Annotated in this window: 49 protein-coding genes, 1 tRNA gene and 1 pseudogene (1 of these 51 only partly in view); 30 read left to right on the top strand and 21 right to left on the bottom strand. The window is 73.2% G+C overall.

Going from position 1 to position 57,671, the window contains the following annotated elements:
* Window positions 1-1,407 carry the 5' portion of an acyl-CoA dehydrogenase family protein gene (locus ACI784_RS07890; protein ID WP_457013056.1) on the bottom strand. It extends 606 nt beyond the left edge of the window, so the window shows 1,407 of its 2,013 coding nt (coding positions 1-1,407); it begins with the start codon at window positions 1,405-1,407; its stop codon lies beyond the left edge, outside the window.
* Entirely contained in the window at window positions 1,404-2,069 is a 666-nt protein-coding gene (locus ACI784_RS07885; RefSeq protein WP_457013055.1) for a TetR family transcriptional regulator, read from the bottom strand. The genes ACI784_RS07890 and ACI784_RS07885 overlap by 4 nt, the downstream gene beginning before the upstream one ends.
* A gap of 94 nt (window positions 2,070-2,163) precedes the next feature.
* Here ACI784_RS07885 and ACI784_RS07880 point away from each other — a divergent pair, with 94 nt between their 5' ends.
* The 12 genes from ACI784_RS07880 (at window position 2,164) to ACI784_RS07825 (ending at window position 15,702) form a co-directional block, all read left to right on the top strand.
* Entirely contained in the window at window positions 2,164-3,444 is a 1,281-nt protein-coding gene (locus ACI784_RS07880) for an acetyl-CoA C-acetyltransferase (protein ID WP_456922765.1), read from the top strand.
* Complete coding sequence (locus ACI784_RS07875) at window positions 3,444-4,298, top strand: MaoC family dehydratase (RefSeq protein WP_456922764.1); 855 nt, start codon at window positions 3,444-3,446, stop codon at window positions 4,296-4,298. Before ACI784_RS07880 ends, ACI784_RS07875 begins: the two co-directional genes overlap by 1 nt.
* 56 nt (window positions 4,299-4,354) lie before the next feature.
* Window positions 4,355-6,118, top strand: coding sequence for a glycoside hydrolase family 2 protein (locus ACI784_RS07870; RefSeq protein WP_457013064.1), 1,764 nt, complete (start codon window positions 4,355-4,357; stop codon window positions 6,116-6,118).
* Window positions 6,119-6,533: 415 nt separating this feature from the next.
* Complete coding sequence (locus ACI784_RS07865; protein WP_457013054.1) at window positions 6,534-8,687, top strand: fibronectin type III domain-containing protein; 2,154 nt, start codon at window positions 6,534-6,536, stop codon at window positions 8,685-8,687.
* Window positions 8,688-8,872: 185 nt separating this feature from the next.
* Window positions 8,873-10,399 (top strand): ABC transporter substrate-binding protein, encoded by a 1,527-nt coding sequence (locus ACI784_RS07860; protein ID WP_457013053.1) that lies wholly within the window; start codon window positions 8,873-8,875, stop codon window positions 10,397-10,399.
* Complete coding sequence (locus tag ACI784_RS07855; protein ID WP_456922876.1) at window positions 10,396-11,337, top strand: ABC transporter permease; 942 nt, start codon at window positions 10,396-10,398, stop codon at window positions 11,335-11,337. Before ACI784_RS07860 ends, ACI784_RS07855 begins: the two co-directional genes overlap by 4 nt.
* Window positions 11,338-11,359: 22 nt before the next feature.
* Window positions 11,360-12,256, top strand: coding sequence for an ABC transporter permease (locus ACI784_RS07850; protein WP_457013052.1), 897 nt, complete (start codon window positions 11,360-11,362; stop codon window positions 12,254-12,256).
* Complete coding sequence (locus ACI784_RS07845) at window positions 12,253-13,251, top strand: ABC transporter ATP-binding protein (protein WP_457013051.1); 999 nt, start codon at window positions 12,253-12,255, stop codon at window positions 13,249-13,251. The genes ACI784_RS07850 and ACI784_RS07845 overlap by 4 nt, the downstream gene beginning before the upstream one ends.
* A gap of 80 nt (window positions 13,252-13,331) precedes the next feature.
* The gene (locus ACI784_RS07840) at window positions 13,332-14,363 is read left to right on the top strand and encodes an ABC transporter ATP-binding protein (protein WP_457013050.1); all 1,032 of its coding nucleotides are present in this window, start codon (window positions 13,332-13,334) and stop codon (window positions 14,361-14,363) included.
* Window positions 14,364-14,515: 152 nt separating this feature from the next.
* Complete coding sequence (locus tag ACI784_RS07835; protein WP_456922758.1) at window positions 14,516-15,223, top strand: class I SAM-dependent methyltransferase; 708 nt, start codon at window positions 14,516-14,518, stop codon at window positions 15,221-15,223.
* 118 nt (window positions 15,224-15,341) lie between these two features.
* A tRNA-Ser gene (locus ACI784_RS07830) sits at window positions 15,342-15,428 on the top strand.
* 34 nt (window positions 15,429-15,462) lie between these two features.
* Window positions 15,463-15,702 (top strand): hypothetical protein, encoded by a 240-nt coding sequence (locus ACI784_RS07825; protein WP_457013049.1) that lies wholly within the window; start codon window positions 15,463-15,465, stop codon window positions 15,700-15,702.
* Window positions 15,703-15,726: 24 nt separating this feature from the next.
* Here ACI784_RS07825 and ACI784_RS07820 read toward each other — a convergent pair whose 3' ends face one another.
* Together ACI784_RS07820 and ACI784_RS07815 are read right to left on the bottom strand one after the other, a co-directional pair.
* The gene (locus ACI784_RS07820; RefSeq protein WP_457013048.1) at window positions 15,727-15,966 is read right to left on the bottom strand and encodes an STAS domain-containing protein; all 240 of its coding nucleotides are present in this window, start codon (window positions 15,964-15,966) and stop codon (window positions 15,727-15,729) included.
* On the bottom strand, window positions 15,963-16,298 hold the full coding sequence (locus tag ACI784_RS07815) for an STAS domain-containing protein (protein ID WP_457013047.1): 336 nt from the start codon (window positions 16,296-16,298) through the stop codon (window positions 15,963-15,965). Before ACI784_RS07815 ends, ACI784_RS07820 begins: the two co-directional genes overlap by 4 nt.
* 137 nt (window positions 16,299-16,435) lie before the next feature.
* Between ACI784_RS07815 and ACI784_RS07810 the strand changes: the two genes are divergently transcribed.
* From ACI784_RS07810 to ACI784_RS07795, 4 genes are all read left to right on the top strand, one after another.
* On the top strand, window positions 16,436-17,158 hold the full coding sequence (locus ACI784_RS07810; protein ID WP_456922753.1) for a response regulator: 723 nt from the start codon (window positions 16,436-16,438) through the stop codon (window positions 17,156-17,158).
* 79 nt (window positions 17,159-17,237) lie between these two features.
* On the top strand, window positions 17,238-18,611 hold the full coding sequence (locus tag ACI784_RS07805; protein ID WP_457013046.1) for a sensor histidine kinase: 1,374 nt from the start codon (window positions 17,238-17,240) through the stop codon (window positions 18,609-18,611).
* The gene (locus ACI784_RS07800; protein WP_456922750.1) at window positions 18,608-19,237 is read left to right on the top strand and encodes a GerMN domain-containing protein; all 630 of its coding nucleotides are present in this window, start codon (window positions 18,608-18,610) and stop codon (window positions 19,235-19,237) included. Before ACI784_RS07805 ends, ACI784_RS07800 begins: the two co-directional genes overlap by 4 nt.
* A 43-nt stretch (window positions 19,238-19,280) precedes the next feature.
* The gene (locus tag ACI784_RS07795) at window positions 19,281-20,366 is read left to right on the top strand and encodes a GGDEF domain-containing protein (protein WP_457013045.1); all 1,086 of its coding nucleotides are present in this window, start codon (window positions 19,281-19,283) and stop codon (window positions 20,364-20,366) included.
* Here the strand turns inward: ACI784_RS07795 and ACI784_RS07790 are convergent.
* Together ACI784_RS07790 and ACI784_RS07785 are read right to left on the bottom strand one after the other, a co-directional pair.
* A complete protein-coding gene (locus ACI784_RS07790) occupies window positions 20,353-21,474 on the bottom strand; it encodes an NAD(P)/FAD-dependent oxidoreductase (protein ID WP_457013044.1) in 1,122 nt (373 codons plus the stop codon). The two genes, ACI784_RS07795 and ACI784_RS07790, sit on opposite strands and share 14 nt — an antisense overlap.
* A 174-nt stretch (window positions 21,475-21,648) precedes the next feature.
* Window positions 21,649-22,218: an LOG family protein gene (locus ACI784_RS07785; RefSeq protein ID WP_456922747.1), complete on the bottom strand. Its 570-nt coding sequence runs from the start codon at window positions 22,216-22,218 to the stop codon at window positions 21,649-21,651.
* Window positions 22,219-22,307: 89 nt separating this feature from the next.
* Between ACI784_RS07785 and ACI784_RS07780 the strand changes: the two genes are divergently transcribed.
* Window positions 22,308-22,781: an NUDIX domain-containing protein gene (locus ACI784_RS07780; protein ID WP_457013043.1), complete on the top strand. Its 474-nt coding sequence runs from the start codon at window positions 22,308-22,310 to the stop codon at window positions 22,779-22,781.
* Window positions 22,782-22,792: 11 nt separating this feature from the next.
* Here ACI784_RS07780 and ACI784_RS07775 read toward each other — a convergent pair whose 3' ends face one another.
* A complete protein-coding gene (locus tag ACI784_RS07775) occupies window positions 22,793-23,584 on the bottom strand; it encodes an endonuclease/exonuclease/phosphatase family protein (protein WP_457013042.1) in 792 nt (263 codons plus the stop codon).
* Between the two features lie 93 nt (window positions 23,585-23,677).
* Between ACI784_RS07775 and ACI784_RS07770 the strand changes: the two genes are divergently transcribed.
* From ACI784_RS07770 to ACI784_RS07755, 4 genes are all read left to right on the top strand, one after another.
* On the top strand, window positions 23,678-24,652 hold the full coding sequence (locus tag ACI784_RS07770; RefSeq protein WP_457013041.1) for a hypothetical protein: 975 nt from the start codon (window positions 23,678-23,680) through the stop codon (window positions 24,650-24,652).
* A gap of 32 nt (window positions 24,653-24,684) precedes the next feature.
* Entirely contained in the window at window positions 24,685-25,572 is an 888-nt protein-coding gene (locus ACI784_RS07765) for a 1,4-dihydroxy-2-naphthoyl-CoA synthase (protein ID WP_456922743.1), read from the top strand.
* A gap of 92 nt (window positions 25,573-25,664) precedes the next feature.
* A complete protein-coding gene (locus tag ACI784_RS07760) occupies window positions 25,665-25,997 on the top strand; it encodes a hypothetical protein (RefSeq protein ID WP_456922742.1) in 333 nt (110 codons plus the stop codon).
* 144 nt (window positions 25,998-26,141) lie between these two features.
* Window positions 26,142-26,735: a TetR-like C-terminal domain-containing protein gene (locus tag ACI784_RS07755; RefSeq protein WP_456922741.1), complete on the top strand. Its 594-nt coding sequence runs from the start codon at window positions 26,142-26,144 to the stop codon at window positions 26,733-26,735.
* Window positions 26,736-26,750: 15 nt separating this feature from the next.
* On the opposite strand, the gene ACI784_RS07750 is transcribed toward ACI784_RS07755, so the two are convergent.
* The 7 genes from ACI784_RS07750 to ACI784_RS07720 form a co-directional block, all read right to left on the bottom strand.
* Complete coding sequence (locus ACI784_RS07750; RefSeq protein ID WP_457013040.1) at window positions 26,751-27,446, bottom strand: TetR/AcrR family transcriptional regulator; 696 nt, start codon at window positions 27,444-27,446, stop codon at window positions 26,751-26,753.
* 46 nt (window positions 27,447-27,492) lie between these two features.
* The gene (locus ACI784_RS07745; RefSeq protein ID WP_456922739.1) at window positions 27,493-27,951 is read right to left on the bottom strand and encodes a DUF5946 family protein; all 459 of its coding nucleotides are present in this window, start codon (window positions 27,949-27,951) and stop codon (window positions 27,493-27,495) included.
* A 126-nt stretch (window positions 27,952-28,077) separates the two neighbouring features.
* Window positions 28,078-29,070 carry a glucosyl-3-phosphoglycerate synthase gene (locus ACI784_RS07740; RefSeq protein WP_456922738.1) on the bottom strand — a complete coding sequence of 331 codons (993 nt, stop codon included), beginning with the start codon at window positions 29,068-29,070 and terminating at the stop codon, window positions 28,078-28,080.
* Between the two features lie 85 nt (window positions 29,071-29,155).
* Window positions 29,156-31,306 (bottom strand): phage holin family protein, encoded by a 2,151-nt coding sequence (locus ACI784_RS07735; RefSeq protein WP_457013039.1) that lies wholly within the window; start codon window positions 31,304-31,306, stop codon window positions 29,156-29,158.
* A complete protein-coding gene (locus tag ACI784_RS07730) occupies window positions 31,303-31,932 on the bottom strand; it encodes a DedA family protein (protein ID WP_456922736.1) in 630 nt (209 codons plus the stop codon). Before ACI784_RS07730 ends, ACI784_RS07735 begins: the two co-directional genes overlap by 4 nt.
* The gene (locus ACI784_RS07725; RefSeq protein WP_457013038.1) at window positions 31,929-32,738 is read right to left on the bottom strand and encodes an MBL fold metallo-hydrolase; all 810 of its coding nucleotides are present in this window, start codon (window positions 32,736-32,738) and stop codon (window positions 31,929-31,931) included. Before ACI784_RS07725 ends, ACI784_RS07730 begins: the two co-directional genes overlap by 4 nt.
* 65 nt (window positions 32,739-32,803) lie before the next feature.
* The gene (locus tag ACI784_RS07720; RefSeq protein ID WP_457013037.1) at window positions 32,804-35,398 is read right to left on the bottom strand and encodes a putative bifunctional diguanylate cyclase/phosphodiesterase; all 2,595 of its coding nucleotides are present in this window, start codon (window positions 35,396-35,398) and stop codon (window positions 32,804-32,806) included.
* A gap of 156 nt (window positions 35,399-35,554) precedes the next feature.
* Between ACI784_RS07720 and fdh the strand changes: the two are divergent.
* The 3 genes and pseudogenes from fdh (at window position 35,555) to nrfD (ending at window position 40,993) form a co-directional block, all read left to right on the top strand.
* A pseudogene (fdh, locus tag ACI784_RS07715) lies at window positions 35,555-38,851 on the top strand (formate dehydrogenase).
* 19 nt (window positions 38,852-38,870) lie between these two features.
* Window positions 38,871-39,956, top strand: a complete 1,086-nt coding sequence (locus ACI784_RS07710; protein WP_456922733.1) for a 4Fe-4S dicluster domain-containing protein — start codon at window positions 38,871-38,873, stop codon at window positions 39,954-39,956.
* Window positions 39,953-40,993: an NrfD/PsrC family molybdoenzyme membrane anchor subunit gene (gene nrfD, locus ACI784_RS07705; protein WP_456922732.1), complete on the top strand. Its 1,041-nt coding sequence runs from the start codon at window positions 39,953-39,955 to the stop codon at window positions 40,991-40,993. The genes ACI784_RS07710 and nrfD overlap by 4 nt, the downstream gene beginning before the upstream one ends.
* Before the next feature lie 33 nt (window positions 40,994-41,026).
* Here nrfD and ACI784_RS07700 read toward each other — a convergent pair whose 3' ends face one another.
* A complete protein-coding gene (locus ACI784_RS07700) occupies window positions 41,027-41,722 on the bottom strand; it encodes a phosphatase PAP2 family protein (protein ID WP_457013036.1) in 696 nt (231 codons plus the stop codon).
* Between the two features lie 283 nt (window positions 41,723-42,005).
* Here ACI784_RS07700 and ACI784_RS07695 point away from each other — a divergent pair, with 283 nt between their 5' ends.
* Window positions 42,006-43,790, top strand: a complete 1,785-nt coding sequence (locus tag ACI784_RS07695; protein ID WP_457013035.1) for a right-handed parallel beta-helix repeat-containing protein — start codon at window positions 42,006-42,008, stop codon at window positions 43,788-43,790.
* 28 nt (window positions 43,791-43,818) lie between these two features.
* On the opposite strand, the gene ACI784_RS07690 is transcribed toward ACI784_RS07695, so the two are convergent.
* From ACI784_RS07690 to ACI784_RS07680, 3 genes are all read right to left on the bottom strand, one after another.
* The gene (locus ACI784_RS07690) at window positions 43,819-45,300 is read right to left on the bottom strand and encodes an O-antigen polymerase (protein WP_457013034.1); all 1,482 of its coding nucleotides are present in this window, start codon (window positions 45,298-45,300) and stop codon (window positions 43,819-43,821) included.
* A 10-nt stretch (window positions 45,301-45,310) separates the two neighbouring features.
* The gene (locus ACI784_RS07685; protein ID WP_457013033.1) at window positions 45,311-46,546 is read right to left on the bottom strand and encodes a lipopolysaccharide biosynthesis protein; all 1,236 of its coding nucleotides are present in this window, start codon (window positions 46,544-46,546) and stop codon (window positions 45,311-45,313) included.
* A 120-nt stretch (window positions 46,547-46,666) separates the two neighbouring features.
* Window positions 46,667-47,464 (bottom strand): SGNH/GDSL hydrolase family protein, encoded by a 798-nt coding sequence (locus tag ACI784_RS07680; RefSeq protein ID WP_457013032.1) that lies wholly within the window; start codon window positions 47,462-47,464, stop codon window positions 46,667-46,669.
* A gap of 201 nt (window positions 47,465-47,665) precedes the next feature.
* Here ACI784_RS07680 and ACI784_RS07675 point away from each other — a divergent pair, with 201 nt between their 5' ends.
* Window positions 47,666-48,892 carry a glycosyltransferase family 4 protein gene (locus ACI784_RS07675; RefSeq protein WP_457013031.1) on the top strand — a complete coding sequence of 409 codons (1,227 nt, stop codon included), beginning with the start codon at window positions 47,666-47,668 and terminating at the stop codon, window positions 48,890-48,892.
* 87 nt (window positions 48,893-48,979) lie between these two features.
* On the opposite strand, the gene ACI784_RS07670 is transcribed toward ACI784_RS07675, so the two are convergent.
* Both ACI784_RS07670 and ACI784_RS07665 read right to left on the bottom strand, forming a co-directional pair.
* Entirely contained in the window at window positions 48,980-50,365 is a 1,386-nt protein-coding gene (locus tag ACI784_RS07670) for a polysaccharide biosynthesis tyrosine autokinase (protein ID WP_457013030.1), read from the bottom strand.
* 131 nt (window positions 50,366-50,496) lie between these two features.
* Window positions 50,497-51,681, bottom strand: coding sequence for a glycosyltransferase family 4 protein (locus tag ACI784_RS07665; RefSeq protein ID WP_457013029.1), 1,185 nt, complete (start codon window positions 51,679-51,681; stop codon window positions 50,497-50,499).
* Between the two features lie 332 nt (window positions 51,682-52,013).
* Between ACI784_RS07665 and ACI784_RS07660 the strand changes: the two genes are divergently transcribed.
* From ACI784_RS07660 to ACI784_RS07645, 4 genes are all read left to right on the top strand, one after another.
* Window positions 52,014-53,318, top strand: coding sequence for a methyltransferase domain-containing protein (locus ACI784_RS07660; protein ID WP_457013028.1), 1,305 nt, complete (start codon window positions 52,014-52,016; stop codon window positions 53,316-53,318).
* A 20-nt stretch (window positions 53,319-53,338) separates the two neighbouring features.
* Complete coding sequence (locus tag ACI784_RS07655; RefSeq protein WP_457013027.1) at window positions 53,339-54,373, top strand: hypothetical protein; 1,035 nt, start codon at window positions 53,339-53,341, stop codon at window positions 54,371-54,373.
* Between the two features lie 393 nt (window positions 54,374-54,766).
* Window positions 54,767-55,690, top strand: coding sequence for a hypothetical protein (locus tag ACI784_RS07650; RefSeq protein WP_457013026.1), 924 nt, complete (start codon window positions 54,767-54,769; stop codon window positions 55,688-55,690).
* 18 nt (window positions 55,691-55,708) lie between these two features.
* On the top strand, window positions 55,709-56,659 hold the full coding sequence (locus tag ACI784_RS07645) for a TIGR03621 family F420-dependent LLM class oxidoreductase (protein WP_457013025.1): 951 nt from the start codon (window positions 55,709-55,711) through the stop codon (window positions 56,657-56,659).
* A gap of 31 nt (window positions 56,660-56,690) precedes the next feature.
* Here the strand turns inward: ACI784_RS07645 and ACI784_RS07640 are convergent, their stop codons facing one another.
* Window positions 56,691-57,659, bottom strand: a complete 969-nt coding sequence (locus tag ACI784_RS07640) for a glycosyltransferase family 2 protein (protein ID WP_457013024.1) — start codon at window positions 57,657-57,659, stop codon at window positions 56,691-56,693.
* Window positions 57,660-57,671 lie beyond the last annotated feature (12 nt).

The raw sequence follows: 57,671 nt of genomic DNA, 5'->3' as shown, positions 1-57,671 counted from the left end.
CTCCAGCACGGTCTCGCGGACCAGGTCGGCGACGAACCCGACCCGGCCCCACCCGTCGAGGGAGCCGAACGCGTCGCGGTAGCCGGTGAGCAGCCCCTTGGCGACCAGCTGCAGCAGGACGGTGTTGTCGCCCTCGAAGGTGGTGAAGACGTCGGTGTCGGCCTTGAGGTGCGGCAGCCGGTTCTCCTGCAGGTAGCCGGCGCCGCCGCAGGCCTCGCGGCACAGCTGGATGGTGCGGGTGGCGTGCCAGGTCTGGGCGGCCTTGAGGCCGGCGGCCCGGGACTCCAGCTCCCGCTGCGCGCGCTCGTCGACCTCGTCCACCCCTTGGACGTCGTGCATCGTGCCGACCAGCTCCTCCTGCGCGAAGGAGTAGGCGTAGGTGGCGGCCAGGGCCGGCAGCAGCGCGCGCTGGTGCACCAGGTAGTCGTTGATCGCGACCTCGCGGTCGGCGCCGGGGGCGGCGAACTGGCGGCGGACCTCGCCGTAGCGGACGGCGATGTCGAGGGCGAGCTTGGTGGCCGAGGACGCCGAGCCGCCGACGCTCACCCGGCCCCGGACCAGCGTGCCGAGCATCGTGAAGAAGCGCCGGGTCTCGTTCTCGATGGAGCTGGTGTAGGTGCCGTCGGGCGCGACCTGGCCGTACCGGTCGAGCAGCATGTCCCGCGGCACGCGCACGTGGTCGAAGCTCAGCCGGCCGTTGTCGACGCCGTTGAGCCCAGCCTTGGGGCCGTCGTCGCCGATGGTGACGCCGGGCAGCGGGTTCCCCTGCTCGTCGCGGATCGGCACGAGCCAGGCGTGCACGCCGTGCCGCTCGCCGTTCGTGACCAGCTGGGCGAAGACCACCGCCATGCGGCCGTCCTGCGCCGCGTTGCCGATGTAGTCCTTGCGCGCGCCCTCGTGCGGCGTGTGCAGGTCGAAGGTCTGCGTGGCGGGGTCGTAGGTGCACGTCGTCCGCAGCTGCTGGACGTCGGAGCCGTGACCGGTCTCGGTCATCGCGAAGCACCCGGGCAGGTCGAAGCTCATGATCGCGGGCAGGTACGCGGCGTGGTGCCGCTCGGTGCCGAGCAGTTGGACGGCGCCGCCGAACAGCCCCCACTGGACGCCGGCCTTCACCATGACCGACAGGTCGGTGAAGGCCAGCATCTCCACCGAGACCACCGAGCCCCCGGCGTCGTCCTCCCCGCCGTACTCCTTGGGGAAGCCGAGGCCGACCCGGCCGGAGGCGGCGAGCACCCGGGCCGCGCGGGTGACCCGCGCGCGGGCCGCGGCGACGGTCTCGCCGTAGACGGGCAGCAGGTCGGGATCGCGCAGGTGCTCGCGGGCGTCGCGGCGGACGTGGGCCCACCGGCCGTCGAGCACCTCGGTGAGTGCAGTCGGGTCGACGGCGGTCGGCAGGGTCGAGGTCATCGCTGGTCCTCCTCGGGGACGACGCCGGACAGGCCGGCCCAGGCGAGATCGGTCAGGTGGGCGGCCAGGTCGGCGCGGGGCATGGGGCGGTCGGCCTGCAGCCACCAGTCGGCGGCGGCGCGGACCAGGCCGACCAGGCCGTGGCCCCACGGCGCGGCCGCGGCGGGGTCGCGGCCGGCCCGCTCCAGCGCCACGGCCACGAGCGCGGCCGCCTGCTCGCCGACCAGGTCGGACAGGGTGCCGATGGGGTCGGGGGACGGCGGCCGGTCGGCTGCCGGCCGGCGGACGACGAACCGGTAGATCTCGGGGTCGGCCTCCAGGAAGGCCAGGTAGGTCTCGACCGCGGCGGCGAGCATCTGCCGCGGCCCGGTGCTGGAGGTGATCGCCTCGCGCAGCTTGGCGGTGAGCTGCTCGGCGACCCGCGCGCAGACGGCCACGTGCAGCTCGGCGCGGTCGGTGAAGTGCCGGTAGACGGCGGTCTTGCTGGTCCCGGCCGCCGCGGCGATCTCGTCCATGCCGACGCCGGCCCCGTGCCGGCCGACGGCGGCGAGCGTGGCGTCGACCAGCTGCTCGCGGCGGGCGCGGCGGTGCTCGTCCCAGCGGGAGTCCCGGCGGTCGCGCCGGCGCGTTCCCGCCACGTCGAGAGCCTTCCCGAGTTCCACGGTACGGACGGTACCCAGTACCGTGAGTCCCGCGTTCCAGGTGGCCATTGTGGCCACTGTGGCCCCCTGAGCGACCGACCCCGGAGGTACCCCGATGGCTCCCTCGCCCCGGAAGGCCGCGATCGTCGGCGGCAACCGGATCCCGTTCGCGCGGTCGAACGGGGCCTACGCCTCCGCCTCGAACCAGGACATGCTCACGGCCACCCTCGACGGCCTGGCCGCCCGCTTCGGCCTGCAGGGTGAGCAGGTGGGGGAGGTCGTCGCCGGCGCCGTCCTCAAGCACGCCCGCGACCTCAACCTGACCCGGGAGGCCGTCCTCGGTTCCACGCTGTCGGCGAGGACCCCCGCCTACGACGTCCAGCAGGCGTGCGGCACCGGCCTGGAGGCGGCCGTCCTCGTCGCCAACAAGATCGCACTCGGGCAGGTCGAGTCGGGCATCGCCGGCGGCGTCGACACCACCTCCGACGCCCCGCTGGCGATCCACGACGACATGCGCCGGCTGCTGATCACGCTGAGCCAGGCCAGGACGGTGCAGCAGCGGCTGAAGGCCCTCGCCGGCGTGCGCCCCGGGATGTTCGTGCCGGAGGCCCCGCGCAACGCCGAGCCGCGCACCGGGCTGTCCATGGGCGAGCACATGGCCCTCACCGCGCAGGAGTGGGGGATCGGCCGCGAGGAGCAGGACGCGCTCGCCGTCGCCTCGCACCGCAACCTCGCCGCCGCCTACGACCGCGGCTTCTTCGACGATCTCGTCACGCCCTACCTGGGCCTCACCCGCGACCAGAACCTGCGGCCGGACAGCACCGTGGAGAAGCTCGCCACGCTGAAGCCGGTCTTCGGCGGCGAGCACGGCACGATGACCGCCGGCAACTCCACCCCGCTCACCGACGGCGCCTCCGCCGTCCTGCTGGCCTCCGACGAGTGGGCCGCGGCGCGCGGGCTACCGGTGCTGGCCCACCTCGTCGACGCCCAGACCGCCGCGGTCGACCACGTCCACGCCGGCGAGGGCCTGCTCATGGCCCCGGCCTCCGCCGTCCCGGTGCTGCTGGCCCGCAACGGCCTCACCCTCCAGGACTTCGACTTCTACGAGATCCACGAGGCCTTCGCCGCCACCGTGCTGGCCACGCTGGAGGCCTGGGAGGACCCGTCGTTCTGCAAGGAGAAGCTCGGGCTCGACGCACCCCTGGGTCCGATCGACCGGACGCGGCTCAACGTCGTCGGCTCGTCGCTGGCCGCCGGGCACCCGTTCGCCGCGACCGGCGGCCGCATCGTCGCGACGCTGGCCAAGCTGCTGCACGAGGCCGGGCCGGGCCGGCGCGGGCTGGTCTCCGTCTGCGCGGCCGGCGGCCAGGGCGTCGTCGCGATCCTCGAGTCCTGATGGCCCGCCGGGAGCTCGAGGCGGCGCCGTCGATGCCGGCGCTGTTCGCGCGGGCGGCGGCGACCACGCGCGGGCGGGGCGGCGAGCTGCCGGACACCCGGCTGGCCCGCACCGGCGTGGTGGTCGAGCCGGGGGACGTGGCCGCCTACGCGCGGGTCTGCGGGTTCGGGCTCACCGGCTCGCTGCCGGTGACCCACCCGCACGTCCTCACCTTCCCGCTGCAGGTCGCCCTCATGGCCGACCGGTCCTTCCCCGTCGCGCTGCCGGGGCTGGTGCACGTCCGCAACCGGATCGACGCCCTCCGGCCGATCGGGCTCGGGGAGGTCCTGGACCTGGAGGTCTGGGCCGAGCGGTTCGCCCGGCACCCGCGCGGGGCCACGGTCGACCTGTGTGCCTCCGTCTCGGCCGCCGGCGCCGAGGTGTGGCGCGGCCGGTCGACCTACCTGGCCCGCGGCGCGACCGCTCCCGACGGCGCGCCGCGGGCCGACCTCGAGGTGACCGTGGGCGCGCTGCCCGACGGCGCCGTCCGGTGGCAGGTGCCCGCCGACACCGGACGGCGGTACGCGGGGGTGTCCGGCGACGTGAACCCGATCCACCTCTCGGCCCTGACCGCCAAGGCCTTCGGTTTCAAGCGGGCCATCGCGCACGGGATGTGGATCGAGGCCCGCGCACTGGCGGCACTGGGGGGCCGGCTGCCCGACGCGCTGACGGCCGACGTCGCCTTCCGCAAGCCGCTGCTCCTGCCGTCGACGGTCACGCTGGCCACCGCTCCCGTCGACGGTGGCTGGGACCTCGCCGTCCGCAACGCCGCGGCCGGCACGGAGCACCTGCGGGGCACCGTCCGGCCGCTCTGAGGGCGGGCCGGGCTGCAGGACGGCCCCGCCTCCGGTGAGGTGGGGGTGTGGACCGGATGGACCCGACCGAGCACCCGCGCCCGCTGCTGCGCCGTCCCTGGACCTCCCTGGACGGGGAGTGGGAGTTCGCCGCCGACCCCGACCTGACCGGCACCCCCGGCGGCGTGGCGTTCGACCGGCGCATCCAGGTGCCCTACGCCCCTGAGACCCCCGCCAGCGGCGTGCACTGGAAGGGCCCACTGCACCGCGCCTGGTACCGCCGCCCGCTGCCGGCCCCGGACGGCGACCGCCGCACGGTGCTGCACCTGGGCGCCGTCGACCGGGTCTGCGACGTGTGGGTCGGCGGCGCCCACGTCGCGCACCACGAGGGCGGCTACACCCCGTTCGGCGTCGACGTGACCGACGCGCTCGGGGACGGCGCCGACCTCGTCGTCCGTGCCGACGACGACCCGCTGGACCTCGAGGCGCCGCGGGGCAAGCAGGACTGGCGGGACGAGCCGCACGAGATCTGGTACCCGCGCACCACCGGCATCTGGCGCACGGTGTGGCTGGAGCAGGTGTCCCGGCAGCACGTCACCGACGTGCAGTGGCGCGGCGACCCGCGGACGCTGCGCGTCGACGTCCGGGTGGAGCTGTCGGTGCCGGTGTCGGGTGCCCGCCTGCACCTGCGGCTGCGCGCCGGCGAGCGGGTGCTGGTCGACGACGACGTCCGGGTGGACGGCGCGGTGGTCGAGCGGACGGTCCAGGTGGGGGACGGCGGCCACGACGACCGCGGTGCGCTGCTGTGGGAGCCGAGTGCCCCCACGCTGCTGGACGCCGAGATCGCGCTGGTCGGCGCGACCGGTCAGGTGCTCGACGAGGTGCGCGGCTACACCGCGCTGCGCTCGGTGGAGGTCGACGACGGCCGGTTCCTGCTCAACGGCCGGCCGGTGCGGCTGCGGCTGGTCCTCGACCAGGGCTACTGGCCCGACACCGGGGCCACCCCGCCGGACGTCGATGCCCTCCGGCGCGACCTGGAGCTCACCCGCGCACTGGGCTTCACCGGCGCGCGCAAGCACCAGAAGACCGAGGACCCCCGCTACCTCGCCCTCGCCGATCGGATGGGACTGCTGGTCTGGGCGGAGATGCCGTCGGCCTACCGCCCCGGGCCCACCGCCGCCGCTCGGCTGCTGCGCGAGTGGCCCGAGGTCGTCGCCGCGCACCGCGGGCACCCCAGCGTCGTGGCGTGGGTGCCGGTCAACGAGTCCTGGGGCGTGCCCGAGGCCGAGACCGACCCGCGGCAGCGCGCGCTGGTCCGGGCGCTGGCGGCGCAGGCCGACGCCCTCGACGGCACCCGTCCGGTGTCGGCCAACGACGGGTGGGAGGCGCTCGGCGGCGACGTCCTCGGCATCCACGACTACGGGCAGGACCCCGCGGAGCTCGCCGCCCGCTACCGCACGCAGGCCGACCTGGAGCGCGCCGCCACCGGTCGGCGCGGCGACGGGCGCCTGGCCGACCTGGACCGGGCCGGGACGGCGGGCCGGGCCGTCGTCCTCTCGGAGTTCGGCGGGGTGTCGCTGAACGCCGAGGCGCTGCGCAGCCGGCCCGACGCCGGGGACCGCACCGAGGCGTGGGGGTACGCCGACGCCTCCTCGGCGGAGGACCTCCTGACGCGGTACCGCGACCAGTGGGCGGCGGTGCACGCCAGCGAGGCGCTGGCCGGCGCCTGCTGGACGCAGCTGACCGACACCTACCAGGAGGTCAACGGGCTGCTGACCATGGACCGCCTGGCGAAGTGCGACCTCGGCGACCTGCGACGGGCGACGCTCGGCCGGGGCTGAGGCCCGCCCGCTCGTGCGGTGTCTCGCCCGCTCCTGCGGCCGTACGACACCGCAAGAGCTGGGAGGGCACCGCAGGAGTGGTGCCCCCACCGCCCATCTCGGCCGCTGTCGTCGTCGGGCGTGTCCTGCCCCTGGCGTGTCGGACGGCAGCCGCATGCCGGTGACCAGCGGTGGAGCGGACCAGACCGTCTCGGATGCCCTCCCGGGCCGCTGGTCACCACTCGTTCGGCTGTCGACAAGTGGGCAAATTACGCCAAGAGATGGTCGCGGTATGTACACATCACGGTTTCGTAACGCGGTGCACCAGTGATGTGTCGGCGCTTTCTGTGGTGACTTGCACATGGTGTTGTCTCCTTGCGCCCGGAGCACCGGGCTGGAGCGCCCGTCGACCGGGCCTGTCCCTCGGGGGAACACCGTGAGTCTGAAGAGCCCGTCCCGGCGTTGGGGCAGCCTCCTGGCTGTCAGCTCTGTCGCCCTCTCCACTGCTGTCCTCGGCTTCGGCGGCGTCGCCCAGGCCGAGACGACCAGCACCACCACCGACTGTGTCGACCCGAGCACCGGCCCCAGCCTGGAGCAGATCGCCGCTGATGCTGCCAAGGCCGCCGCCATTGCGCGGGACGCCGCGGACGCGGCCGCCGCGGTCGCCGACGCCGCCGTCCAGGCCGCCGCCACCGCGGCCTCCACCGCCGAGGCCGCGCTGGCCGCGGAGGCCGCGGCTGCCACCGTCCTGGAGGCCGCGCAGCAGAAGGCCGCCGACGCCACCAAGGCCGCCGACGCCGCTCGCGCCGCCGTCGAGGCCGCCGAGAAGAACGAGGACATCGTTGCTCTCCGCGCCGCTCAGGCTGCAGCCCTGGACGCGAAGACGGCTGCGGACGCCGCGCAGACCGCCGCCGACAACGCGGTCGCGGCCAAGCTCGCGGCCGACAACGCGGTCACGACCACGGCTGCCGCCAAGCAGCTTGCCGACCAGGCCGTCATCGACGCGCAGGCCGACGTCGACGCCACAAAGACCGCTGCCACCAACGCGGAGAACGCCGCCAACGAGGCCAAGACCATCGCCGACAAGGCTGCGGCCGACGCCGACGCCGCGGACCCCAGCGACCCTGCGCTCGAGCAGGCCGCCACTGATGCCGCCGTCGCCTACGACAAGGCGGTCGAGGCCGCCATCACCGCCGCGACTGCTGCCAACAAGGCTGCCGAGGACCTCCAGGCAGCGCAGACCGCTGCGTCGTCTGCGGCCACCGCTGCCAACGACGCTGTCGACGCTGCAGCCCTGGCCGCTCAGAAGGATCTCGCCGCTGCTGAGGCCCTCGCCAACGCCAACCAGACGCTGACGAGCGCCCTTGCCGACCTCAAGGACGCTGAGGCTGCTTCCACCGACGCTCAGGCGGCCCTGCAGACCGCACAGGCTGGCCTCGTCGAGGCTCTCGGGGCTGAGGACACGGCCCTCGCCGACGCGGAGACTGCCGCCACGGAGGCGGCGGCCAAGGCGAACGCGGCAGACCAGGCCGTCGCGGACTCCCAGGAGGCGCAGGCCGCCGCCGACGCGGCTGTGGCCAAGGCCGCGGACCTCGAGGCCGCCGCTCTCGCCGCGGAGGCCGAGGCTGCAGCCGCCGCCGCGGCTGCCGGCATCGGCTCCGGTGACCAGACGCAGGTCGTCGTCGCCGGCGCCGACGTCGCAGACGCCACCGTCGCCGCCGTCGCGTCCGGCCTGACCTGCACCCCGGGTGGGGACACCGGCACCAACCCGACCAACCCGACGAACCCGACCACGCCCACCACGCCGACCACGCCGGAGGCCCCGCAGGTCTCCATCGGCGCGGTGCGTGACATCAAGGCCGTCGTCGGCACCTCGTCGATCGTGGTCAGCTGGTCCGCTCCGGCCGACGCTTCCGCCGTCGTCGGCTACGAGGCCTTCGCCAACCCGGTCGGGGCGCAGAGCAGCGCCGAGATGATCTCCTGCATCACCGACGTGACCGTCCACACCTGCCGGCTGGGTGTCGTGGCCGGCCGCGCCTACGACGTCGGCGTCTTCGCCTTCGACAAGGACGCCAACCTGAGCGAGCCGGCCGCCTTCATCGAGACCGCCTCGGTCCCGGCGCCGGCCAAGGCCGCCACCGTGCCGGCCGGCAACGCCACGCTGAAGAACAGCGACGGCTCGGCCATCGCCAACGTCACGGCGGGGCAGAAGATGACGCTGAAGGGTGAGGGCTACCTGCCCTTCTCCACGGTCGACATCTACGTCTACTCGGAGCCCACGTTCCTCGGGACCGTCCAGGCCGACGAGAACGGCCGCTTCACCGTCGACGTCACCATCCCGGCCAACCTGGTCAACGGTCAGCACAGCCTCGTCGCCAGCGGCGTGGACGCCAACGGCAACGCCTACGTCATGCGCGCGGACTTCACCGTCACCGGTGGCGTCGCGGCGCCGGCGGCCGCCAACCAGGGCGGGCTGGCCTACACCGGTGCCTCGGTGGCCCTCCCGCTGATCGGTGGCCTGGCCGCCCTCGGTGTCGGTGGCGGGCTCGTCGTCGCTTCCCGCCGTCGGAAGGTCTCGACGGAGGCGTGACCTCCCGCCGCCGGTAGGCGGTAGCGCAACGGTCCGGGCCCTGCTCCTCACGGAGCAGGGCCCGGACTGCGTTCGGGGAACGCCGGTCACGGCGAGGTGACGATCAGTGCCCCGACCTGCGAGGCCGGCCGGACGGGGGCAGGGTCGGTGCTGGTCGCCACTGCCGAGCCCGCCGGAGGTCACCCGTGCGCAGCAACCGACTCCTGCCCCTGGCCGCCGCCGCAGCGCTGGTGCTCAGCGCCTGCGGCGGTGGCGAGAGCGTCGACACCGGTGGGGGTGGCGGCGGGGGCGGCGACGACGTGCTGGTGGCCGCGGTCAGCGCCCAGCCCGACCAGTTCGACCCGCACGTGACCACGGCGTACCCGAGCTTCCAGGTGCTGGAGAACGTGTACGACACCCTCGTCGTCCCGAACGCCGAGGACCTCACGATGGAGCCGAGCCTGGCGACGGAGTGGACGACCAGCGAGGACGGCCTGACCTGGACGTTCACCCTGCGCGAGGGGGTCACCTTCCACGACGGCAGCGAGTTCGACTCCGCCGACGTCGTCTACTCCTACAACCGGATCATCGACGAGGAGCTCAGCAACTCGTTCCGGTTCGCCAACGTCGCGTCGGTGGAGGCCGACGGGCCGCAGACCGTCGTCATCACGCTGAGCCAGCCGACGCCGAACCTGCTGGAGCGGATCGGCTCGTTCAAGGGGATGGCGATCCTGCCGGAGAACGCCGCCGACGACCTCGACCTCACCACCGAGGCCAACGGCACCGGCCCCTTCCGGCTGGAGAGCTCGGACGCGAGCAGCACCGTGCTCACCGCCTACGAGGACCACTGGGGCAGCGCCCCGAGCGTCGACGGCGTCGAGTTCCGCTACATCACCGAGCCGGCCGCGGCGCTCACCGCGCTGCAGAACGGCGAGGTGCAGTGGACCGACAACGTCCCGCCGCAGCAGATCGAGTCCCTGGCCGGCGACGACACCGTCGAGCTGCAGCGGACGCCGAGCGTCGACTACTGGTACATGTCCATGAACTACGGCCGCCCGCCGTTCGACAACCGCGACGTCCGGCGCGCGATCTCCTTCGCGATCGACCGCCAGGCGGTGGCCGAGGCGGCCTGGTTCGGCGCGGCCCAGCCCAACCAGACCGCGATCCCGCAGGACAGCTTCTTCCACCACGACTACGCGCCGTTCCAGCCCGACCCCGAGCAGGCCCGCCAGCTGCTGGCCTCGGCCGGCGTCCAGACGCCGCTGACGATGGGGCTGATGGTCACCGACGAGTTCCCGGAGACCGTCACCGCCGCGCAGGTGATCGCCAGCCAGCTGGAGCCGATCGGCATCGACGTGGAGATCGAGACGCTGGACTTCGCCACCTGGCTGGACCGGCAGGGCCAGGGCGACTTCGACGCCTTCTACCTCGGCTGGCTCGGCAACCTGGACCCGGCGGCCTACTACCAGGAACAGCACCAGACCGGTGGGCCGAACAACTACCAGGGCTACAGCAACCCGCAGGTCGACCAGCTGCTCCAGCAGGGTGCGACCGAGACCGACCAGGCCGCCCGCAAGGCGCTCTACGACCAGGCGGCGCAGCTCATCGTCGACGACGTCTCCTACCTCTACCTCTACAACCCCGACGTGGTGCAGGCCTGGGCGCCGGGCCTGTCCGGCTACCAGATCCGGGCGGACAAGGCGATCAACTTCGAGACCGTGGAGCTGCCCTGAGCGGGTACCTCCTCCGCCGCACCGGGCAGTCGGTGGTGGTGCTGGTGGGGGTGAGCGTCGTCGTCTTCGCCCTGGTCCAGTTCGTCCCGGGTGACCCGATCCGGCTGGCCCTGGGCACCCGGTTCGACCAGGAGACCTACGACGCGCTGCTCGCTCGGTCCGGGCTGGACCAGCCGCTGGTGCAGCAGTACCTCACCTGGGCCGGACGGGCGCTCACCGGCGACCTCGGGGTGAGCTTCCGCAGCGGGGAGACGGTGACCTCGCTGATCGCCGAGCGGCTGCCGGCCACGCTGACGCTCGCGTTCGCCTCGATCCTCGTGGCGCTGGCCATCGCCCTCCCGCTGGGCACGCTGTCGGCGCTGCGGCCCCGCTCGGTCGTCGACCGGGCGGCCACCGTGGTCAGCCAGATCGGCATCTCGGTGCCCGAGTTCTGGATGGCGATCGTGCTGATCCTGGTCTTCGCCGGGACGCTGGGCTGGCTGCCCTCCGGCGGCTACGTCCCGCTGACCGAGGACCCGCTCGGCTGGCTGGAGCGGCTCGTGATGCCGGCGCTGGTCGTCGGGATCGTGTCCGGGTCGGTGATCACCCGGTTCGTGCGCTCCAGCGTGCTGGAGGCGCGGGGCGCCGACCACGTCCGGACGGCGCAGGCCAAGGGGCTCCTGGCGCGGCAGGTCTTCGGCTGGCACGTGCTGCGCAACGCCCTGCTGCCCCTGGTCACGATCACGGGCGTGCAGCTGGCCTACCTGCTCTCCGGCGTGGTCGTGGTGGAGATCGTCTTCTCCTGGCCCGGCCTCGGGCAGCTGGCCCTGCAGGCGGTGCAGTCCCGCGACTACCCGGTGCTGCAGGGCGCGATCCTGCTGTTCGCGGTGGTGTTCCTGCTGATCAACCTGGTGGTCGACCTCCTCTACACCGCCATCGACCCCCGGATCCGCCGATGACACACAGCCGAGGCCTGCTGCGATGACCGCGACCGCCCCCGCCGTGTCCGGCCCGCCGCGCGGGCGCTGGCGCGAGACGCTCGGACTGCTGGCCCGCAACCCGACCGCGGCGGGCGCCACGGTCGTGCTGCTCGGGATCGTGCTGGTCGCGATCTTCGACGAGACGCTCGCGCCGAGCGGCCCCAACGAGATCTCCGTCGAGGACCGGCTGCAGCCGCCCAGCCTCGAGCACCCGTTCGGCACCGACGACCTCGGCCGCGACATCCTCAGCCGGGTCATCCTGGGCGCGGGCGTGTCGCTGCGGGTCGGGTTCCTCGCGGTGGCGTTCGCGCTCGTCGTCGGCAGCCTCGTCGGGCTGCTGTCCGGGTTCTACGGCCGCTGGGTGGACGACGTCCTGATGCGGTTCATGGACGTCCTGTTCGCGTTCCCGGCGGTGCTCCTGGCGATCGCGGTGCTCGCCGTCCGCGGGCCCGGGGCCGGCAACACCGCGCTGGCCATCGGGATCGTCTACATCCCGGTCTTCGCCCGGGTCACGCGCGCCAGCGTGCTCGGCGTCCGCGAGGAGGTGTACGTGCGGGCCTCCCGCTCGGTGGGGGCCTCGGACCTCCGGCTGCTCACCCGGCACGTGCTGCCCAACGCCGCGCCGCCGATCATCGTGCAGACCTCGATCAGCCTGGCGTTCGCCGTCCTGGCCGAGGCTGCGCTGTCCTTCCTCGGCCTGGGCACCCAGCCGCCGAACCCGTCGTGGGGGCTGATGCTGGCCGAGGGTCGCGGGTACATCGACCTGGCCTGGTGGCTGGCCTTCTTCCCGGGCATGGCGATCTTCGTGACGGTGCTGTGCTTCAACCTGCTCGGCGACGGGCTGCGCGACGTGCTCGACCCGCGGCAGCGCACGCTCATGTCCGGGGGTGGCCGGTGACCCTGCTCGAGGTCGAGGACCTGCGGGTGCGGCTGCGCACGCCGCGCGGGCCGGCGGCGGTGGTCAACGGGCTCAGCTACGCGGTGGGGGAGGGCGAGACCGTCGCCGTCGTCGGCGAGTCCGGCAGCGGCAAGAGCGTCTCGGTGCTGGCCCTGCTCGGGCTGCTGCCGGCCGGCGTCGCCACGGTCACCGGGCGGGCGCTGCTGCAGGGCGAGGACCTGCTGACGATGCCGCCCGAGCGGCTGCGCCAGGTGCGGGGTCCCGGCGTCGGCATGGTGTTCCAGGACCCGATGACGTCGCTGAACCCGGTGCTCACCGTCGGGCGGCAGCTGGTCGAGGGCATCCGCGCGCACGGGGAGGTCGGCAAGGAGGACGCGCGGCGCCGGGCCGCGGAGCTGCTGGCCGAGGTCGGGCTGCCCGACCCGCGCGGGGCGCTGGACCGTTACCCGCACGAGCTGTCCGGCGGCATGCGGCAGCGGGTGGTCATCGCGATCGCGCTGGCGAACTCGCCGTCCCTGCTGATCGCCGACGAGGCGACCACCGCGCTCGACGTCACCGTGCAGGCGCAGATCATCGACCTGGTGGAGCGGCTGCAGGCCGACCACGGCACCGGCGTCATCTGGATCACCCACGACCTCGGGGTGGTCGCCGGCATCGCCGACCGGGTGCTGGTCATGTACGGCGGGCGCTGCGTGGAGGACGGCACGGTGGACGACGTCCTGGAGCGGCCCGCCCACCCGTACACGCGCGGGCTGCTCGGCGCGCTGCCCGACCTCGCCGCGCCGTCCGTCGACGGTGAGGTGCCGGAGCTCGCCACCGTCCCGGGCGTGCCGCCGGTGCCGACCGACCTGCCACCCGGGTGCGTGTTCTGGCCACGCTGCCCGGTCCGCGCGGATCCCCGCTGCGAGACCGAGCAGCCGCCGCTGAACGTCGTGGGGACGTCGGCGGGCGTGCTGCCGCACCGGGCGGCGACGTGGTGTTCGGAGGATCGATGAGTGACCGGAGGGTGACGGGCGAGCGAGCATCGCAGGGAGCGCCGGCGACCGAGGAGCGGAACGAGGCCGGAGCCCCACCCATGGACACGGTGCTGGTCTCCGCGAGGGGGCTCGAGGTGCACTTCCCGATCCGCTCCGGCGGCCCGCTGCGGCGGACGGCGGGCGTGCTGCGCGCGGTGGACGGGGTGGACCTCGACATCCGGCGCGGGGAGACGCTCGGGCTGGTGGGGGAGTCCGGCTGCGGGAAGTCCACGCTGGGCAACGCGCTGCTGCGGCTGGTGCCCCCCACCGGCGGCACGGTGACGTTCGACGGCACCGACGTGACCGCGCTGTCCCGCCGCGGGCTGCGGGAGCTGCGCCGGCGGGCCGGCATGGTGTTCCAGGACCCGTTCGCCTCCCTCGACCCGCGGCGCACCGTCGCCCAGACCGTCTCCGAGCCGCTGGAGGTGCACGGCCTGCACGGTGGACGGCGGGAGCGGGCGGCGCGGGTCGCCGAGCTGCTGGAGCTGGTTGGCCTGGACCCCGCCGTCGCAGGCCGCTACCCGCACGAGTTCTCCGGCGGGCAGCGGCAGCGGGTCGGCATCGCCCGCGCCCTCGCCGGTGAGCCGGACTTCCTCGTCTGCGACGAGGCGATCGCGTCGCTGGACGTCAGCGTGCAGGCGCAGGTCCTCAACCTGCTGCGCCGGCTGCAGCGGCAACTGGGGCTGACCCTGCTGTTCATCTCCCACGACCTGTCCGCCGTCCGGCACATCTCCGACCGGATCGCCGTCATGTACCTGGGGCGGATCGTGGAGGTCGGGCCGGCGTCGGCGGTCGGGTCGGGGCCGCAGATGCCCTACACGCAGGCGCTGCTGTCCGCCGTCCCGGTGCCGCACCCGGCGCTGGAGCGCGCCCGCCGGCGCATCGTGCTCGGCGGCGACGTCCCCTCGCCGGCGAACGTGCCCAGCGGCTGCCGGTTCCGCACCCGCTGCCCGCACGCGTTCGAGCCGTGTCCCGACGTCGACCCGTCGCTGCAGCCGGTCGGCACCGCGCCCGGCCACGTCGCCGCCTGCCACCTGCACGGGGTGGTCGGCACACCGGTGCAGCGGGAGGACGCCGAGGTCGCCTCCTGACGCGACAGGCGGGCCCCCAGCCGAATGAGCACCTGCGGCCGCCCGCCGCGGCGTGTCATCGCGGGTCGGCGCCCGCAACTGCTCAGTCGAGCGACGGGGTGTCACGGGGTCGTCCCCAGGTGGACGGGACGCCGGTGTGGGACGGTGACGCGATGACTGTGGCTGAGCACCGGAGCGGTCAGCGGACCCAGGCCGTCACCTCCTACCGGGGCCACGGCATCCACGCCGCCCCGGGGGTGCACGAGTACGCCGTGGAGCTGGTGCGTGCGGCGCTGCCCGACGGCGGGCGGATCCTCGAGGTCGGCTCGGGGTGCGGCGCGTTGGCGCTGCGGCTGCGGGACGCCGGGTTCGACGTCGTCCCCACCGACCTGGACCCGCCGCACGACTGGATCAACCGGCTGGACCTCGACGACCCGCAGTGGACCGACGACACCCGCGGACCGTTCGACATGGTCGTGTGCGTCGAGACGCTGGAGCACGTGGAGAACCCGCGGCAGGTGCTGCGCCAGATCCGGTCGCTGCTCCGGGCCGGTGACCGGCTGCTGGTCAGCACGCCGAACATCACGCACCCGCACTCGCGGCTGAAGATGTTCCTCCGCGGCGCGCCGTACATCTTCGGGCCGGGCTTCTACCACTCACCGGGGCACATCACGATCCTCCCGGACTGGATGCTGACCGAGCACGTCCGGCTGGCGGGGTTCGACCAGATCGAGGTCCGCAACGGCGGCAACACGTTCTACAAGGGCCTGGTGCAGCTCGGGTACCGCCTGGAGATCGCGCTGCTCAAGCTGATCGGCGTCCGGCAGCGGGCGCACTCCGGCGACGGGATCTGCACCTTCGTCACCGCGACGGCGGTCTGACCGGCGGCCGAGTGGGCAGTTGGCGTCGCCCGCCGCGGCGTGTCCGCGCGTGTCGACGACCACGACTGCGCACTCGGCGGGAACCGAGTCGCGCCGCGGGATAGCCTCGACGGCGCCAGGAGGGCTCGCCTAGTGGCCGATGGCGGCGGTCTTGAAAACCGCTATGGGGTCAAACCCATCGTGGGTTCGAATCCCACGCCCTCCGCCGAGTGACCGGCCCGCGGGGATACCGTTCCGTCGTGGCCGCTGCTCCGATCCGCCCGCCCTGGTTCGGCAACCGGGGGTTGCAGGTCGTCGCCGCCGGCGCGCTCGCGTACTCGCTCGTCCAGCTGGTGCTGCACCTCGTCGACGGCCAGGGCGGAGAGGCCTTCCTCAGCTTCGCCTGGTGCGTCCTGTTCGGCTACGTGCTGGTCGAGTCCCTCCGCTTCCGCCGGCAGCAGGACGCGGCGCGGGACGAGCCGGCCGAGCCGGGCGACTGACCGGCCGCTCACGGCGACCGCCGCTCAGGCGCGGACGATCAGCTCCCCGCCGTCCGCGGCGAACTCCTGCCGCATCTCCCGCAGGATGTCCAGCCCGCCGGCGTCGGCGGCCCGCACCCCGCGCAGATCGAGCACCACGCGGGCGTGGCCGCTGCCCCGCAGCCCGTCGGCGGTGCCGCGCAGCAGGTCGGCGCCGAGCGAGGTCAGGTGGCCGCTGGCGCGGATGAGCCCGGCGTCCCGGTCGACCACCTCGGAGAGGGTCACGCCGGCACCCCCGCCTCCAGCTCGATGACCCGCCAGAGGCCGGTGCGGTGCAGGAGGTCCTCGGTCCGCCGGTTGGCGCCGCGCAGCACGACCGCGCCGCCACGGGCCCGGCATATCCGGTGTGCCCACAGGAAGCTGGCCACCGCCGAGCTGGACAGGTGCTGCACGCCCGCGAGGTCGACCACCAGCCGGCGCGCCCCGGCCAGGAGCGCGTCGTGCAGCATCCAGCGCACGTCGGCCAGGCCGTCGGCGAGCAGGGCGTCGTCGAGGTGGATGGTGACCACGTCCGACCGGGTCTCGACGTCGATCCGGTGCCGGGCGGCCATCGTCATCTCAGTCCTCCTCGGGGGTCGTGGCGCCGATCCTGCTGGCGGTCACTGACAGCCTCGTGTGCGGACATTGAGATCCGGCTGGACGTTGCTTTGCGATCGCGTGACGGGCGGCCGAACGTCCGGCGACCGGTGGCAGCATGGCCCGAGTGGCTCCGCGTCTGCTGGTCGTCGAGGACGACGACCCGATCCGCACCGCCCTGCGCTGGGCGCTGGAGGACGAGGGCTACGACGTCGCCGAGGCGGTGAGCGGGGAGGCCGCGGTCGCCGCCGTGGCCACCGCCGCCCCCGACCTGATGGTCGTCGACCTGATGCTCGGCTCGATGGACGGCTTCGAGGTCATCCGGGAGGTCCGCCGCGACCACGACCTGCCGATCATCGTGGTCAGCGCCCGGGCCGACACCCACGACATCGTCGCCGCGCTGGAGGCCGGGGCCGACGACTACGTGACCAAGCCGTTCCAGGTCAAGGAGATCACCGCGCGGCTGCGGGCGCTGCGGCGCCGGGCCGGGGCGCACGGCGCCGCGACGCCGGAGGCCGCGCCCGCGGAGGTGGTACTCGACCGGCACCCGCCCGCGCCGCTGGTGCTGCGGGAGATGCGGGGCACCGTGCACCGCGGCCAGGAGCAGGTGCCGCTCACGCTCACCGAGTTCCGGCTGCTGTGCGAGCTGGCCGCCGCCCCGGGGCGGGTGTTCAGCAGGCAGGCGCTGCTGGAACGGGTGTGGGAGCACGGCTTCTTCGGCGACGAACGGATCGTCGACGTCCACATCCGGCGGCTGCGCACCAAGGTCGAGCTCGACCCGGGGGCGCCGCGGATCGTGGTCACCGTACGGGGGCTGGGCTACCGGCTGGATCCGCAGTGAGCGGACAGGAGCGGAAGCCCGACAGCGAGCGCCGGCGAGCGAGGAGCGGAGCGCTCCGCGGAAGCGCACCGAGGGCACGGTGATCCGGGCCCTCCGGTCGCGGGGGCTGCGGGCGCGGATCGTGCTGGGCTTCGCCGCGGGTGCGCTGCTCGTGTCGGCGGTGCTGGTGACCACCACCTGGTTCCTGGCCCGCGGCTACCTGCTCGACCAGCGCGAGGGGTCGCTCACCCGGCAGGCCTTCGCCGACGCCAACGTGCTGAGCAGCCGGCTGGCCACCGCGGGCACCGAGGTCGGCGACGTGGTGGCCGAGCTGGTGCCCTCGGGCGGGGCGGACGTCGTCGTCCGCAGCGGGGACTCCTGGTACTCCTCGAGCCTGGACGTCGGCGCCCGCGACGTGCCCGAGCGGCTGCGCACCCTCGTCGCCGACGGCTCGGCCGGCACCGTCCGGGTCCAGACCTCGGCCGGTCCGGCGCTGCTGGTCGGGGTGCCGGTGGCCAGGGCGGGGGTGGAGTTCTACGAGCTGTCCCCGCTCACCGAGCTGCAGATGGTGCTGCGCACGCTGGCGGCCGTCCTGGCGGCGGGGGCGCTGGCCGCCACCGCGGCGGGGGCGGCGTTCGGCGGCTGGGCCAGCCGCCGCGCCCTGCAGCCGCTGGAGGAGGTCGCCGGCGCGGCCACCCGGATCGCCGGCGGCGACCTCGACACCCGCCTCGCGCCCACCGACGACCCCGACCTGCTGGCGATCGTGGCCGGGTTCAACAGCATGGTCGACGCGCTGGCGGCCCGGCTCGAGCGCGACGCCCGCTTCGTCGGCGACGTCAGCCACGAGCTGCGCAGCCCGCTGACCGGCGTCGTCACCAGCGTGGAGGTGCTCGCCGCCCGGCGGGCGGAGCTGTCGCCGCGCGCCGACCAGGCGCTAGCCCTCGTCGAGGGCGAGCTGGACCGGTTCCGGCGCATGCTCGACGACCTGCTCGAGCTCGCCCGCATCGACGGCGCGCCGCCCTCGGACCGGGCCACGCCGGTCTCGATGACCGCCCTGGTGCGTGAGGTGCTGGCCGGCTCGGGGCGGGACGCCGCCCTGCTGGCCGGGGACCCGGACGAGGGGACCGTGGTGGCCGGCGACAAGAGCGGGCTGGAGCGGGCGGTGCGCAACCTGCTGGACAACGCGGACCGGCACGCCGGCGGGGTGGTCGCCGTCGCCGTCCAGCGTCGAGGGGGCGCCGTGGTGGTGGACGTGGACGACGCCGGACCCGGCATCCCGGCCGAGGAGCGGGAGCGGGTGTTCGAGCGGTTCGCCCGCGGGCCGCGGGCCGCCCGCCGGTCGCTGCCCGGGGCCGGGCTGGGCCTGGCGATCGTCGCCGAGACCGCGGCCCGGCACGGGGGCGCCGCCTGGTGCTCCGCGGCGCCCGGCGGCGGGGCCCGCTTCACGCTGTCGCTGCCCGGGGCTGCGCGGTGAGCGCCCGCCGCACCCGCCTCGGCCTCGTGGGGCTCGGCGTCGTCCTCGCCGGCTGCGGGGTGCCCACCGGAGGGCCGGCGGAGACCATCCCGCCGTCGGAGGTCCCGTTCGGGCTGACCACGACCAGCGCGCCGCCGGCGCCGACCGCCGCGCCCGAGCCGCGTCCGGATGCCGGCCGGGTCTACCTGGCGGCTCCGGACGACAGCCTCGTGCCCCGGCCGAGGGAGGTGACCGGTCCGTCACTGCAGGAGCGGCTGGACGACCTGCTCGGCGCGCTCGCCGCCGGGCCCACCGCGGCCGAGCTGGACCTGCAGCTGTCCACCGCACTGCCGCCGGACGTGGAGCTGGCCGTCGCCGACCTCACCGGCGGCACCGCGACCATCGACCTGACCGGTCCGGCCGAGCCCCCGGCGGGGTCGGCCAGCCGGCAGGCGGTGGCCCAGCTGGTGCTGTCGGCGACCAGCGTGCCCGGTGTCGACGCCGTCGTCCTGACCCTGGACGGCGAGCCGATCGAGGCGCCGCTGCCCTCGGGGCAGCTGAGCGCGGCGCCGCTGACGGCCGGTGACTACGCCGCCTACCTCACGCCGGCGCCCGCGGCCACGCCTCCGCCCGCCCCGCCGAGCTGAGCCCCGCGGCACCCCCGGGCTGCTCCCCCCGAAGGGGCAGCGGGTGCTCCAGCCGGCCGGCGCCCGGGCCGATGCGAGGGGTGTGCAGATCCCCGCCGCGCTCCGGGCCCGCGAGCCCCGTGCCGCCGCCCGCACCGCCGCTGTCGTGCTGGCGGTGTGCGCGGCCATGCTGGGCGTGGTCGCGCTCGTCGGTCCGCTCGGGGCCGGCGACGCCAGCCGGGGCGTGGTCGTCTGCTGCGTGGCCGGGCTGGGCATCGCCGCGGCGGCCTTCACGTGGATCCCCCCGCAGCAGCTGGACCGCGTGGGCGCGTTCCTCGGCCTGACCGTCGTCGGCGTCACCGTGCTGGCCGCGCTCAGCCTCTCCTCGGGCAGCTCCTCCACGCGCGCCCAGGCGTTCCTGGCCTTCGTCGTCGTCTACGCGGGCTTCCACCTGCGCCCGACGTCTGCCGTGGTGACGACGGTGGTCGCGGTGCTGGGCGGCGGGGTCGTGCTGCTGCACGAGGACGAGCTCCGGGTGGCGCTGACCGATCTCCTCTTCCTCGGCGCGATGCTCGCGGTGGTCGGCGGGCTGCTCACGCGGGCGATGAGCGCCCACGACCGGATGGTCGCGGCGCTGCAGCAGCAGGCCGATGTCGACGCGCTCACCGGGCTGGTCACGCGTCGGGTCCTCGACGAGGCGCTGGACGTCGAGCTGTCGGGCGGCTGCCCCGGCGACGGGTCGGCGCTGGTGCTGGTCGACGTCGACTCGTTCAAGCAGGTCAACGACGTGCACGGGCACCCGGTCGGCGACGACGCCCTGGTGCACCTGGCCGGGATCCTCAGCCGGCAGGTGCGCAGCGGCGACGCCGTCGTCAGCCGGCTGGGCGGCGACGAGCTGGCGGTCCTGCTGCGCGGGTGCGCTCCGGAGGTCGCCGTCCGGCGTGCCGAGGAGCTGCTCGAGGCGGTGCGGGCCGCGCCGCTCCCGCTCCCGGACGGCGGGCTGCTGGCCCTGTCGGTGAGCGTGGGCGTGGCGCACGCGCCGCGGCACGCCGTCCGCATGCGGGAGCTCTACGCCGCAGCCGACGCGGCGCTGTACCGCGCCAAGCGGGACGGCCGCGGCCGGGTCGAGGTCGCGGTCAGCGTCTCCTGAGGGTCAGCCGGCCCGTGGTGGCCGCGAGCGTGCGCGGCGTCAGCCGGCCGGAGGCCAGCCCGAGCTCCACCACGTCGTCGAACACCCGCTGGTCGGCCGCGGCCGCGCGGAACGCGGCGTCCATCACCGCGGGCCAGCGGCTCAGCTGCGACGCCAGGCGGGTGGAGCGCAGGTGTGCGGCGAGCCGGCGGTGCAGCATGCTGCGGTAGCGCACGCCGGCGTCCGGCCCCGCGGCCGCCGCGCACCCGGCCAGCGCTCCGGAGGCGACGGCGTAGAAGATGCCCTCCCCGGTCAGCGGGTTGACCAGCGAGGCGGCGTCCCCGGCCAGGAGCACCCGGCCGTCGGGCTGCCGCGGCCGGCCGGTGGACAGCGGCAGCCGGTGCGCCCGCAGCGGGCCCGGCTCCACCCCCGGCAGCAGCCGGTGCAGCCCCGCGACGAGGTCGGCCCGGGTCGCCCCGCCCGACACCAGCTCGCCGTAGCCCACGTTGGCGCGGCCGTCGCCGATCGGGAACGACCACGCGTACGCCGGCCACCGCTGCCCCGTCGTCACCAGGGCCAGCGTGCCGGGGGAGCCCGGCGGCTCGGGCGCGTAGCCGCGGATCGCCACGGCCAGCCGGTCGGCGGGGTTGCTGCCCAGGCCCAGCGCCCGGCGGACGACGGACTCCGCGCCGTCGGCCGCGACCAGCACCGACGCCCGCAGCGCGCCGTCCACGGTCACGCCGTCGGCGTCCGCCTGCACGGCGCGCACGGTGCGCCGCCGGAACCGCGCCCCGCGGGCCAGCGCCGCCGCCAGCAGCCGGCCGTCCAGCACCGCCCGGGGGACGACGTGCGACGGGCGGGCGGTCGCGCGCTCGACCGTGACGCCGCCGGGGGAGCGCAGGGCCAGGCAGGGCACCGGCGGGTACCCGTCGACGACGGCGGCGCGGTCCACCCCGAGCGCGGCGAGGACGTCGAGCGCCTCGGGGGCCACGCCGTCGCCGCAGACCTTGTCGCGGGGGAAGTCGGCCCGGTCGAGCACCAGCACCGACGCCCCGGTGCGCAGCGCGGCCAGCGCGGCCGCCGACCCCGCCGGACCGCCACCGACCACGACGACGTCCCACCGCTCCACGGCGCCGACGCTAGGCCGACCGCGCCCGCCCCGCTCCCGGACCGGGCCCGCGGGCACCTGCTGCTGCGCGACCCACGGCTCTGAGTGCACGTGCACTCGGAGCCGTGCCTTCCGAGGACCAGGTGCGCCCAGGCCCGAGCTGCGTGGGGCGCCAGGTCACCAGGCGGGGTCCCGTCACGGCGGGGTGGGGGTCCACTTCCGGGTCGGGTGCTCGTACGCCGAGACGAACGCGAGCAGGCCGGCCGCATCGGTGACCACGCCGAGCGCCTCCAACCGGCGAGCGGCCAGGTAGCCGTCGTCGACCATGCGGCGCAGCTGGGTGAGCAGCGGCTGCCAGAAGCCGTCGACGTCGACGAGCACGACGGGCTTGGCGTGCAGGCCGAGCATCCCCCAGGTCCAGGCCTCGAACAGCTCCTCGAGCGTGCCGGCGGCGCCGGGCAGGGCGACGAAGGCGTCGGCGAGCTCGGCCATCCGCGCCTTGCGCTCGTGCATCGAGTCGACGACCTCCAGCTGTGGCAGGCCGGGGTGCGCCAGCTCGTCGTCCACCAGGTGCTGGGGGATGACGCCGACCACCTCACCGCCGGCGGCCAGGGCGGCGTCGGCGACGACGCCCATCAGCCCGACGTGGCCACCGCCGTAGACGATGCCCACGCCGGCGCGGGCCAGGTCCGCGGCGAGGTCGGCGGCTGCCTGCTGGTGGGACGGTGGTCCGTCCTGGGACCCGGTGAAGACGGCGACGCGCACGCCCGCGAGCCTGTCACGCCCTCTCCGGGGGGAGTGCCGAGGGCGCGTCCTCCGCGCCCCTCCCGCTCCGCACCGGGTTCACTGGGGGCGTGTTCTCCTCCACCGACGGCTGGGTGACGTGCTCGTTCGGGCACCGGCACTGGGGGCTGCTCGGTGCGGCCGGGCTGCTGGTGCACCGCGCCGGCGTCGACGGGACCGAGCTGTTGCTCCAGCACCGGGCGGCCTGGTCGCACCACGGCGGCACGTGGGGCACCCCGGGGGGCGCGCTGCACGCCGGCGAGTCCCCGCAGCGCGGCGCGCTGCGGGAGGTGAGGGAGGAGCTGGGCCTGCTGCCCCACGACCTCGAGCTGGGCGCCGTCTCCGTCGACGACCACGGCGGCTGGTCGTACACGACCGTGCTGGCCCGGCCGGTCCGCAGCATCGAGCCCGGCGACCTGCGGCTGGACGGCGAGAGCGACGGCGTGGCGTGGGTCCCGCTCGACGAGCTCGCCGCGTTCCCGCTGCACCCCGGCTTCGAGGCCTCGCTGACCCGCCTGCACGACCTGCTGGTGCCGCCCCGGTAGCCCGGGCCGCATCAGGTCGGCGACACGGTGACGGTCAGCGCGCGGTGGTCGCCGACCGGGAGCACCGTCGCCGCGCCGTCGCGCCCGCGCACGCCGTCCCCGACCGCCAGCAGGTGGTCCAGCTGCAGCCGCGGGTCGGTGACCGGGAAGGTCGGCGTGCGCACCAGCGCGGTCGCGCCCAGCAGGCGGGCGGGCAGCTGCCCGGGCAGGTTGAGGTCCCCGGCCAGGACGACGGGCCCGGGCATCGCCGCCGTCCACGCGCGCAGCCGCCGCAGCTGGCGCACGGCGGTGTGCGGGGCGAAGGAGAGGTGCGTCGCGACGACGGTCACGGCGTCCAGCCGCGCGGCGACGGCGATCCGCGGCTCGTCCGGGATCCACCAGCGCCGGCCGTCGGGGCCCCGCATCGGCAGCCGGGCCCGCCCGCTGCCCAGGCCCAGCACCGACCACTGCCGCACCGGCAGCCGGCTGAGCAGCGCGATCCCGTAGACGGGGCCGTCGGGGGCGTCGTCCGGACCGCGCAGGGCGGGCACGGCCGGCGTCCAGCTGCGGAACGGGTCCGGCGTGCCGACGACGGTCGCCGCGCCGCGCCAGTGCGGGGCGCCCAGCCCGTCGGCGAGGGCGGCGGCCTGGTCGGTGCGGGCGGAGCGGGGCTGACCGGTGTCGACCTCCTGGACCGCGAGCACGTCGACGTCGAGCCCGGCCACGGCCGCGCGCAGCGCGTCCCGGTCGAGCACCGTGCCGGCCGCGCCGCGCCCCGAGGAGATGTTCGCGGTGCCGATCCGCACGGCGGTCGGCTCGGTCACGTCCCGACGCTACCGGCCGGTGCTCGACGTGCCACTGCGTGCGTGCCCGCTTACGTTGGGCACCGCAGTCCGCCCGCCAGGAGGAGCCCACCGGTGTACCGCCGTCCCCGCCACCTCGCCGAGCCCGCCGCACCGGCCCACGCGGCCACGTCGGGGCGGTGGTCGGTGGCCGTCCGCGCCCACGCGCCGCTGACGCTCCTGTTCCTGTCCGGGTTCCTGCTCACCGCGGCCCTCGTCATGATCGTGACCGCCCCGGCGCCCGGTTCGGACCGGGACACGCGCGCCTCGGCCTGGTCGATCGGGGAGCCGGAGGGGGTGGGGAGGTCGGGCATCGGCACGTCAGCCCGGGTCTCGGGCACCCCCACCACCCCGGGGCTCGACGCCGCGGGCAGCGCGGTGGGCGCCGGGTCGCTGGTCACCGGCCTGCTCCCCGAGGGCTCCGGCGCCGGGGGCGCCCCTGCGACGGGCACGGACCCGGCGGAGACGACGGCGGCCGCCGACGTGCCGCCGGCGGCCGTGGCTGCAGGGACGACGGCGTCCGGCACGGCGCCCTCGGCTCCCGGCAGCTCGGTGCCCGGCACCGCGGCTCCCCGCAGTTCGGTTCCCGGCGCCGCGGCGGCGGTCCCCGGCACGACGGCCCCGGCCCCGGCACCGGCACCGGCACCGGCCCCGGCACCGGCACCGGCACCGGCCCCGGGGACGGCGGTCACGACGGCGCCCGGCGCGGCCCCCTCCGCCGGAGGGGGCGGGCCGGTGGTGCGCAGCACGCCCGCACCGCAGCCCGAGCGGCCGGGGCGTGGCGGGCCCACCGGCGGCTCGACCGAGCGGCCGGGGCGTGGCGGGTCGACCGGCGGTGGCGCGGGCGGCACGTCGTCCGGCAGCGCGCCGTCCAGCGGCGGGTCGACCGGCGGGCGCGGCGGCGGGCCGCTCGACGACGTCGGTGGCGCGGTCGGCGGGGTGACCGAGGGTGCGGGCAGCGCCGTCGGCGACGTGGCGGACGGCGCCGGTGGCGTGGTGGGGGGCGCCGCCGACGGCGCGAGCGACCTCGTCGGCGGGCTCCTCCCCTGAGGGCGTTCCACGGCGCGCACTAGGTTCGGGGGATGACCGCCCGGAACGACGTCTCGGAGATCTTCGACAGCGCCGCGTGGCAGCCGGTCGAGGGCTTCGACTTCGCCGACCTGACCTACCACCGGGCCGTCGACGCGGGTGTGGTCCGCATCGCGTTCGACCGGCCGGAGGTGCGCAACGCCTTCCGCCCCCAGACGGTCGACGAGCTGATCACCGCGCTGGAGCACGCCCGGCTGTCCACCGACGTGGGGTGCGTGATCCTCACCGGCAACGGCCCGAGCCCCAGGGACGGCGGCTGGGCGTTCTGCTCCGGGGGCGACCAGCGGGTGCGCGGCCGGTACGGGTACGAGCACGCGGCCGGGTCCAGCGGCCGGCTGCACGTGCTCGAGGCCCAGCGGCTGATCCGCTTCATGCCCAAGGTCGTCATCTGCGTCGTCCCGGGCTGGGCCGCGGGTGGCGGGCACAGCCTGCACGTCGTCTCCGACCTCACGCTGGCCAGCGCCGAGCACGCCCGGTTCAAGCAGACCGACGCCGACGTCGGCAGCTTCGACGGCGGCTTCGGCTCGGCGTACCTGGCCCGGCAGGTCGGCCAGAAGTTCGCCCGCGAGATCTTCTTCCTCGGCGACGAGTACTCCGCCGAGGACGCCCACCGGATGGGCATGGTCAACAAGGTCGTCCCGCACGCCGAGCTGGAGGCGACGGCGCTGGACTGGGGACGGCGGATCGTCGCGAAGAGCCCCACCGCCCAGCGGATGCTCAAGTACTCGTTCAACCTGATCGACGACGGCCTGGTCGGCCAGCAGCTGTTCGCCGGTGAGACCACCCGTCTGGCGTACATGGCCGAGGAGGCCGTGGAGGGGCGGGACGCCTTCCTGGAGAAGCGCGATCCCGACTTCTCCCGTTTCCCCTGGCACGTTTAGGCGTCTCGCTGGACGCCAACGGTACCGGCGTCGTGGCCCCTTCCGGGTCCCGGCGCGAGCTTGCGAGGGCTGGGGAGAAGGGGGTCCTTCTGGTGATCGTCGAGGTGGTGGGCGGCGTCGACGAGGTGCCCGAGGTGAAGGTCGTCGACGTCGACGACCTGACGAGGCTGCACCTGGCGCTGGGTGCGGTGACCGACGAGGAGGCCGACCGGGTGCTGCGCGACGCGGGGCTGGGCCGGCTGCAGGACGCCGAGACCGGGTTCCTCGACGTCGCGGCGCTGCGGGCCGCCGCCGAGCCGCAGGCCGGCGCCGCGGACTGGGCGCAGCAGTGGGACGGGATGGTCGCCTACGCCGAGCGCAAGGGCTGGCTGGCCGACGACGGCGCGAGCCTTCAGGTGCACGTGGAGAGCGCTGCAGGCGCCTGACAGGGCGAACGCGAGGCCGTTCGCTTCGCGCACAAGGTTGAGAGTCTCAAGAAAAACCAGGGGACTTCGTGCTCTGGTCATTGTGGTGACTCCAATGAGCGTCCACGATGTCGCGGTGAACTCCACCTGTGAACGGGGCGCAGCGTGACGGGAACCCCGGGGCGCCCTCTCAGCGCTGAACTGTCCGACCAGCTGCTGTCGGTCGCCGTCGACATCCTCGCTGAGGAGGGCTGGGGAAAGCTCAACAGCGATCGCGTCGCCGCCCGCGCCCGAGCGGGGAAGGCCGGCATCTACCGGCGCTGGCCCACCATGGCGGCCATGGCCCGCCACGCGGTGGGCCGGTTCACCCTCGTGCGGGTGCCCCCGGACACGGGCTCCCTCCGGGACGACCTGACCGGCCTGGTCGACCGCTGGCGGCGGCCGCTGGACCGCGAGGAGCGGGCCACGGCCAGCCTGGTCGGGGCCGCCCGGCACGACGAGGACCTGCGGGCCGGCCTGGACGACGCGCTGGTCCGGCCGCTGGCGGCGGCGGTGGCCACCCTCGGTGCCCGTCAGGCCGAGCGCGGGGACGAGGTGTCCGAGGCGCGCCTGGCCCTGCTCGGGTCGGTGCTCGAGGCCTTCTGGTGGCAGCGGTTCACCTCGGGTGACGGCGTCATGACCACCGAGCAGCTGCAGCGGGTGGTCGACGAGGTGCTGCTGCCCATCCTGCAGCCCTCCCGCGAGGACGCCACCGTCTGACCCGGCGCCGGCCGGTCAGCCGGTGCGGCTCAGCAGCGGCGCGGCCGGCGTCGCCGGGATCGCACGGACCAGGCCGGAGAACACGCGGTCGGCGACGGCGCGGGCCGCGGCGGCGCCGCGCTCCCTGCGGTGGGGGCAGTCCCCGGCGATCTCGCCGGCGGTGCGGCGCTGCTCCCGGATCATCGTGCGGACGGCGGCCAGCCACACCGAGGCGGTGATCGACGCGACGGTGCAGGGATCGGCGGCGATCTGCGGGGCGCCGCCGTCGGACTCCCAGGCCTCCTGCAGGGCCTCGGCGAGCAGTGCCATCGACCGGTGGTGCAGCTCGCGCTCGAAGGTGCGCAGCGAGGGGGAGGCCTCCAGGGTGGCCACGAAGGCGCGGCCGTCGTCGGTGGTCAGGTACCGGACCTGCAGGTCCACGCGGTCGGTGAGGTACTCGTGCAGCGCCTCCAGGGGGGCGACGCCGGCCGGCCGTGCCCGGACCGCCTCGGCGGGGCCGGCCACCCACTCGGCGTGGCCGTCGAAGAACAGCTCCTCCTTGGTGGAGAAGTGGTTGAACACCGTCTGCACCGCGACGTCGGCGGTCGCGGCGACGTCGGCGATGGTGACGGCCTCGAAGCCGCGCTCGGCGAAGAGCCCTTGGGCGGTCTGCCGGATGTGGGCCCTGGTCTGTGCCTTCTTGCGGGCGCGCCGGCCGTTGAGCTCACTCACCGTGCGAGGGTAGCTGCGCTGAGTAGGCGCAGCTGGGTGTGCGGCGTCACGCGGCCGCCCCGTCGCGGGCCCAGTCGGCGACGACGGCCCGCGCCCACGCCTCGACCAGCACGGACAGGTCGATGACGTCGAGGTCGGCGGCGACATCGGCGATCGTGGTGCGCCACGCCGGGGGCGGACCGGCGTCCGCGGGGCCGGGTCGGTCGCCGAGCCGGGCGGCCAGGCTCTCCAGGCGCTCCCGCAGCGCCCGCGGGTCGCCGTGCGGGTGCTGGAGGACGTAGGCGTCGTCGGCCAGCGCGACGGTGCCCGCGGCCCCCGGATCGGCGGCCGCCTCCTCCCGCACCCCGCGCAGTGTCTCCTCGAACAGCCGGGCGCAGGCCGCGGTCGGACCGGCCTCGGCGAGCTGGTCGCCCGGGGGCAGGGCGAGGACCGACCCGCAGCCTGGGCAGCGGACGGTCGTGGGGTCCTGGCCGGGCGGGGAGCCGGAGAGCCGCGGGGAGGACATGCCCCGATCGTGCCGCACCCCGCGGGCACCCGCCCCGACGACCTCAGCCGACGACGTCCACGGGTCGGCTTCCGCCGCCGGTCCGCTCCTCGCTCGCCGGCGCTCGCTGCGATGCTCCCGTCGGCGTCAGCCGACGACGTCGGCGTGCGGCGCGCGGTACTCGGGCACGGTCACCATGGGCGGCCGCTCGTCGACGGCGACCGGGGTGCTGTGCGGCACGAAGCCGGACCCGTCGTGCCGGAACTGGGTGAGCAGGCCGCCGGCGTCGTCCCGGAGCGAGGCCGGTCCGCGCTGGCCCGCCCGGGAGAGCACGGTGGACACCACCTGCCCGGCCATCCGCCCGAGCGCCTCCTGGCTCTGCGAGGTGTGCCGCCGTACGCCGAGGTCCACCTGGGCGAGCGCGCCGAGCCCGGACAGCGCGAGCAGGTCGACCAGCAGGCCGACCTCCACCCCGTAGCCCGAGACGAACGGCACCTGCTCCAGCACCGACCGCCTCCCGGCGTACTCCCCGCCGAGCGGCTGCACGAACCCGGCCAGTTCCGGCCACAGTGCGTTGAGCAGCGGGCGCGCGGTCAGCTCGGTGACCCGTCCGCCGCCGGCGGGGACGGTGCCGCCGACGACCTCCAGCGGCCGGGTGTAGCAGCCCTTGACGTAGTCGACCTGCGGCTCGGTGAGCAGCGGCGCGAGCAGGCCGGGCACGTAGTGGGTGACGTCGCCGAGCAGGTCGGCGTCGAGGAAGACGACGAGGTCGCCGGTGGTGGCGGCCAGCGACTTCCACAGCGCCTCGCCCTTGCCGGGGCGGGTGCCGTGGGCGGGCAGCACGTCGGCGCTGGCGACGACGTCGGCGCCGGCCGCCCGGGCCACGCGGGCCGTGGCGTCGGTGGAGTCGGAGTCGACCACGAGCACCTCGTCCACCAGCGGCGTCCTCAGGACCCAGTGCTCGCGCAGGTCGGTGACCAGCCGGCCGACCGTGGCCTCCTCGTCGCGCGCGGGGAGGACGACGCTGACCCGGTGCCGGCCGCGGCGCTTGGCGCGCAGCAGGGCGGGCAGGTCCAGGGCGTCCAGGGACGGTGCGGAGGTCGTGCGGTGCTGGAACCAGGCGCGCGCGTCGGGTCTCATCGTCCTACCTTCCGGGACGCTGTCGGCCGGGCGCCACGCGCCGCGACGGTGTTCACGCGCACGTCATCCACTGTCCCGCCGACCGTCACACCTCCGCGCGGGAGGGGTGCAGCGCGGTCGCGCTCAGCGGCCCGACGGCCGCGGCGTCCAGCGGCGGCTCGGGGTGGCCCAGGTCGGTCAGCCAGCCGCGGAAGAGGCGGTGCAGGGCCTCGGCGCCCACGATCTCGCCCGGCGGCCGGAACGCCTTCGGGTGCATGAGGAACCCGTGCTGCTGCGCGCCGCCGAGCCCGCCGTGCGAGCCGACGTGCGGCTCGAACGCCGAGGCCTCGTCGGTGTCGGGGTCGTAGCGGCTGTTGATGACGACGTCGGCGCAGTGCGGGAACGTCGACGCCCGGGCGACCAGCCGGGCCGCGTGCTCGCCGTAGGGCGTGAGCGGGTCCTCGCCGATGACCAGCCCCGCCGCGAGCCGGTGCACGCCGTCGCGGCCGAGCACGACCGGCCCGTACTCCTCGGAGTGCACGAGCAGGAAGCCGACGCCGTCGTGGTCGACCAGTCCCGGCAGCAGCCCCGGCCAGTGCCGCTCGATCTCCTCCAGCGAGACCCGGCCCGGGATGTCGGCGAAGGACACCATCGCGGTGTGGCCGGAGACGGCGACGACGACGCCCGGCGCGACCCGCGGCGCGCCGCCCACGCGGTCGGCGGGCAGCTCGTGGGAGTGCGGCATGCCCTCGGCCCGCTCGACCCGCTTCCGCAGCCGGCGGGCGATCGGGCCGCCCTCGGCCAGCGCGGCCCCGACCTGCCAGCCCTCGGTGAGCCGGCGGCTGTCCCGCGGGCCGGTCAGGTGCGGCTCGGGCAGGCCGTGCGCGCCGCCGCAGAGCCGGCCCACGAGCTGCTCGATGGACTCCCCGAAGCGTGCGGTGAACGCCTGGCCCTGGGTCTGCCCGTGGTCGGACAGGCACACCAGGTGGTACTCCCGCGGCGCGAGCTGGGCCGCGCGGTGCAGCCGGCCGATCTGCTGGTCGATGCTGCGCAGGACGGCCAGGCTGTCGGCCCGCTCCAGCCCGGCGTGGTGGGCGGCCTCGTCGTAGCCGAGGAAGTCCGCGTAGGCGACGGGGCGGCCGGCCAGCATGTCCTCCAGCAGCGCGAAGACGACGACGTCGCGGGCGATGACCGTCGTCCCCGGGCGGGCCAGGGGGTAGATGCCGCCGCGGGACACGCGGGGCCGGACGTCGTCTCGGCGTTCCCGGGCGGCGGCGACCAGCTCGCGCTGGATGTCGACGGCCGAGACCGCGATCGTGCGCAGCGCGTTCACCGGGCTGGCGAAGTAGGCGTAGTAGCCCGAGCCGACCCGGTCGCGGGCCTGGCGGGGACGGCGGCTGGCGGCAGGGACGACGTGCGCCAGCGAGCTCATCGTCAGGCTCACGTGCGCGGCGTCCCCGGTGAACAGGTTGCCGCGGCTGGCCCCGCCGCCGGAGAGCAGCCCGCGGCCGTCGGAGTGCGCACGCTCGATCTCGGCGGCGTCGACCGGGGAGGAGACGCGCACGATCCGGTCGCGTTCCTTGTCGTACCAGCGGAAGCCGGGGACGTCGTGGTTGGAGCCGTGCAGGATGCCGCAGACGGCCGCGCCGGTCTGGGAGCTCCAGTCGGTGTGCCAGGAGGTCAGCGTGTGGCTGCCCTCGCGCAGCCAGGCGGCCAGGTTCGGCATCGACCCGTCGCGGACGGCGCGGCGGGCGGTGTCGAACGACAGCGCGTCGATCTGGAGGAAGAGGACGCCGGGCGGGCGCGGGCCGCCCTCCGTCGTCGCCCGTGCACGGCGGCGGGCGCGACGGAAGAACAGTTCGTCCTCGTCGATGGCCAGCACGCTGCTGACCACGCCGGAGACGGCGGCCATGCCGATGCCGACCCACACCGCGGTGCGCAGGTTCTCGACGACCACGCCGGGGACGAGGAACGACAGCCCCAGCACCGCGGCGCCCAGCAGCAGGAAGCTGCCCAGCCCGAGGGTGAAGAAGGCCAGGGGCAGGGCGATCCGCATGACCAGGGGCCACACGACCGCGGTGAGCAGGCCGAGCAGCAGCGCGATGACCGGCGGCTGCCACCACGAGGTCATCGTGAAGTCGCCGAGCCAGTCGTCGAGGGCGACCAGCGCCCCGGTCGTGGCGGCCCAGGTGAGCAGCACGCGGGCCGGCGTCCGGCCGCGCTGGAGGACCCGGCCGGAGGGGACGGGACGGCTCATGCCTGCCGGCACTGGGTGGGCTCGACCGGCTGCTCCTCGGGCGGCGCCGGCTTGCGGCGGCGCGCGCTCACGAGGTTGAGCAGCGCACCGACGACGAGCACGAGCACGGTGGCCAGCAGGACGGCGGTGAGCGGCGAGTCGAAGATGCCCCCGCTGGCCACGCCGAGCAGCGCGTAGGCCACGGCCCAGAGGAACGCGGCCAGGAGCGAGGCCGGCAGCAGCCGCCGCCACGGGTAGGCCAGGGCGCCGGCGGCCAGCAGCACCGGGATCCGGCCGGCGGGCAGCAGCCGGCCGACGACGACGATCTGCCAGCCGTGCCGCCGGAACTGGTCGCGGACCTCCTCGATCCGGTCCGCGTGCTGCCCGCGGGACACCCAGCGCACCGCCGCCGGCCCGCCGGACCGGCAGATCGCGAAGGTGACGACGTCACCGGTCCACGCCGCGAGGGTGGCCACGAGGACGACCAGCGGCAGGTTGAGCCCGTGCGCGGTGACGGCGAACGCGGCGCCCGCGCCGACGACCGCGCCGGTGGGCACCACGGGCACGATCGAGCCGAGCAGCACGCCGCCGAACAGCACCGGGTAGCCGATCGCCGACCCGTCGGTCCACGCGGCGAGCGCGCTCACGTCGTCCCCGTCGGGGTGGGGAGCACGACCGGCCGCCCGGGCTCGGTGAGCGCCACGTGCGTGGCCAGCCCGCGGGCGGCCACGGCGGCGGCGAAGGAGCGCGGCGGCTGGCTCAGCAGCGGGCGCATCCGGCTGCGCATGCCGGGCAGGGTCAGGGAACCGGGCAGCGCGAGGGTGCCCCAGTGCACCGGGACGGCGATCCGGGGCCGCAGCCGCGCGGTGGCCTCGGCCGCGCCGTCCGGGTCGAGGTGGCCCGGGCCGAGCGACGGCCCCCAGCCCCACACCGGCAGCACCGCGACGTCGAGGCCGCGGCCGCCCAGCAGGTGCATCTCGTCGAACAGGTCGGTGTCGCCGCTGACGTAGACCGTCTGCCCGGCGCCTTCGACCAGGTGGCCGACGGCCTCGGTGTCGGGGCCGTGGGTGAGCCGCGGCCCCCAGCGGTGGCCGGCGTGGTCGGCGGGGACGGCGGTGACCCGCAGCCCGCCGTGGGCGAACCCCTCGCCCGGCAGCAGCTCCACCACGTGCCGGAACCCCCGCGAGCGCAGCCACTCGCCGGCGCCGCGCGGGACGGCGATGCGCACGTCGGGCCCGAGCAGCCGCAGCGAGGGGAGGTGCAGGTGGTCGCCGTGCAGGTGGCTGACCAGCACGAGGTCGACGCCGGCCCAGGTGCTCGGGTCGGGAACAGGCACCACGCGGCGCAGCGGGCCGACGCGGCCGGTGAGCAGGGGATCGGTCAGCACGGTGTGCCCGGCCAGCTCGACGCGCACCGTCGAGTGGCCGAGGAAGTGCATCTCCAGGCTCCCCACGCGGCCAGTATCGACCTCCCCGGTGACAGCCCGGGACAGGTTTCCCCCTTCCGGGAACACCCGGATCAGCGGCCGGCACCCACCGTCGGCAGGCCGGTCGGCCACCGGCCCGCGGCCAGCTGGGGGACCTCCAGCGGGCGGGACAGCGCGAACCCCTGCAGGTAGCGGTGGCCCATGTCCCGCAGCAGCGCGGCCTCGGCGTCGCCCTCGACGCCCTCCACCACGACCGGCAGGCCGAGGCTCGCGCCCAGCTGGAGGACGGCCCGGCACAGCGCCTGCCGCTGCTGGTCGTGCTCGACGCCGGCGAGGAACTGCCGGTCCATCTTGAGGACGTCGACCGGCAGGCCCACCAGGTACGCCAGCGACGACCACCCGGTGCCGAAGTCGTCGACGGCGACCCGGATGCCCATCTGCCGCAGCGTCTGGAGCTCCTCCACCACCGCCTCGTCGTCGAGCAGCATCGACTCGGTCAGCTCGAGGCACAGCCGCCGGGCCGGGAGCCCGCTGGCGTCGAGCGCGGCCAGGACGTCGGCGGCCAGCGAGCCGCCGTGCAGCTGCCGGGCCGACACGTTGACCGCCACCGCGAGCTCGGGGCCGGGCAGCGCGGCGACGGTGGTGCACGCCTCGGCCAGCACCCACCGGCCGAGCTCGGTGATCAGGGCGGACTCCTCGGCGAGCGGCACGAACTCCGCGGGGGACACCTCTCCGAACACCGGGTGCCGCCAGCGCAGCAGCGCCTCGACGGTCACGGTGCGCTGCAGGACGAGGTCGACGACCGGCTGGAACACCAGGCGCAACTCGCCGCGGTCGCGGGCGCCGGCCAGGTCGGCGCGCAGGGCCTCCCGACGGTCGCGCTGCTGCCGCACGGCGTCGTCGTACCGGCGCACCTGGCCGGGGCCCGCGGCGCACCGGGCGAGGTCGGCGTGGCGCAGGGCCTCACCGGGGTCGAGGTCGTCGGGCAGGGCGGCGACGCCCGCGGCGGGACGCAGGTCGGGGCCCGCGACGGCCACGAGACGGGCGGCGAGCACCTCGGCGTCGGCGACGCTGCCGGAGGCGAGGACGACGAAGTCGCCGTCCTTGGTGCGGGCCGGCCAGTCCTCGGTGCGCAGCACGCGGGTCAGCCGGGCGGTGAGCGCGCGCAGGGCGGCGTCGGCGTCCTCGGCCGGCAGGGCGGCCAGGCCCGGGACGCCGAGCAGCGCCAGCGCCCGCGGCCGCCCGCACGCCTCCCGCCGCACCGCGGCCACCCGCCGGACCAGCGCCGTCCGGTTGGGCAGGCCGGTGGCCGGGTCGGCGAGGCGGAGCTCCGCCAGCGACGGGTCGCCGTCGGTGCCGGGCACGGTGCCGGTCACGTCGCGGCAGTAGAGGACCAGCGCCCCGACGTCGGGGTCCTCCCGCAGGTCGGCCACGGTGGCCTGGATCAGTCGCCAGCTGCCGTCGGCGTGCCGGACCCGCGCGATCCGGACCACCGAGCCGGGCACCGGACCGGTCAGGGCGGCGAAGAGGGCCGGGGCGTCGGCGTGGTGGACGACGTCGGCGATGGGCCGGCCGACTGCGGAGTCCGGGTCGCGGCCGAGCAGTCCGCGGAGGGCCTGCGAGGCGAAGCTGACCCGCAGCCGGCCGTCGAGGATCACGACCGGGTCGGCGCTGCTGCGCACGAGGGTGCGGAAGTAGGACTCGCTGCGCAGCAGGTCGGTGGTGAGCCGCCGCTGGGTCCGCCACATCACGGTCTGGTGTGCCAGCACGGCCCCGAGCCCGATGACGCCGAGCACGGTGCCGTGCGCGTCCGCCGTCCCGGTCACGGAGATCTGCAGCAGCAGCATCGAGCCCGCGACCAGGGCCATGGCGTGCGGCAGCAGACCGCTCGCGGCCCCGGTCGCGCGTTCCCGGGGTTCGCAGGTGGTCGTCGTCCCTCGCCGGACGTCGGCCCGGCAGGCCAGGCAGAGCACGACGAGCGTCAGCACGGTGGCCGGCCGCACCCACGCCATCAGGGCCTCCGAGGACGTGCCCCATGCGAGGACCCGGAGGACACCGGCGCCGGCGGTCAGCCCGTGGGACACCAGCAGCAGGGCGGCGACCCGTGCGCGCTCCGGGCCCGTGGTGCCGGCGAAGAGCAGCGCGGCCGCCGTGCTCGACGCCAGCACCACGGGGACGACCGTCACGGCGACCCCGAGCAGCCCGGCCTCCCCGTGCGCCGGTACCAGGTGCAGGACCACGTGGAGGGCCAGGAGGGTCGCCACGAAGAACAGCGTCGACGTCGTGACCAGCCGGGCCCGGTCGGTGCTCCGGCAGCACCGGTCGCGCAGCCGGAGGAGGGCGAGGATCGTCAGGAGGCTGCCGGGCAGGACGCCGAGCACCGAGCTCGCAGGCTGTCCGGTGACCACCTCCACCGAGATCCCGCCGGCGACGCACGTGGCGGTCGCGGCCGCGTACCACCTCCAGCCCGACGGTGCGGCACTGCACCCGGCCCGCAGGAGCAGGTACAGGCACGCGGACACGGCCGTGGCCAGCCCCGACGCCTGCTCCAGAGCCGGAGGGCCCGCCACGGAGGTGACGACCGCGACCACGGCGAGGGTGACCACCACGCGCAGGCCGGTGCGGCCGCGCAGGGGCCGGGGCGCCAGGACGGCGGCCGGCCCGTGGAGGGCGCGTGCGGAGGTCATGGCCCTGGTATCGGAGCGGCTCCGGCAACCCTGGAGGCGGCTCCGCGCCGGGTCACCCGGAAGGGGCGGCGACGCCGGGCGGGCGGCGGTGCCGGGCCGGTGACCTGGGACGCGACGGGCCCCGATGCGCCGGATCGCCCCGGTGGTGGCAGAGTCCTGGGGGTGAAGACCTGGCTAGACGCGTGGCCGGTGTTCCGGCAGCTGACCGGCCCGGACCCGCTGGGACGCGGCAGGGCGGCCCGCAGCAAGGGCACCGAGAACGTGGTGAGCCGCACGGCCACCGCCGACCGTGTCGTGCAGAGCGTCTGCCCGTACTGCGCGGTCGGCTGCGCGCAGCGGATCTACGTGAAGGACGAGCAGATCGTCCAGATCGAGGGCGACCCCGACTCGCCGATCAGCCGCGGCCGGCTGTGCCCCAAGGGCAGCGCGAGCAAGCAGCTGGTCACGAGCCCGACCCGGGTCACCACGGTCAAGTACCGCCGCCCGTTCGGGACGGAGTGGGAGGACCTCGACCTCGACACGGCGATGGAGATGATCGCCGACCGCGTTCTCGAGAGCCGCCGCAAGGGCTGGCAGGACACCGCGGACGGCAGGCGCGTCAACCGCACCATGGGAGTAGCGAGCCTCGGAGGGGCGACCCTCGACAACGAGGAGAACTACCTCATGAAGAAGCTCTACAGCGCCCTCGGCGCGATCCAGATCGAGAACCAGGCGCGCATATAGCACTCCGCCACGGTCCCCGGTCTGGGGACCTCGTTCGGACGTGGCGGCGCCACGAACACCCTGGAAGACCTCGCGAACTCCGACTGCATCGTCATCGAGGGTTCGAACATGGCCGAGTGCCACCCGGTGGGCTTCCAGTGGGTCACCGAGGCCAAGGCGCGCGGGGCGAAGATCGTGCACATCGACCCGCGCTTCACGCGGACCAGTGCGATCGCCGACCTGCACGTGCCGCTGCGCATCGGCACCGACATCGCGTTCCTCGGCGGGCTGATCAGGTACGTGCTCGACAACGAGCTGTACTTCAAGGAGTACGTCGCGGCCTACACCAACGCCGCGGCGCTGGTGGGTGAGGAGTTCGTCGACTCCGAGGACCTCGACGGCATCTTCTCCGGTTTCGACCCGGCCAACCGCACCTACGACGAGTCCAGCTGGCAGTACGAGCCCGAGGAGCCGCCGCACGCCTCCTCCGACGACCCGGCCCAGGCGGCCGAGCAGAAGCAGGCCGAGCAGCACCCCGACGTCAAGAAGTCCGACCGCGCCCAGGCGGCCGGCAGCGGCGGGCCCCCGATCCCGGCGAAGCCGAAGCGGGACGAGACGCTGCAGCACCCGCGGTGCGTCTTCCAGATCCTCAAGCGGCACTTCGACCGCTACACGCCGGAGATGGTGGCCGAGGTCTGCGGCGTCGAGCCGGAGGTCTTCCTCCAGGTCGCCCGGTGGATCACCGAGAACAGCGGCCGCGAGCGGACGACGGCGTGGGTGTACTCGGTGGGCTGGACGCAGCACAGCGTCGGCGCGCAGTACATCCGCACGGCGTCGATCCTGCAGACGCTGCTGGGCAACATCGGCCGTCCCGGCGGCGGGATCATGGCGCTGCGCGGGCACGCCAGCATCCAGGGCTCGACCGACGTCCCGACTCTGTTCAACCTGCTGCCCGGCTACCTGCCGATGCCGCACGCCCTCCAGCACCAGACGCTGGACGACTACGTGGCCGACGCCGCCGGCAAGGCGGGGTTCTGGGGCAACAAGCGGGCCTACACGGTCAGCCTGCTCAAGGCCTGGTTCGGGGACGCCGCCCAGCCGGAGAACGACTTCTGCTTCGACCACCTGCCCAAGATCGACGGCGACCACAGCTCGTACCAGACGATCGCCGCGATGATCCGGGGCGAGGTCTCCGGCTACTTCCTGGTCGGGGAGAACCCGGTGGTGGGCCACCCGAACAGCCGGATGAACCGGTTCGGGCTGGCCAATCTCGACTGGCTGGTGGTCCGCGACCTGCAGATGATCGAGTCGGCGACCTTCTGGAACCAGGCGCCCGAGATCGAGACCGGCGAGCTGGCGCCGGAGACGATCGGCACCGAGGTGTTCTTCATGCCCGCGGCGACGCACGCGGAGAAGGAGGGCACCTTCACCCAGACCCAGCGGGTGCTGCAGTGGCGGCACAAGGCGGTCGAGCCGCCGGGCGACGCCCGCAGCGACCTGTGGTTCTACTACCACCTGGGCCGCATCCTGCGGGAACGCCTGGCCGACTCCACCGACCCGCGGGACCGCCCGCTGCTCGACCTCACCTGGGACTACCCGCTCGAGGGCGAGACGCAGGACCCGAGCGCCGCGGCGGTGCTGCGCGAGATCAACGGCACCGGCCCCGACGGGCGGGCGCTGTCGTCCTACATGCAGATGACCGACGACGGCTCCACCACCGGCGGCTGCTGGATCTACTGCGGCGTCTACGCCGACGAGGTGAACCAGTCCGCCCGCAAGAAGTCGCACCGCGACCAGGGGCCGGTCCCGTCCGAGTGGGGCTGGGCGTGGCCGCTGAACCGCCGCGTGCTCTACAACCGTGCCTCGGCCGACCCGGAGGGCCGGCCGTGGAGCGAGCGCAAGAAGTACGTCTGGTGGGACGAGGAGGCCGGCCGCTGGACCGGGGACGACGTCCCCGACTTCGAGGCGACCAAGCGGCCGGACTACGTGCCGCCGGAGGGCGCGCGGGCGCAGGACGCGATCGCCGGGACCGACCCGTTCGTCATGCAGGGCGACGGCAAGGCCTGGCTGTTCGCCCCCGCGGGGCTGGTCGACGGGCCGCTGCCGACGCACTACGAGCCGGCGGAGTCCGTCGTCGAGAACGGGCTGTACAAGCAGCAGGCGAACCCGACGGTGGAGTACATCGAGGGGCCGTGGAACCGGGGCAACCCGACGCGCAGCGACGTCTTCCCGTTCCAGGTGACCACCTACCGGCTCACCGAGCACCACACGGCCGGGGGGATGAGCCGCACGCTGCCCTACCTCGCCGAGCTCCAGCCGGAGTTCTTCGTCGAGGTGAGCCCGCAGCTGGCCGAGCTGCGCGGGCTGGCCAACGGCGAGTACGCCACGCTGGTCAGCGCCCGGACGGCGGTGGAGGCCAAGGTGCTGGTCACCGAGCGGATGCGGCCCATCCGGCTGCGGGACGGCACGGTCGTGCACCAGATCGGGATGCCGTACCACTGGTCCTACAGCGGCATCTCCACCGGCGACGCCGCCAACGACCTGCTCGGCATCGTGCTCGACCCGAACACGCACATCCAGGAGTCCAAGGCGAGCACCTGCGACATCCGGCCGGGACGCCGTCCCCGCGGGCCGGAGCTGCTGGAGCTCGTGGAGTCCTACCGACGGCGGGCCGGCGTGGCCTCCGGGCGGGTGGGCCTCAACGGCCGCGACCCGGTCGAGGCCTCCGCGGGGGAGGGGTCCACGCAGTGACCAGAGAGAGGAGGCCGGCGTGACCTCGATCAGCTCGGCGAGCCCGGCCTTCACCGGGAACGACCCGCACAACCGGCTGTACGGGCCGCTGCCCGACGTCCAGGGCGAGGCCGGCTACGACGGCGACCACCCCGCGCGGGTGGGCTTCTTCACCGACACCTCGGTGTGCATCGGCTGCAAGGCCTGCGAGGTGGCGTGCAAGGAGTGGAACCTCCTGCCGATGGACGACTCGCACGGCAACCGCGACGTCATCGGGCTGTCGGGCATGTCCTACGACAACACCGGGCAGCTGGGCGCCAACACCTGGCGGCACGTGGCGTTCATCGAGCAGGTGCGCACCGTCGACCTGCCGATGCCCACCGTCGGGCCGCCGTCCCACGTGTCCGCGCCGGGCGGGACCGGGGACGCCCAGAGGCACCCGGCCGACGAGCTCGGGCTCGGCGCCGACCAGGTGCTGTCGGCGCAGACCAGCGTGCTCAACGCCGAGGCGCTGACCGAGTTCGACCCGCAGACCGCGCAGTCCGGCGACCGGCAGGTCCGCTGGCTGATGAGCTCCGACGTGTGCAAGCACTGCACGCACGCCGGCTGCCTCGACGTCTGCCCGACCGGCGCGCTGTTCCGCACCGAGTTCGGCACCGTGGTCGTCCAGGGCGACATCTGCAACGGCTGCGGCTACTGCGTGGCGTCCTGCCCGTACGGCGTCATCAACCAGCGCAAGGACGACGGCCGGGTGTTCAAGTGCACCCTCTGCTACGACCGGCTCACCGACGGGCTGCAGCCGGCCTGCGCCACGGCGTGCCCCACCCAGTCGATCCAGTTCGGCAACCTCGACGAGCTGCAGGCCCGGGCCGACGCGCGGCTGGCGACGCTCAAGGCACAGGGTGTGGAGACCGCGCGGCTCTACGGCCGCGACGAGGACGACGGCGTCGGTGGCAACGGGGCGTTCTTCCTGCTGCTCGACGAGCCGGAGGTCTACGGCCTGCCGCCGGACCCGATCGTCACCACCCGCGACCTGCCGGCGATGTGGAAGGCCGCAGGCAAGGCGGCCGTGATGATCGTCGGGGTGGCGCTGTCCGCCGTCCTCGGCTCGAGGCGGGCACGGTGACGGAGGGGATCACGACGCCGGGCGCGGGCTGGCGGCGGGCCGGCGGCTCGGACGTCACGGCCGAGGCGAACGGCGGGCGCCGCCGCCGACGGGGTCGCGGCCGGGCCGGTGGCGAGGTGTCGATGGTCGAGGAGGCCGACTTCACCTCGTACTACGGCCGGCAGATCGTCAAGACACCGATCTGGAAGAGCCCCGACGTCCCGCTCTACCTCTTCCTCGGCGGCGCCGCGGGGTCGTCGTCGATCCTCGGGGCGATCGCCGACCTCACCGACCGCCCGAACCTGACCCGGGTCACCCGGCTGGTCTCGGGCGGCGGGGCGATCGCGTCGGTGGTCTTCCTGGTCCACGACCTGGGGCGCCCGGAGCGGTTCCTGCACATGCTGCGGGTGATCAAGCCGACGTCGCCGCTGTCGATCGGCACCTACATCCTGTCGCCGTTCAGCGCGGCGGCCGGGGCGACCGCGGCGGTCGAGTTGCTCGGCTGGTTCCCGCGGCTCAAGCGCTTCGGTGGCGTGGTGGCCGCGCTCTTCGGCGGGCCGCTGGCGAGCTACACCGGGGTGCTGCTGGCCAACACCGCCGTCCCGTCCTGGCACGCGGCGCACACCCAGCTGCCCTACCTCTTCGGGGCCTCGGGGATGGCCGCCGGCGGCGGCCTGGCCATGGCGCTGAGCCCGGTCGCCGAGGCCGGCCCGGCCCGCAAGATGGCGGTGGCGGGGGCGGCGATCGAGCTCGCGGTCACGCACGGGGTGGAGAACGACCACGGGATCCTGAGCGAGCCGTACCACGAGGGCCGGCCCGGAGCCCTGCTGCGGGCGGCCAAGGCCTGCACCGCGGCCGGGGCGGCGCTGACCGTCGTCGCCGGGCGCCGGCGGGCCGGCGCGGTGGCCTCCGGAGCGCTGCTGGCGGCCGGGTCGCTGCTGACCCGGTTCGGGGTGTTCGAGGCGGGGATGGCCAGCACGAAGGACCCGAAGTACGTCGTCGTCCCGCAGCGGGAACGGATCAAGGCCCGGGAGGACGCCGGCACCATCACCCGCTGAGCGTTCTCACCTGACACGTCCGGAGAACTGCCGTCAACTCTCGCTGACTCCGAGGTGCCGTCGAGCAGGGGCACGGACGGCGTCCACCGCTTCTGCCGAGCCCAGGGTGACGGCCAGGGCCGTGCAGTAGCCGCCGATGACGTCCGTCGTGTAGTGGCCGTTCAGCAGCACCATCGTCAACCCCACAGTGGCCGCGCCTGCTGTGACAACCAGGAGCGCCAGGGCCGCCACCGCCGCGACCTGGGCACGGACGCGGCTGAGCACGGCCAACGCGACCACGAGCAGGACACTGGTCACCCCTGCGGTGTGACCGCTGGGGTACGCGAGGGAACCCGGGTCGTCGTAGAACTCCCTGCTCACCAGGTGTTTTCCGGCCGCAGTCGTCACCACGGTCAGGGCTGGGCCAGCCACCGCCAGACCAGCGAGCCGCCATCGCCGCAGTGCGCAGAACACTGCGGCGAGGACCACGGCCGCCAGTGCGGCCGACTGCATCCCGGTGAGGGCGCCGAACGAGGACAGCGCCGATGATCGGACGGGAACGGTCCAGGGCAGCGCGTCGATGACCCATCGGTCGAAGCGACCGCCGACTCCCTCGCCGGCTCTCTCGCCGTGGTACACGACACCGAGTGTCACAACGAGGACCGCGGACGACGCGGCCAGCGCGAGCAGCGGACGACGAAGACCGATCGGCAGGAGGCGTTCGCCGTCCCGCACACCGTGCCCGGTCACCCTGATCAGAGTAGGCAACGGCGAGCTCCTGGAGGGGAGCAGCTCCGCTGACCCGCGGCTCACGCCGACGGGTCGTTGCTCTCCGCGGCGCGACAGTGCGTACGTGACCCCGGGGCGCCAAGGGGGGTCGCGTGATCTGCGCACGAGCAGACGGTGCGGTGATGAGCTTCCGGATCGGTGCCCTGGGGAGGCCGGCGGGAACTGATCGACCCCTTGGACGGACGAAGAACCCGTGCATCATGGGGACGTCGCGCTCGACCCCTCGGACCTGGGAGCGTCTGCAGTGGACGACTCGTGGAGGAACCGAGGCGCGAGCGAGGGGCGAGAAGCGCAGGACGCCAGCCCTGAGGTGACTCGTCGTTCGTTCCTGGCGCGTGGTGCAGCGGCCGCTGCAGGACTGTTCGCGCTCTGCGCGTGCAGCACCGAGTCCTCCGATCCCGACGATCCCGACGATCCCGACGTCCCCGTCTACAGCGACGACGAGTGCGCGTCGTGCGGTGAGGACGTCCACGACGTCAGGGACCACGGCGCTCGCGGAGACGGTGTCCACGACGACACGGTGGCCGTCCAGGCGACGATCGACGCAGCCCAGCACGCGGGTGGAGGGGTGGTCTACTTCCCGACGGGCGTGTACCGCCTCCAACCGCAGTCTCCACGCACGACTGACGCCGATGACAACATCGACGAAGGACACGCCCTCTCGGTGACCGGTTCCCACATCACCTTCCGCGGTGAGGGGGTGGACAAGAGCCACCTCGTCTTCCACGCCTTTCGGGGCGACACCCACGAGGCGTCGTGGCAGATCGTCAGCGGAAAGGTGTTCCGCGGTGCCGGCTTCTTCCTCGACGGCGGGGACTCGCCGACCACTGCGCAGACCGACATCACCTTCGAGGACCTCGACATCGACGGGACGGCACACTGCACCCACGACAATCTCTTCCCCGCCGACGTCATCACCGGAGACGGCTGGGACCTCACCCACAAGGGCATCTGGATGCGCAACGACCGGTCCTTCGACCGCATCCGTGTGTCCCGCTGCCACGTGCACGGCTGGAAGGGTGAGGTCGTCTACTACGGCGGTATCGACCTCGGTCGGTACACCGTGGAGGACTGCGTCCTCTACGACACCAATGGTGACTGCAACTCGGTCACCGCCTCCTGGCTCACTGTTTCTCGGAACACGGCCCACACCTCCGCATCGGCGGGGTTCGAGGACAAGCTGGCCGAGGGGCGCGGAGCCGCGGTCTACACGGACAACGTCATGTATTCCTGCGACAAGGAGGCCCTGTCCCTCGGCGCCGCCGGCAAGTCCGGTCCCTGGGGACCGGTCACCATAGCGCGGAACACGGTGAGCAATTGTCCCCGTACCGGCTTCCTCGTCTACACGTCTGACACCGTCATCGCGGACAACGTGTTCACCGACTGTGCCTTCACGCCGGAGAACCAGGTGATCTACTGCCGGACCACTCCGGGCCGCCCACTGCGCGCTGTCCGTATCGAGCGGAACAGGATCGAGGCGGTCTCTCGAGCGGTGCAGAGCGGCGTCGTGGTGGAAGACGTGGCGGCGGTAGGTGTCCAGGGACTGACCATCAGGGACAACTGGGCCGGTGTCACAGGCCGGGGCGTCCGGAACGGCGCCACCTTCACCCAGGCGTACGGCATCGAGGTCGCGGACTGGACCGGGACCGTCTTCGAGGGCAACCAGGCGGTTCGGACGACCTACCAGTACACGGATCAGACCTCGACGACGGACAGGTTCATCACGGGCACGGAGCCGGTCGACATCGTCAGGCTCAGGCCACCGATACCACGCGACTACCGGGTCCAGGCCACGTACCGGGTGGTCGCGAGGGCCACGGTCGTGGACATCGAGGTGAGCTTCTTCGACGGGGCCGGTACACGGCGCTCGATCAGCATGGCGAGTGGCCTGAAGGACATCGGTCACCACACGGCCGTCCCGGTGACCGTGACGGCGAGCGGATCGACGGAAGAACGGTACATCCGGGTCACCGCATCAGCCGGCGCTGGTCGCCGGGTCTATGTGAGCGCAGCCATCAGCGAGACCTGATACGCCGCCAGCGTGCGGAGCCGGAGGACTACCCCCTGGGCGGGCGAGGTGCGTTGCTGGACCGCACGGCACCTGGCATGGCGATGTGCGTGCGGCGGTGCCCTGCGGTCACCCACAGGCGGACCAGCACCAGCGGCACGACGAGGAACGCGGCGATTGCCAGCGAGTAGGCAAGGATCCCCCTCATCACGATGGGGATGAGCGCCGTTGCGATCGCGAACAGCGCCGTGTCGAGGGGGGACAGCGGGCGGGTCCTCCGCATGCGGGAGATGCTGCCGTACACCGCGCCGAAGGCGATGCCGTAGCCCACGACGCCGGCGACCCCGGAGTCGAAGTATTCCTCACCCACCATGGAGTAGGCCACGCTGGCCTCGTTGACTCCACGGTGGAACAGGACCTCATTGAGGACGACGTCCGCGGTCTTCGGCTTCCCCGGCCAGATCAGCCTCGGCACCGGCGCCCCGAGCGTTGAGCGCACCATGATCCCGGGCTCGTGGCCGATCTGGCCGGGAACGAACCGCATCTCCAGTGCCAGGGCGTCCACCATCTCCGTGTCGTCGCCTGTAAAGGTCCCGACGAGCATCTTGCCGGGGTGAGCCACCGACTGTGACAGCGATTGGCCGAGTGAACTGGTCGGCGAATTGGCGTCCCTGAGCGCGCCGAAACCGACGATCGCGAGGACGGCGATGACGAGGACACCGGCGCGCGGGATCCGGATCCTCCACTGCATGACCACGAACAGCGCCGGTGCGCTGATCGCGAGGAGGACCGGGGTGCGTCCTCCCAGAGTGACGAGGACCACGACATACGTCAGCCCGACCAGCAGCCCGGTCGCGAGATCGGCCCGCTTGCGTTGGACCCAGTAGACGGCCAGGAAGAGCAGTGAGGCTGGGATGAGGACGTAGGGAAGTTGGTAGGCGTAGGCGGTCTGCCCGGCGCCCGAGCTCCCGTTCTCGTTGTCCGCGCTCAGCGACAGCAGGTAGACCATGCCGAGCGCTCCGAGGCCGGTCAGGAGCCAGGCCGCCGTCCTCATGCGCCTCACGGAGTCGGTCGCTAGCGATGCCGACCGTCCTGGACTGGACGTGGGATCCACCGGCGGCCGATGCCGGCGACTCGCGGCAATGGCGTATGCGACATTGACCGTGACCATGGACAGGAAGCCGACGAAAACTGCAGACGAATATGTCGGCGCTATGTCGAATTCTCCGTGGTACGGACGTCGAACACCCCCTAGTGCGTTCAAGGCGAGGGGGTGCAGTCCGAACAGGACCAGATAGGTCGCATTGATCCAGTGGATGGGTTCGCTCAGGTCCACCGGCTCGACGAGGGCCCTCATACCCAGGAGGAGCAGCCAGAACGCGACGACGAGCGTCGCCCAGAAGACGACGTCGTCCACGGGTTCCACGACGACGTAGAGGGCGCAGCACGCCGCGAGCAGCAGGCCGACCACTCCGGGCACGCGTGCGGCAGGGGGGTGGTGGAACCCGACGTCCGATCCAGCGATCGTCATCGGCTGGAGCCTAGACGTTCCCACCGGGTCGATCCGCCGGTTCTGCGTGCTTGACCAGGTTCTCGTGCACTGTGTGATCCCGTCCTCCGCGATCGCTCGGACGCCGCCAGGCTGACCTGCTGACATGCCGGTAGAGCAGCGTGAGCAGGAGGTACGGGACGACGACGGCCGCGGCCGCGCCGATGATCCCGAAGCGCCAGCAGAGCAGGGTCAGCAGGGTCAGGCCGACGAGGATGGCGCCGCCGGAGAGGAGACTGAGCCGAACGGGAGCACCCTCTGCGTAGATCCACGACAGATACGCCTGTGAGAGCCCGTTGAGCGCAGCCGCGATGCACACCGCTGAGAGCACTGGCCAACCGTTCCGGAACTCCTCGCCGAACAGGATGTCCACGGCGATCGGGCTGGCGAAGCTGCCCAGCACCAGCAGGCCACAGATCATCGACGTCGCACGGAAGAGGCGCCGCCACTGTGCTCGCCGATCGTCCGGTGCGCGCAGAGCAGAGAGGTGCGGGACAAAGACCTGCTGCAGCACCGAGGTGACCAGGTTCAACGGCCCCAGCAGCCGGGTGGCCGAGCCGTACAGGCCGGCGACGCTCGGACCTGCCACCGCGGCCACCAGCAGGGTGTCGGCCTGCTGCAGGTTCGCCGCTCCGCTCAAGCCCCAGTACGCCACTCCGTGCCGCACGAAAGTCCGGAACCGTCGTGGCCGGGTGAACGACGATCGCATGGCGACGTAGGCGGCGATCCACCCAGCGGTCCCCGCCACGAAGAGTGCGGTCACCCCGCTCGCCATGGTGAGGCCCGTGATGAACGGCGTGACAGCCGCAACGCGGCGGGCCATCAGGAGCACCGCGGATGCTCGGACCCGACCCCGCCCGAGAAGGTAGCCGAGTCCCACATCTCCGAAGGTGTCCCCGGTGGCATAGACGGCGACGGCCCATCCGAGGACCAGGGGTGCCTGCACCGACCAGTGCCACACCAACACCCCGAGTGCGATGACCGAGAGGTTCGTCATGGAGCGGATGAGGAACATCCACGTCACGGTGCTGGCGGTGTCGTCCTCGGCCGAGATCCGCAGAAGCCTGGTGCCGAACCCGAAGTCGAAGACGTTCATCGCCAGGTAGACACCGGCGAGGAAAGCGACGTACCGCCCGTAGGTCTCCACGCCCAGCGACCGGGCGAGGAGGGCGATGAAGGCCACCTGGAGGAGGCCGGCGACCACCCGTCCGCTCAGGAGGGTGGTCACCGCCTTCCACGTGCGGCGCTCAGAGAGGGAGGTGTCGGCCATGTACCCGGCGGTTCGACGGGAGTCTCATGTCCGGTGTCCTGTTCATCAGACGGTGCGTGGCGGCGCCTCTGGGATGAGCTAGGACCCACGCGGCACGCCGGGGATGGCCGCGAGGGCGTCCTCGATCCGGTCGGCCAGGTAGTCGTGCCCGGCCTGCGTCGGGTGTGTTCCGGCGACGCCGGTGCCGATGTACTGCGCCCGGTTCCCCAGGGGAGTCCCCTCGTTGGACCCGGTGATCCATCGCTCCTGTATGGGGCTGACGAAGGGCAGTCCGAGTTCCTCCGTCACATCCTGGACGACAGCATCCACCTGGAGTGCGGATTCGATCGGCTCCTCGTTCGGCCAGAACGGTCCCACGATGAAGATCAGCGCATCGGGCAGTTGGTCGCGCAGCGGCTCGAGCGTGGCCTGGACCGCCGTCGTCAGCTGTTCCGTCGTGTACCCCCGGTCCGCGTCGTTGAGCCCCGCGGCCACGATGACGACGTCGGGCTGCTGCGCCACCACGTCCGGTACTCGCTCGGGAAGTGGGGCACGCTTCGGGTAGTTCTCGGGGCCGTCCGTGACGTAACCCGTGCCGCCTTGGCTGGCGTTGATCAGGCGCCACCCCTCGGCCTGGGCGACCTGTTCGGCGAACCCACCCCCTGGGTACTCCGCACCCGAGCCCTCCGCCCAGGAGTCCCCCATGACGACGGCGATCGGGAAGGGCCCGTCCGCAACCTCGACCGGGGGCGTGACAGGGGTACCGGAAACCGCAGCTGACGTGTCGACCTGCTGCCGGTTGAGGTTGATCGGCACCAGGACGGCCACAGCCACCAGCCCCGCCGTGATCGCCGGCAGAGCCCACCGTGGCGGCTTCTCCAGACCTCCACCTGCCATGCGGGCGAGGGTAACCACGGGGATGCCCTGTCGGGACAGGTCGCGTTGTGCCAGCTTGTGTCTGCGGGACCTCGTCACCGAGTGCCTGGGTTCGGTTCCCGGCCGAGGAGGCATCGGGGTCCGACACGCACGAGGGGAGCGAGAGTGGTACCCCTGCGTGGACCAGACCGACCCCGAGAGAGGGAGGCGCTCGTGCGTCGAGTGCTGGTGACCAACGCAGGTACTCATCCGGAACTGCAGCACGTGGCGCGGGAATTGGCCGTCCGCGGGTCGCTGTCCGGTTACCGGACCAGCCTCGGATGGTCCGACTCCAGCCCGGTGATGACCAGTGCGTGGGCGCGGCCCATGAGAAAGGTGGTCGGCCGGCGAACGCTGCGGGGGATCCCGGTGGACAAGATCGAGCGACGAGGGACGCTGCTGGAGATCGGCCACCTGCTCGCCATCCAGAAGCCGTACTGGTCCGTGGCGAGGCGGCTGATCCGGGAGAGGACGGAGTGGTTCGACCGCCTGGTGGCCCGGGAGTTGCGGCGAGGGGAGGTGCCCGACCTGGTGATCGCGCAGGCCACCGGGGCCCGAGCCATCCTCGCGGCGGCCGCACGGCGCGGCATACCCACTGTCCTGAACTGCCCGATCGCCCACCACCGCTGGATGGAGCGTCACCTCGCCGCGGAGGCGGAGCGCAATCCCGAGTGGGCGGCGACGCTCCAGCACCACGACCTCGACGAGGACTGGGCGGACCGGCTCGACGAGGAGATCTCCCTCGCGTCCGTGCTCGTCGTGGCGAGCAACTTCGCGGCTGAGACGTACGTGGCGGCCGGTGTCGATCGGGCCCGGATGCTGACGGTCCCCCTCGGGGTGAGCCTCCCGGCCGAGGTGGGGGACGCCCTCCGGGATCCCCATCATGGATTGCGGGTCCTGTTCGTCGGGATGCTCACCCAGCGGAAAGGACTGTCCTATCTGGTCGATGCGTTCGAGGCAGCGGATCTGCCAGAGGGGTCACGACTCGTCCTAGCCGGGAGACCCATCGGTGACGCGGCGGCGATCTGCGCGCGGCATCCGCGGATCGACCTCCTCGGCCAGCTGACGAAGAGCGATCTGGACGACGTGTACCGGAAGGCGGACGTCTTCGCACTGCCCTCGCTCGTCGAGGGTTTCGGACTGGTGGGGCTCGAGGCCATGGCCCGTGGCCTGCCGACCGTTGTCTCCACTCACACCTTCGGTGCGGACATCATCCGGGACGGGATCGACGGCTACGTGGTGCCGGCGGGTGAGGTGGAGCCGCTCGCCGCGGCGTTGACCGAGCTCGGGAGTTCTCCGGACCTGCGTGCTCGGATGGGGAAGGCTGCCGCCGCGCGCGCACGAGCGTTCTCCTGGGACGCCTACGGCAGCCGGATGGTCGGAGTGCTGCAGGATGCGGGTCTGCTCTAACCAGGGCGGGGCCGCAACCGTCGGCCGCCTGCCGGTGCGGGGCGTCGCCGTCAACAGGCGTCGCAGCCCGTCGCCGGCGCCCTGGCGTCAGCGCGGTTGCGGCCGGAGAGAGTCGGGTGCGTCGCCGTACAGGGAGGCATAGGCCGGCATGACACCCGAGCTCGGCGGCACGACGGTGAGAACCAGTCCGAGGGTCCTGGCGCCGACACGGTCGAGAGTCGTCTTCGCCTGCTGCAGCTCCTGGCGCCGGGTCTGGCCGTACCGCACCGCCAGCAGGACTCCGTCGACGTCGGCGGCGAGACTCGGGCCATCGGCGACCGCCAGCACTGGGGACGTGTCGATCAGGACGAAGTCGTTCTTCTCCCTGAGTGCATCGATGAGCGGTGTCATCTGCCCGGAGGCCAGCAGCCCCCCGGGGTCCGCTGGGATCGGACCAGCCGGGACGACGTACAGGTCCTCGTCGCCGCACTGCTGCACGACATCCGCGATCGTGGCGGAGCCGGTGAGCACAGCGGTAAGACCGCTTCCCTCCGCCAGCCCCAAGTACTGCGTCATCCGTGGTCGCCGGAGGTCCGCCTCGATCAGGGTGACCCGACGGCCGGCCTCGGCCAGCGCCCGGGCCAGGTTGATGACGAGTGACGTCTTGCCTTCGGCGGGACCCGCGCTGCAGACCATGATCGTCTTCAGTGGGTCGTCGCTCTCCAGGTGCAGGATGTTCGTGCGCAGCTGCCGGTAGTCCTCGGCAATGCCACCAGTGACGGCATGGGCGAAGACCTGCTGCTGGAGACCCTGGTCGCGCCTGATGGCCCCGATGACGGGGGTGCCCGTGAGTTGCGCTGCTTCGCCAGGGTCCCGCACCGAGCCATCCCTCCGGGAACGGACAACCGAGGCGGCGATGCCCCCGAGAAGGCCCAGCAGTGCCCCGAGGGCGACGTTTCGCTCGGTGCGTGGAGAGCTGGCGGTCATGGGGACTTCCGGAGCCGTGACCACGCTGACCCGGATCGGCGCCGCTGTCGGATCCTGCGGCGACGCCGCCGAGGATTCGAGCTGGGCCACCATGTCGTTGAACTCCGTACCCACGGCTCGTGCGATGTCGTAGGCACGCCGGGGAGACGAGTCGGTGACAGTGACGTCGAGGAGGACCGTGTCGGGAACCGCCGTGGCGGTGATCTTGGAAGCCAACTCGTCGGGCGACATCGAGAGGTCCAGTGACTCGTTGACCCGGGAGGTCAACGAGTGGCTGGTGATCAACTGAGCGTAGGACATCATCCGCGCCTGTGACAACTGACTGCCCTGGTAGGCGTCGGCGAGTGAGTTCGATGCGGTCGCGGAGACGTAGAGCCTCGCGTGAGATGCATATGAGGGGGTCTGGGTGAGGCCGATCAGGAGCGCGGCGAGGGCTCCGGCCACGAGCCCGAGGGCGGGCAACCACCAGGCCGAGCGCAGTGCGACGAGGACTTCTCTCAACTCCACCGATGATCTTCTTTCAGCTCAGCTGGCTCAGATCCCGCCATTTTGAGGTCGCCACCGTCTCACAATCGCCCGGTGATCCGACCGGTCTGCCGCACGGTCGGCCGAGCCGACCGGAAAGGGCGGGCGGTGTCTCAGGCCCGGCCGCCGCGCCGTGCGGATGCCAGTCGGGCAGCCCTCAGGGAGTCGTCGGCGAATCGTCGCGGACCACCGACGCGGAGGATCGGCGGTGCGGTTATCCAGCCGGTTCCGCTGGCGGCAGCTGACTCCATGGCAGCACGGATGGACGGTGGCGTCGGCTCACAGAGGAACACCCCGGGCATGTCGGCCACGGACGGCGCGACTCCGCAGGCGGTCGACACGACGACGCGCAGGCCGGCCGCCAGCGCCTCGTTGACTACCAGGCCCCACACCTCGACGGTGGAGGGGAGCACGAGAACGTGTGCGGTGACCATCTGCCGCAGGGCCACATCAGGCGCCAGTCCTCCGTGCCAGACGACCTTCTTGTCGCTACCAGGGATCGCCAGGCGCTGGGAGAGCTCATCGAGGCTCTGCCGCAGGGGGCCCTGGCCGATGATGTGGAGCTCCGCCTCGGCGTCGTCCATGGCCCAGAACGCCTCGAGCAGCGCGGCCACGTTCTTGCGCTCGATCAGTTGCCCGGCATAGCAGAAGCGCAAGGGTTCCGCGTGACGCTCCTCGGCGGCCTGCTCGACGGCGCGCCGGACCCCCAGCTGGTCGATGGCGTTGAACGTCGTGACGATCCTCGACCGCGGGATCCCGTGAGCGACCACAGCGCCCTCCGCGGCGACGCCAGGTACCAGCACGGCGTCCGCGGCGTGCTTCAGGAACGCGCGCCGGATCCAGGCGACCGGACCCGTGGAGAACCGGTGACTCGCGCCGGTCGACTCGTAGAAGAGCACTCGCGGGATCCTTCGTAACGTGGCGACCAGAGCGACGCGCCAGTACAAAGGCAGCTCCCAGCCGCCGATCAGGACCGCATCTCGGTGTCCCACGTCCTTGACGAGCTGGAAGAAGGGGACCCGAGACAGGTACGTCTCGCCGCCCCTCAGGCGAATCCGCCTTGAGGGGAGCAGTCGGACGTACGGTCGGTCCACGCCTTGGCCCCACGTGCGGTTCATGCCGTTCGAGGAGACGATCCACACCTCCAGGTCGATCCCGGATCGGATCAACTCGTCCCAGACCGCCAGGCGGTAGGGAGCAGGCAGATTCGTCACCCACAGCAATCGCTCCGGTCCTCGAGGACCCACGGACGTGGACGCACGAGCTTCGTCGTCGGCGAGCCCGTTGGTGCGGGTCACGATCGCTCCTCCGCTGGAGTTGCACGACCTCAGGAGCGGCCGGGCATCGTGCCGCCCGAACCTAGCCCCGGGTGACGTCTCGTGGGGCCGTCGAGTCGTCAGCGCTTCGACCCGGCCTCGGTGCACATGCACGTGGCTACCCGGCGTGACGGCGTGCGCGGCGACAGGGTCTCAGCCTCGGGGTCCTTGACCGACGTGTCGTCGCGGGCAAGCCTGACCCGACCACCGAGCAGGCGTCGAGTGATCGTGGCCGCCTGTGAGACGAGTCGCGGGACAGGACAGCGAGGAACTCCAATGGACGACCTGGTTGTGACACGGACACGGTCCGGCGCATGAGCGTCACGATGGCCGGCCCCGCCCGGCAGACAGTGCACTCGTCCGTGGACGGCGGGGTCGCCCTGGGTGCCCGTGGTGGGGGTTCCTGCCGGCTCTGCGGACAGCAACTCACCGACGTCTTCGTCGACCTCGGTATGTCGCCACCGTGTGAGAGCTATGTCCCGGCTGAGCGGCTGGAGTCACCCGAGGTCTTCTACCCTCTGCGGGTGTGGGTCTGCGCCCGCTGTCTCCTCGTGCAACTGCCCCCGCACGTGGCTGCCGAGGACATCTTCTCGGACTACGCCTACTTCTCCTCCTACTCGACGTCCTGGGTCGAGCACGCCCGCGTCTTCGTCGACCGGGCGACGGATCGAGTGGGGCTGACGCCCTCCAGTCTCGTGGTCGAGGTGGCCAGCAACGACGGCTACCTGCTCCAGCACCTGGTCGCCCGAGGGGTCCCCGTGCTCGGGATCGAGCCGGCCGCCAACATCGCCGTCGTCGCCGAGGAACGTGGCGTCCCGACTCGCGTGGCGTTCCTCGGGGAGGAGGAAGGTCTGCGGGTGCGCGACGAGCACGGACCGGCCGACCTCGTCGTTGCCAACAACGTTTTCGCGCACGTGCCGGACGTCCGCGATTTCACGCGCGGGCTCGCAGCTCTGCTGGCGGACGACGGCTGGCTGAGCATCGAGGTGCCGCACCTCATGCGGCTCATGGAGTTTGCGCAGTACGACACGATCTACCACGAGCACTTCCAGTACTACACGCTGCTCACGGCACAGCGGGTGCTGGCCTCTGCGGGGCTCGTCGTCATCGATGTCGAGGAACTGACCTCGCATGGTGGATCGCTGCGCCTCTGGGTCCGCCATGAGGGACAGGCCGGCGACGTCTCTGCGGCCGTCCGAGAAGTCCTGGCCGAAGAGGGGCGTCGCGGCCTGCACACGCTCGAGGGGCACGCCGGTTTCGCCGCCGTCGTCGCCAAGGTCAAGCGCGACCTCGTCGGGTTCCTCTGCAGCGCGGCCGAGAGGGGCGAGCGTGTCGTCGGCTACGGCGCGCCGGGTAAGGGCAACACGCTGCTCAACCACTGCGGCATCCGCTCGGACCTCCTCCGCTACACGGTCGACCGCAATCCGCACAAGCAGGGCATGTTCCTGCCCGGCACGCACATCCCGATCCTGGCGCCCGAGGTGATCGCCGAGGACCGGCCGGACTACGTGCTGTTGCTGCCGTGGAATCTTCGGAGGGAGATCACGGAGCAGTTGGCCTACGTGCGTCAGTGGGGTGGCCGCCTGGTCGTCCCCATCCCCGCACTCGAGATCGAGTGAGTCTCACGGGAGGACCCCGGATGCCCCACCCGCAGAACCCCAAGCCCCGGCAACTGCGGCCAGGGGACGTCGTCGAGGTCCGGTCGGAGGCCGAGATCCTCGCCACCCTGGCACCGGACGCCACCATCGACGGTCTGCCCCTGATGCCCGAGATGCTCCGCCACTGCGGATCGCGCTTCACCGTGCAGAGCCGAGCCGACACGACCTGTTTCTACGGCAGCCTGCTCCACATGGAGTCGGCCGTCCACCTCACGGGAATCCGGTGCGACGGCTCCGCGCACGGAGGCTGTCAGGCCGGCTGTCTGGTCTTCTGGAAGGAGGAGTGGCTCCGACCGGTCGAACCGGCTGCTGGTACGGCAGCCCCGGGGCCAACTGTCGCCCTGGCGCAGCCGGTCCCGCGCGAGGGCTGCAGCCACGAGGACGTGGTCCGCGCGGTACACCCTCCGCAGAGCCCGGGCGGGGAGGAGTCGTGGTCGTGCCAAGCGACCCAGGTGCGCGCCGCGACCACACGCATCAAGCACTGGGACCTGCGCCATTACGTCCGCGACATCCGCACCGGCAACATCCGTGCCAGGGACGCGTTCCGCTGGATCCTCCCGTCCCTGGTCAACACCTATCAGTCCCTCAGTCGCACGCACCTGCCCAGGTGGCTGCGTTTGGGGGGTGGGGTGTCGGTCCCGCCGATCCAGGGGAAGTTGACACGCACCCCGTCCGTCGACCTGGGACTGGATGCCGGCGATCGGGTCCGGGTCAAGAGCCGCAGGCAGATCCGGCGGACCGTGAACCGTGACGGTCGCAACCGTGGGCTCGCCTTCGACGTGGAGATGACGCCCTACTGCGGCAAGAGCATGCGCGTGCAACGGGTCGTGCACCGCATCATCGACGACTGGACCGGGCGAATGCTGGAACTGCCAGGACGCTGTCTCGTGCTCGAGGGTGGCGTCTGTCAGGGGCTGTACCACGGGTTGTGCCAGCGCCAGATCGAGCCCTACTGGCACGAGGTGTGGCTGGAGCGAGAGGAGGTGGCAACGAGCGCGGAAGGGAGCCACCTCTAGACGATCACCTCACCACGGCCACGAACGGCCGGAGCAAGGATGATGCCGCGTCCACAAAGATGACGCCTCGTCCATCGCGAGAGGGTTCGGCTCACGATCGACCTGCCGGCCCCGTGGGGGGCGCGGGCGTCGCCTCCGAGCGAGAACTCGTCCGTTCGTGTACTGCCTGCGTGTCGCATGGTGGGCTGACCGTCGCTCCGGCCTGCAATTATGGCATCTATTCCGGTGTATTGCGCACGGCTTCTCGGATTCTAGTGTCGTGCTGTCCTCAGTGGACCGTGTGCACTTTCGCATGATCGAGGGGCGCGTGCAGTGTCGGACTCGTCAAATGGCTACCGCGACGAGTGCGAGAAGGGGTTCATTGCTACTGCCATCCGGCGCTATGGTCCGCGCATGGAGATGAACACCATTTACCATGACGCTCCGCACAGCGACGATGACCGGCGCGCGGAACTGTTCCGTGGTCAACTCTTCGTGCACTCACCCTCGCTGGGTGCGCTCGCGCTCGTGGAGCATGCTCGCGCGATGATCGAGAAGGCGTTCGGCGCGCTCGATCCCCGAACGGCTCAGGAGCACATGCCCGTCGAGGACTATGCCGCCCTCCTCGCGGAGCTCAAGCCGCAGTTCATCCACCACCCGCGTTCCAAGGAGTGCATCAGGCAGATGCTCACCGAGCTCGGCGCCGACCCTCAGAAGACCTACTTCGACGTCCCTCGGATGCGCACCTCCACGTCCGACGGCTACCTGACCTCGGGTATCGCCTACGCCTTCCACCCACACCGCGACACCTGGTATTCCGCGCCCATGTGCCAGCTCAACTGGTGGTTGCCGATCTACGAGGTCGAGTCCGGCAACGTGATGGCCTTCCACCCGCGCTACTGGGACGAGCCCATTCCCAACTCCTCGCATGAGTACGACTACTACGAGTGGAATGAGACCAGCCGCAAGGAGGCGGCGAAGCACATCACCTCCGACACGCGTCAGCAGCCCAAGGCGACTGTCGCGATCGACCCGGATCCTCAGATCCGGGTGGTCGCGCCCCCCGGGGGGACGTTGATCTTCTCGGCTGCGCAGCTCCACTCGTCCGTCGAGAACAGGAGCGGGAAGACCCGCTTCAGCATCGATTTCCGCACCGTCCATCTGGACGACGTCGTGACCCGCCGGGGTGCTCGCAACATCGACTCGGCCTGCACCGGGACGACGATGCGCGACTATCTGCAGGTGGGGGACCTGTCCCACGTACCGGAGGAGATCGTCGCAGCCTACGACGACGAGACGAGTCGGGAGCGCCGGGGCGGCCTGGTCGTCCAAGGCTGACCGGATCCGCTCGAGATCATGAGACCCTTCCGCTTCATCGCCCCGATGCCCCGGTGGACGGGAGATCTGCGCGCATGGCGCGCGGAGGTACGGCGCATCGAGGACCTCGGTTTCACCACGATCTCAGTCTCCGACCACATCGCGGGAGGGTGGGCGCTGGACCCGTTCGTCGCGCTCCAGGCGGCTGCGGACAGTTCCGTGTCCCTGCGTCTCCTGACGCTCGTGCTGAACACCGACCTGCGGCACCCGGTTCTGGTCCACAGGGCCGCCGCCAACGTCGACGTCTTCTCCGGGGGCCGGTTGGAGTTGGGGGTGGGCGCGGGTTGGCTGGCCGGCGACTATGAGGTCTCAGGGGCCTACTTCGATCCGCCCGACGTGCGGATCGATCGGCTCGCCGAGACCGTCACCGTTCTCAAGGCGCTGTTCTCCGGCGAGGAGGTGCACCACGTCGGGAAGCACCATGCCGTCCGCGGGTTGACGGGCGCACCCGCGGTCGTCCAGCAGCCACGCCCGCCCTTGCTGATCGGGGGCGGCGGTCCCCGCATGCTGGACCTGGCGGCACGTGAGGCCGACATCGTCAGCGTGCATCCCCGCCTCCGGTCCGGACGCATAGACCCAGCGGCCGTCGCGGACCTCTCCGCGGCGTCGATTCTGCGAAAGGTCAGGAGGGTGCGTGCGACCGCTGCGGCGGCTGGACGGGACGCCGACGACCTAGAACTGCAGTTCAGCGTCTTCCATTGCCAGGTGGACAGCGCGGAGCGTCAGGGGGCGGGGGTCAGCAGCTATTCCCGCCTCCTCCAGGAGGCGCCGGCGATCCTCGCCGACTCCCCCTCCGTACTCCAGGGCTCAGTGGACGAGTGCATCGACCTGCTGATCCGACGGCGAGAGGAGTTCGGGTTCAGCTACCTGAACCTCGGCGGCGACCTGGACGGCGTCGCCCCGATAGTGGCCGCCCTGGCCGGCCGCTGAACACGGGAACAGCGGCCAGCGATGTGTGGCCCTACTCTCGGCCCGCGCGCTGCGCGCGCCTTCTCCGGACGGTGTCGACGACCCACCTCCGGACCACGAGGGGCTGTGGCGTGATGGCGCAACCCACCAGGAGCGGGGCGGAGAAGCCGCCCTGGGCGGCCAAGCGAAGATGGTGGGCGGCGACCCCGCGGGCCCGGGGGCCTCCGTCGCGCAGGGCGGTGAGCGCGATCCCCACATGGTGCGGTGCGGCGGCGCGGTGCAGCCCGGGTCGGATTGCAGCGAGGCGCTCGTCGTCGAGGAAGCGGTCGAAGGCCCAGAGAGCCGCTTCGTCCAGGCGGTCGGTCGAGGACATGGCGCCGGGGTGTTGCCGGTTGCGCGTCAGCCGTCGGGGTTCGTACCAAGCGCCGCCTCCGTCCCGGGCGAGGAGGTAAGCAAGCCACATGTCGTAGGCGGCGGGGGCCTCGTGCTGCCAGTCCGACCAGTCCACCGCCGAGGCCCGGAAGACGGCGGCCACGCTCATGGCAATGGCCCGGACCGTCGTGGCGAGGTCCATGAAGGGCCGGTGCACTCCGGCAGTCAGACGATCCCGTCCGCGCTCGCTGGACACCGCATCCGTGAGGTCCTCCCGCAGGGTGCCGTCGACGTCGATCACCCAGTAGTCGCAGAAGGACAGTGTGAGGGTCTCGTCGGCGACCAATGGCGGCACGAGGGCCTCCAGGAACAGCGGTTCCCAGAGGTCGTCGTCGTGGAGCGTTCCGACGAACTCGCCACGGGCGTCCTGGAACATGGCCAGCGCGTTGTGGCTCATGTCGGTGACCGTGCCGTTGTGCCGGTACCGCAGCCGCGGGTCACCGTAACTGGTCACGAGCTCCTCGATCTGCGGGTCCGCGGCACTATCGGACACGAGGATCTCGGTGTTGCGGTAGGTCTGCGCCAGCGCCGACTCGATCGCCCCGCGCAGCATCTCGGGACGTCGAAAGGTGGGGATCGCAACGGTCACCAACGGGCCATC

Source organism: Geodermatophilus sp. SYSU D01186, from assembly GCF_054050215.1.
The sequence above is the reverse complement of the archived record's forward strand: the minus strand, read 5'-3'. Positions and strand labels throughout refer to the sequence as shown.

Bases quoted from the DNA above. Each gene is read 5' to 3' on its own strand.
- ACI784_RS07735 (WP_457013039.1), bottom strand. From the start codon at position 31,306: ATGAGCCGTCCCGTCCCCTCCGGCCGGGTCCTCCAGCGCGGCCGGACG.
- ACI784_RS07815 (WP_457013047.1), bottom strand. From the start codon at position 16,298: ATGACGATGGCCGCCCGGCACCGGATCGACGTCGAGACCCGGTCGGAC.
- ACI784_RS07720 (WP_457013037.1), bottom strand. From the start codon at position 35,398: ATGACCTCCGCACGCGCCCTCCACGGGCCGGCCGCCGTCCTGGCGCCC.
- ACI784_RS07765 (WP_456922743.1), top strand. From the start codon at position 24,685: ATGACCGCCCGGAACGACGTCTCGGAGATCTTCGACAGCGCCGCGTGG.
- ACI784_RS07660 (WP_457013028.1), top strand. From the start codon at position 52,014: ATGAGCGTCACGATGGCCGGCCCCGCCCGGCAGACAGTGCACTCGTCC.
- ACI784_RS07880 (WP_456922765.1), top strand. From the start codon at position 2,164: ATGGCTCCCTCGCCCCGGAAGGCCGCGATCGTCGGCGGCAACCGGATC.
- ACI784_RS07740 (WP_456922738.1), bottom strand. From the start codon at position 29,070: ATGAGACCCGACGCGCGCGCCTGGTTCCAGCACCGCACGACCTCCGCA.
- ACI784_RS07875 (WP_456922764.1), top strand. From the start codon at position 3,444: ATGGCCCGCCGGGAGCTCGAGGCGGCGCCGTCGATGCCGGCGCTGTTC.
- ACI784_RS07870 (WP_457013064.1), top strand. From the start codon at position 4,355: ATGGACCCGACCGAGCACCCGCGCCCGCTGCTGCGCCGTCCCTGGACC.
- ACI784_RS07655 (WP_457013027.1), top strand. From the start codon at position 53,339: ATGCCCCACCCGCAGAACCCCAAGCCCCGGCAACTGCGGCCAGGGGAC.
- ACI784_RS07645 (WP_457013025.1), top strand. From the start codon at position 55,709: ATGAGACCCTTCCGCTTCATCGCCCCGATGCCCCGGTGGACGGGAGAT.
- ACI784_RS07745 (WP_456922739.1), bottom strand. From the start codon at position 27,951: ATGTCCTCCCCGCGGCTCTCCGGCTCCCCGCCCGGCCAGGACCCCACG.
- ACI784_RS07680 (WP_457013032.1), bottom strand. From the start codon at position 47,464: ATGGCAGGTGGAGGTCTGGAGAAGCCGCCACGGTGGGCTCTGCCGGCG.
- ACI784_RS07650 (WP_457013026.1), top strand. From the start codon at position 54,767: ATGGAGATGAACACCATTTACCATGACGCTCCGCACAGCGACGATGAC.
- ACI784_RS07840 (WP_457013050.1), top strand. From the start codon at position 13,332: ATGGACACGGTGCTGGTCTCCGCGAGGGGGCTCGAGGTGCACTTCCCG.
- ACI784_RS07810 (WP_456922753.1), top strand. From the start codon at position 16,436: ATGGCCCGAGTGGCTCCGCGTCTGCTGGTCGTCGAGGACGACGACCCG.
- ACI784_RS07835 (WP_456922758.1), top strand. From the start codon at position 14,516: ATGACTGTGGCTGAGCACCGGAGCGGTCAGCGGACCCAGGCCGTCACC.
- ACI784_RS07690 (WP_457013034.1), bottom strand. From the start codon at position 45,300: ATGACGATCGCTGGATCGGACGTCGGGTTCCACCACCCCCCTGCCGCA.
- ACI784_RS07850 (WP_457013052.1), top strand. From the start codon at position 11,360: ATGACCGCGACCGCCCCCGCCGTGTCCGGCCCGCCGCGCGGGCGCTGG.